The organism is Pseudorhizobium xiangyangii, assembly GCF_020531965.1.
GTDB classification, from domain to species: domain Bacteria; phylum Pseudomonadota; class Alphaproteobacteria; order Rhizobiales; family Rhizobiaceae; genus Neorhizobium; species Neorhizobium xiangyangii.
In genome coordinates, this window is sequence record NZ_JAJAWH010000002.1 from 225,496 (window position 1) to 280,782 (window position 55,287).

The 55,287-nt window shown below is 60.8% G+C and carries 56 protein-coding genes (2 of these 56 cut by a window edge); 19 read left to right on the plus strand and 37 right to left on the minus strand.

Annotated elements, in window-relative coordinates:
• The 4 genes from petA to LH464_RS02455 form a co-directional block, all read left to right on the plus strand.
• On the plus strand, positions 1-179 hold the 3' end of the coding sequence (petA, locus tag LH464_RS02440) for a ubiquinol-cytochrome c reductase iron-sulfur subunit (RefSeq protein ID WP_226784770.1). The gene continues 400 nt to the left of window position 1, outside the view; the window shows 179 of its 579 coding nt (coding positions 401-579); its start codon lies beyond the left edge, outside the window; the stop codon is at positions 177-179.
• 13 nt (positions 180-192) lie between these two features.
• On the plus strand, positions 193-1,482 hold the full coding sequence (locus tag LH464_RS02445) for a cytochrome b (RefSeq protein WP_226784771.1): 1,290 nt from the start codon (positions 193-195) through the stop codon (positions 1,480-1,482).
• A 27-nt stretch (positions 1,483-1,509) separates the two neighbouring features.
• Positions 1,510-2,364 carry a cytochrome c1 gene (locus LH464_RS02450; RefSeq protein ID WP_226784772.1) on the plus strand — a complete coding sequence of 285 codons (855 nt, stop codon included), beginning with the start codon at positions 1,510-1,512 and terminating at the stop codon, positions 2,362-2,364.
• Between the two features lie 115 nt (positions 2,365-2,479).
• Positions 2,480-3,019, plus strand: a complete 540-nt coding sequence (locus tag LH464_RS02455; protein ID WP_226784773.1) for an adenine phosphoribosyltransferase — start codon at positions 2,480-2,482, stop codon at positions 3,017-3,019.
• 18 nt (positions 3,020-3,037) lie between these two features.
• Here the strand turns inward: LH464_RS02455 and LH464_RS02460 are convergent, their stop codons facing one another.
• The 3 genes from LH464_RS02460 to ychF are packed head-to-tail and all read right to left on the minus strand — an operon-like array spanning position 3,038 to position 5,102.
• Positions 3,038-3,505: a MaoC family dehydratase gene (locus LH464_RS02460; protein WP_226784774.1), complete on the minus strand. Its 468-nt coding sequence runs from the start codon at positions 3,503-3,505 to the stop codon at positions 3,038-3,040.
• Complete coding sequence (locus LH464_RS02465; RefSeq protein WP_226784775.1) at positions 3,502-3,981, minus strand: MaoC family dehydratase; 480 nt, start codon at positions 3,979-3,981, stop codon at positions 3,502-3,504. The genes LH464_RS02460 and LH464_RS02465 overlap by 4 nt, the downstream gene beginning before the upstream one ends.
• Before the next feature lie 17 nt (positions 3,982-3,998).
• Positions 3,999-5,102 (minus strand): redox-regulated ATPase YchF, encoded by a 1,104-nt coding sequence (gene ychF, locus LH464_RS02470; protein ID WP_226784776.1) that lies wholly within the window; start codon positions 5,100-5,102, stop codon positions 3,999-4,001.
• Between the two features lie 157 nt (positions 5,103-5,259).
• Between ychF and clpS the strand changes: the two genes are divergently transcribed.
• A complete protein-coding gene (clpS, locus tag LH464_RS02475) occupies positions 5,260-5,574 on the plus strand; it encodes an ATP-dependent Clp protease adapter ClpS (RefSeq protein ID WP_226784840.1) in 315 nt (104 codons plus the stop codon).
• Between the two features lie 65 nt (positions 5,575-5,639).
• On the opposite strand, the gene pth is transcribed toward clpS, so the two are convergent.
• From pth to LH464_RS02490, 3 genes are all read right to left on the minus strand, one after another.
• Positions 5,640-6,359, minus strand: a complete 720-nt coding sequence (gene pth / locus LH464_RS02480; RefSeq protein ID WP_226784777.1) for an aminoacyl-tRNA hydrolase — start codon at positions 6,357-6,359, stop codon at positions 5,640-5,642.
• Between the two features lie 75 nt (positions 6,360-6,434).
• The gene (locus LH464_RS02485) at positions 6,435-8,807 is read right to left on the minus strand and encodes a putative bifunctional diguanylate cyclase/phosphodiesterase (protein WP_226784778.1); all 2,373 of its coding nucleotides are present in this window, start codon (positions 8,805-8,807) and stop codon (positions 6,435-6,437) included.
• Between the two features lie 243 nt (positions 8,808-9,050).
• Positions 9,051-9,662, minus strand: a complete 612-nt coding sequence (locus LH464_RS02490; protein WP_226784779.1) for a 50S ribosomal protein L25/general stress protein Ctc — start codon at positions 9,660-9,662, stop codon at positions 9,051-9,053.
• Between the two features lie 261 nt (positions 9,663-9,923).
• Between LH464_RS02490 and LH464_RS02495 the strand changes: the two genes are divergently transcribed.
• A complete protein-coding gene (locus LH464_RS02495; protein WP_226784780.1) occupies positions 9,924-11,987 on the plus strand; it encodes a putative bifunctional diguanylate cyclase/phosphodiesterase in 2,064 nt (687 codons plus the stop codon).
• Positions 11,988-12,003: 16 nt separating this feature from the next.
• Here LH464_RS02495 and LH464_RS02500 read toward each other — a convergent pair whose 3' ends face one another.
• From LH464_RS02500 to lgt, 8 genes are all read right to left on the minus strand, one after another.
• Entirely contained in the window at positions 12,004-12,255 is a 252-nt protein-coding gene (locus tag LH464_RS02500; protein WP_226784781.1) for a hypothetical protein, read from the minus strand.
• Between the two features lie 234 nt (positions 12,256-12,489).
• Positions 12,490-14,766, minus strand: a complete 2,277-nt coding sequence (locus LH464_RS02505) for a methyl-accepting chemotaxis protein (protein WP_226784782.1) — start codon at positions 14,764-14,766, stop codon at positions 12,490-12,492.
• Between the two features lie 109 nt (positions 14,767-14,875).
• Positions 14,876-15,808 carry a ribose-phosphate pyrophosphokinase gene (locus LH464_RS02510; RefSeq protein ID WP_226784783.1) on the minus strand — a complete coding sequence of 311 codons (933 nt, stop codon included), beginning with the start codon at positions 15,806-15,808 and terminating at the stop codon, positions 14,876-14,878.
• Between the two features lie 111 nt (positions 15,809-15,919).
• A complete protein-coding gene (locus tag LH464_RS02515) occupies positions 15,920-16,657 on the minus strand; it encodes a hypothetical protein (RefSeq protein WP_226784784.1) in 738 nt (245 codons plus the stop codon).
• A gap of 80 nt (positions 16,658-16,737) precedes the next feature.
• The gene (locus LH464_RS02520) at positions 16,738-17,889 is read right to left on the minus strand and encodes a M24 family metallopeptidase (RefSeq protein WP_226784785.1); all 1,152 of its coding nucleotides are present in this window, start codon (positions 17,887-17,889) and stop codon (positions 16,738-16,740) included.
• 1 nt (position 17,890) lies between these two features.
• Complete coding sequence (gene pgeF, locus LH464_RS02525; protein WP_226784786.1) at positions 17,891-18,685, minus strand: peptidoglycan editing factor PgeF; 795 nt, start codon at positions 18,683-18,685, stop codon at positions 17,891-17,893.
• Between the two features lie 169 nt (positions 18,686-18,854).
• A complete protein-coding gene (locus LH464_RS02530) occupies positions 18,855-19,955 on the minus strand; it encodes a class I SAM-dependent methyltransferase (RefSeq protein WP_226784787.1) in 1,101 nt (366 codons plus the stop codon).
• Positions 19,956-19,979: 24 nt separating this feature from the next.
• Complete coding sequence (gene lgt, locus LH464_RS02535; protein ID WP_226784841.1) at positions 19,980-20,792, minus strand: prolipoprotein diacylglyceryl transferase; 813 nt, start codon at positions 20,790-20,792, stop codon at positions 19,980-19,982.
• Between the two features lie 204 nt (positions 20,793-20,996).
• Here lgt and LH464_RS02540 point away from each other — a divergent pair, with 204 nt between their 5' ends.
• The 4 genes from LH464_RS02540 to LH464_RS02555 all read left to right on the plus strand — a co-directional run bounded on the left by LH464_RS02540 (position 20,997) and on the right by LH464_RS02555 (position 23,323).
• Positions 20,997-21,254, plus strand: coding sequence for an accessory factor UbiK family protein (locus tag LH464_RS02540; RefSeq protein ID WP_226784788.1), 258 nt, complete (start codon positions 20,997-20,999; stop codon positions 21,252-21,254).
• Positions 21,255-21,651: 397 nt separating this feature from the next.
• The gene (locus tag LH464_RS02545) at positions 21,652-22,152 is read left to right on the plus strand and encodes a type III secretion system chaperone family protein (protein WP_226784789.1); all 501 of its coding nucleotides are present in this window, start codon (positions 21,652-21,654) and stop codon (positions 22,150-22,152) included.
• Positions 22,152-22,967 carry a pyrroline-5-carboxylate reductase gene (gene proC / locus LH464_RS02550; RefSeq protein WP_226784790.1) on the plus strand — a complete coding sequence of 272 codons (816 nt, stop codon included), beginning with the start codon at positions 22,152-22,154 and terminating at the stop codon, positions 22,965-22,967. The genes LH464_RS02545 and proC overlap by 1 nt, the downstream gene beginning before the upstream one ends.
• A gap of 14 nt (positions 22,968-22,981) precedes the next feature.
• On the plus strand, positions 22,982-23,323 hold the full coding sequence (locus LH464_RS02555; protein WP_226784791.1) for a tRNA-binding protein: 342 nt from the start codon (positions 22,982-22,984) through the stop codon (positions 23,321-23,323).
• A 9-nt stretch (positions 23,324-23,332) separates the two neighbouring features.
• Here LH464_RS02555 and LH464_RS02560 read toward each other — a convergent pair whose 3' ends face one another.
• The 4 genes from LH464_RS02560 to LH464_RS02575 all read right to left on the minus strand — a co-directional run bounded on the left by LH464_RS02560 (position 23,333) and on the right by LH464_RS02575 (position 26,738).
• On the minus strand, positions 23,333-24,709 hold the full coding sequence (locus LH464_RS02560; protein WP_226784792.1) for an ATP-binding protein: 1,377 nt from the start codon (positions 24,707-24,709) through the stop codon (positions 23,333-23,335).
• A gap of 37 nt (positions 24,710-24,746) precedes the next feature.
• Positions 24,747-25,442: a response regulator gene (locus LH464_RS02565; protein ID WP_226784793.1), complete on the minus strand. Its 696-nt coding sequence runs from the start codon at positions 25,440-25,442 to the stop codon at positions 24,747-24,749.
• The gene (locus LH464_RS02570) at positions 25,442-25,975 is read right to left on the minus strand and encodes a MarR family winged helix-turn-helix transcriptional regulator (protein ID WP_390624905.1); all 534 of its coding nucleotides are present in this window, start codon (positions 25,973-25,975) and stop codon (positions 25,442-25,444) included. The genes LH464_RS02565 and LH464_RS02570 overlap by 1 nt, the downstream gene beginning before the upstream one ends.
• Before the next feature lie 145 nt (positions 25,976-26,120).
• A complete protein-coding gene (locus tag LH464_RS02575) occupies positions 26,121-26,738 on the minus strand; it encodes a DUF1236 domain-containing protein (RefSeq protein WP_226784794.1) in 618 nt (205 codons plus the stop codon).
• Positions 26,739-26,904: 166 nt separating this feature from the next.
• On the opposite strand from LH464_RS02575, the gene LH464_RS02580 reads away from it, so the two are divergent.
• Positions 26,905-27,102, plus strand: a complete 198-nt coding sequence (locus LH464_RS02580; protein WP_226784795.1) for a hypothetical protein — start codon at positions 26,905-26,907, stop codon at positions 27,100-27,102.
• Positions 27,103-27,129: 27 nt separating this feature from the next.
• Positions 27,130-27,786: an MBL fold metallo-hydrolase gene (locus LH464_RS02585; RefSeq protein WP_226784796.1), complete on the plus strand. Its 657-nt coding sequence runs from the start codon at positions 27,130-27,132 to the stop codon at positions 27,784-27,786.
• A 53-nt stretch (positions 27,787-27,839) separates the two neighbouring features.
• On the opposite strand, the gene LH464_RS02590 is transcribed toward LH464_RS02585, so the two are convergent.
• From LH464_RS02590 to LH464_RS02600, 3 genes are all read right to left on the minus strand, one after another.
• Positions 27,840-28,055, minus strand: coding sequence for a cold-shock protein (locus tag LH464_RS02590; RefSeq protein WP_226784797.1), 216 nt, complete (start codon positions 28,053-28,055; stop codon positions 27,840-27,842).
• Positions 28,056-28,499: 444 nt separating this feature from the next.
• Positions 28,500-29,396 carry a DMT family transporter gene (locus LH464_RS02595; protein ID WP_226784798.1) on the minus strand — a complete coding sequence of 299 codons (897 nt, stop codon included), beginning with the start codon at positions 29,394-29,396 and terminating at the stop codon, positions 28,500-28,502.
• Between the two features lie 86 nt (positions 29,397-29,482).
• Positions 29,483-29,809, minus strand: coding sequence for a hypothetical protein (locus tag LH464_RS02600; protein WP_226784799.1), 327 nt, complete (start codon positions 29,807-29,809; stop codon positions 29,483-29,485).
• Positions 29,810-30,039: 230 nt separating this feature from the next.
• Between LH464_RS02600 and LH464_RS02605 the strand changes: the two genes are divergently transcribed.
• A complete protein-coding gene (locus tag LH464_RS02605) occupies positions 30,040-31,242 on the plus strand; it encodes a pyridoxal phosphate-dependent aminotransferase (protein WP_226784800.1) in 1,203 nt (400 codons plus the stop codon).
• A 72-nt stretch (positions 31,243-31,314) separates the two neighbouring features.
• On the opposite strand, the gene LH464_RS02610 is transcribed toward LH464_RS02605, so the two are convergent.
• The 3 genes from LH464_RS02610 to LH464_RS02620 all read right to left on the minus strand — a co-directional run bounded on the left by LH464_RS02610 (position 31,315) and on the right by LH464_RS02620 (position 34,533).
• Positions 31,315-32,577: a PQQ-dependent sugar dehydrogenase gene (locus LH464_RS02610; protein WP_226784801.1), complete on the minus strand. Its 1,263-nt coding sequence runs from the start codon at positions 32,575-32,577 to the stop codon at positions 31,315-31,317.
• A 194-nt stretch (positions 32,578-32,771) separates the two neighbouring features.
• Entirely contained in the window at positions 32,772-33,227 is a 456-nt protein-coding gene (locus LH464_RS02615) for a DUF3597 domain-containing protein (RefSeq protein ID WP_226784802.1), read from the minus strand.
• A gap of 184 nt (positions 33,228-33,411) precedes the next feature.
• Positions 33,412-34,533 (minus strand): calcium:proton antiporter, encoded by a 1,122-nt coding sequence (locus LH464_RS02620; protein ID WP_226784803.1) that lies wholly within the window; start codon positions 34,531-34,533, stop codon positions 33,412-33,414.
• Positions 34,534-34,742: 209 nt separating this feature from the next.
• Between LH464_RS02620 and LH464_RS02625 the strand changes: the two genes are divergently transcribed.
• Positions 34,743-35,018: a DUF2188 domain-containing protein gene (locus LH464_RS02625; protein ID WP_226784804.1), complete on the plus strand. Its 276-nt coding sequence runs from the start codon at positions 34,743-34,745 to the stop codon at positions 35,016-35,018.
• Positions 35,019-35,215: 197 nt separating this feature from the next.
• On the opposite strand, the gene LH464_RS02630 is transcribed toward LH464_RS02625, so the two are convergent.
• The 4 genes from LH464_RS02630 to trxB all read right to left on the minus strand — a co-directional run bounded on the left by LH464_RS02630 (position 35,216) and on the right by trxB (position 39,017).
• Complete coding sequence (locus tag LH464_RS02630) at positions 35,216-36,337, minus strand: alkene reductase (protein ID WP_226784805.1); 1,122 nt, start codon at positions 36,335-36,337, stop codon at positions 35,216-35,218.
• Positions 36,338-36,375: 38 nt separating this feature from the next.
• Positions 36,376-36,693 carry an ArsR/SmtB family transcription factor gene (locus tag LH464_RS02635; RefSeq protein WP_226784806.1) on the minus strand — a complete coding sequence of 106 codons (318 nt, stop codon included), beginning with the start codon at positions 36,691-36,693 and terminating at the stop codon, positions 36,376-36,378.
• A 437-nt stretch (positions 36,694-37,130) separates the two neighbouring features.
• Positions 37,131-38,033, minus strand: a complete 903-nt coding sequence (locus tag LH464_RS02640; RefSeq protein ID WP_226784807.1) for a LysR family transcriptional regulator VtlR — start codon at positions 38,031-38,033, stop codon at positions 37,131-37,133.
• A gap of 9 nt (positions 38,034-38,042) precedes the next feature.
• The gene (gene trxB, locus LH464_RS02645; protein ID WP_226784843.1) at positions 38,043-39,017 is read right to left on the minus strand and encodes a thioredoxin-disulfide reductase; all 975 of its coding nucleotides are present in this window, start codon (positions 39,015-39,017) and stop codon (positions 38,043-38,045) included.
• A 233-nt stretch (positions 39,018-39,250) separates the two neighbouring features.
• Here trxB and LH464_RS02650 point away from each other — a divergent pair, with 233 nt between their 5' ends.
• Entirely contained in the window at positions 39,251-39,718 is a 468-nt protein-coding gene (locus tag LH464_RS02650; RefSeq protein ID WP_226784844.1) for an Lrp/AsnC family transcriptional regulator, read from the plus strand.
• Positions 39,719-39,809: 91 nt separating this feature from the next.
• On the opposite strand, the gene LH464_RS02655 is transcribed toward LH464_RS02650, so the two are convergent.
• Positions 39,810-40,763, minus strand: coding sequence for a polysaccharide pyruvyl transferase family protein (locus LH464_RS02655; RefSeq protein WP_315859572.1), 954 nt, complete (start codon positions 40,761-40,763; stop codon positions 39,810-39,812).
• A gap of 246 nt (positions 40,764-41,009) precedes the next feature.
• On the opposite strand from LH464_RS02655, the gene LH464_RS02660 reads away from it, so the two are divergent.
• Entirely contained in the window at positions 41,010-41,939 is a 930-nt protein-coding gene (locus tag LH464_RS02660; RefSeq protein WP_226784808.1) for a glycosyl transferase, read from the plus strand.
• A 15-nt stretch (positions 41,940-41,954) separates the two neighbouring features.
• Here the strand turns inward: LH464_RS02660 and LH464_RS02665 are convergent, their stop codons facing one another.
• A complete protein-coding gene (locus tag LH464_RS02665; RefSeq protein ID WP_226784809.1) occupies positions 41,955-43,004 on the minus strand; it encodes a glycosyltransferase family 4 protein in 1,050 nt (349 codons plus the stop codon).
• Between the two features lie 12 nt (positions 43,005-43,016).
• Complete coding sequence (gene greA, locus LH464_RS02670; protein ID WP_226784810.1) at positions 43,017-43,493, minus strand: transcription elongation factor GreA; 477 nt, start codon at positions 43,491-43,493, stop codon at positions 43,017-43,019.
• Between the two features lie 231 nt (positions 43,494-43,724).
• Here greA and LH464_RS02675 point away from each other — a divergent pair, with 231 nt between their 5' ends.
• Positions 43,725-44,957: a putative DNA modification/repair radical SAM protein gene (locus LH464_RS02675; RefSeq protein WP_226784811.1), complete on the plus strand. Its 1,233-nt coding sequence runs from the start codon at positions 43,725-43,727 to the stop codon at positions 44,955-44,957.
• A 6-nt stretch (positions 44,958-44,963) separates the two neighbouring features.
• Positions 44,964-46,421: a UdgX family uracil-DNA binding protein gene (locus LH464_RS02680; protein WP_226784812.1), complete on the plus strand. Its 1,458-nt coding sequence runs from the start codon at positions 44,964-44,966 to the stop codon at positions 46,419-46,421.
• A 33-nt stretch (positions 46,422-46,454) separates the two neighbouring features.
• Here LH464_RS02680 and LH464_RS02685 read toward each other — a convergent pair whose 3' ends face one another.
• The 6 genes from LH464_RS02685 to carB form a co-directional block, all read right to left on the minus strand.
• Positions 46,455-47,114, minus strand: coding sequence for a DUF6766 family protein (locus tag LH464_RS02685; RefSeq protein WP_226784813.1), 660 nt, complete (start codon positions 47,112-47,114; stop codon positions 46,455-46,457).
• A 134-nt stretch (positions 47,115-47,248) separates the two neighbouring features.
• Positions 47,249-48,793 (minus strand): MFS transporter, encoded by a 1,545-nt coding sequence (locus LH464_RS02690; RefSeq protein WP_226784814.1) that lies wholly within the window; start codon positions 48,791-48,793, stop codon positions 47,249-47,251.
• Between the two features lie 200 nt (positions 48,794-48,993).
• Positions 48,994-49,464 (minus strand): SRPBCC domain-containing protein, encoded by a 471-nt coding sequence (locus tag LH464_RS02695; protein ID WP_226784815.1) that lies wholly within the window; start codon positions 49,462-49,464, stop codon positions 48,994-48,996.
• Between the two features lies 1 nt (position 49,465).
• Entirely contained in the window at positions 49,466-49,912 is a 447-nt protein-coding gene (locus tag LH464_RS02700) for an SRPBCC domain-containing protein (RefSeq protein WP_226784816.1), read from the minus strand.
• The gene (locus LH464_RS02705) at positions 49,905-50,258 is read right to left on the minus strand and encodes an ArsR/SmtB family transcription factor (RefSeq protein WP_226784817.1); all 354 of its coding nucleotides are present in this window, start codon (positions 50,256-50,258) and stop codon (positions 49,905-49,907) included. Before LH464_RS02705 ends, LH464_RS02700 begins: the two co-directional genes overlap by 8 nt.
• 100 nt (positions 50,259-50,358) lie before the next feature.
• On the minus strand, positions 50,359-53,844 hold the full coding sequence (gene carB, locus LH464_RS02710) for a carbamoyl-phosphate synthase large subunit (RefSeq protein WP_226784818.1): 3,486 nt from the start codon (positions 53,842-53,844) through the stop codon (positions 50,359-50,361).
• Between the two features lie 303 nt (positions 53,845-54,147).
• On the opposite strand from carB, the gene LH464_RS02715 reads away from it, so the two are divergent.
• Positions 54,148-55,287, plus strand: partial view of an MFS transporter gene (locus tag LH464_RS02715; protein WP_226784819.1) — the 5' portion only. 66 nt of this gene lie beyond the right edge of the window; the window shows 1,140 of its 1,206 coding nt (coding positions 1-1,140); its start codon is at positions 54,148-54,150; its stop codon lies beyond the right edge, outside the window.

Consider the following 55,287-nt stretch of genomic DNA (forward strand, 5'->3'; position numbering starts at 1 on the left):
CCTGTACCCACCTCGGTTGCGTGCCGCTCGGTCAGGCCGGCGATTTTGGCGGATGGTTCTGTCCCTGCCATGGTTCGCACTACGATACTGCGGGCCGCATCCGTAGGGGTCCTGCACCGACGAATCTGCCGGTGCCGACCTTTTCGTTCGTTTCCGACACAGTGATCCAGATCGGGTGAGGGGTTCTAACTAATGAGCGGTCATTCTACATACCAGCCTTCGACCGGCATCGAGAAATGGGTCGATTCGCGGCTTCCCTTGCCGCGTATGATCCACGACAGCTTCGTCTCCTACCCCGTTCCCCGCAATCTGAACTATGCCTACACCTTCGGCGCCATGCTGTCGGTGATGCTGATCGTACAGATCCTGACGGGCATCGTGCTCGCCATGCACTACGCGGCTGAGACGACGGTTGCCTTCAACTCCGTCGAGAAGATCATGCGCGACGTCAACCACGGTTGGCTGCTGCGCTACATGCACGCTAACGGCGCGTCGTTCTTCTTCATCGCGGTCTACCTTCACATTGCTCGCGGCCTCTACTACGGCTCCTACAAGGCGCCCCGCGAAATCCTCTGGATTCTCGGCGTCGTGATCTACCTGCTGATGATGGCCACAGGCTTCATGGGCTACGTTCTGCCCTGGGGTCAGATGTCCTTCTGGGGCGCGACCGTCATCACCGGCTTCTTCTCGGCCTTCCCGGTTGTCGGCGAGTGGATCCAGCAGTTCCTGCTCGGCGGCTTCGCCGTCGATCAGCCGACGCTGAACCGCTTCTTCTCGCTGCACTACCTGCTGCCGTTCATGATCGCCGGCGTCGTAGTTCTGCACGTCTGGGCGCTGCACGTTACCGGCCAGACGAACCCGACCGGCGTCGAAGTGAAGACCAAGACGGATACCGTCGCCTTCACGCCCTACGCGACGCTCAAGGACGCGCTCGGCGTATCGGTCTTCCTGCTCGTCTATGCATGGTTCGTCTTCTACATGCCGAACTATCTCGGCCACCCGGACAACTACATTCCGGCAGATGCGCTGAAGACCCCGGCTCACATCGTTCCTGAATGGTACTACCTGCCGTTCTACGCGATGCTGCGCGCCATCACCTTCAACGTCGGCCCGATCGACTCGAAGCTCGGCGGCGTTCTGGTGATGTTCGGTTCGATCATCGTCCTGTTCTTCCTGCCCTGGCTGGACACATCGAAGGTTCGCTCGGCGGTCTACCGTCCGTGGTACAAGCTGTTCTTCTGGATCTTCGTGGCAAACGCCATCCTGCTCGGCTGGCTTGGCGCCATGCCTGCAGAAGGCATCTACGTCATCCTTTCGCAGCTCGGCACGCTCTACTACTTCGGCTTCTTCCTCGTCATCATGCCGCTTCTCGGCCTGTTCGAAACGCCCCGGCGTCTTCCGAACTCGATCACGGAAGCTGTGCTTGAGAAGAAGAACAAGTCCGACATGGAAAAGCTCAAGCCTGGCCAAGTCAGCGCCTGACAGCCGAGATCGAGAGGGATCAGAAATATGAAAAAGCTTGTCACAAGCATCCTTTCGCTGGCTCTGGTGATGGGTCTCGGCTTCACCGCCGCGCCTACCAAGGCCGCTGAAGAAGGTGGGACGCCGCACTACCCGCTGGAGAAGCCGAGGGAAGTCGACTGGAGCTTCGCAGGACCGTTCGGTCACTACGACAAGGGCCAGCTGCAGCGCGGACTAAAGGTCTACACCGAGGTCTGTGCTGCCTGTCATTCGATGTCGCTGGTCGCCTTCCGTACGCTGGGAGACCTCGGCTACTCCGAAGAGCAGGTGAAGGCGTTCGCCGCCAACTACCAGGTGACGGACGGCCCGAACGAAGACGGCGACATGTTCGAACGTACTGCCGTTCCGTCGGACTACTTCCCGGCACCGTTTGCCAACGCCCAGGCGGCCGCTGCTTCCAACAACGGAGCAGCCCCGCCGGACTTCTCGCTGATCGCCAAGGCGCGCGGCGTGATCCGCGGCTTCCCGCAGTTCGTGTTCGATATTTTCACGCAGTACCAGTCCGGCGGACCGGACTACCTCTACTCGCTTCTGACCGGTTACCAGGAGCCGCCGGAAGGCATGGAAGTGCCTGAGGGTACCTACTACAACCCTTACTTCGCAGGCTCCGCATCTCTTGCCATGGCACCGCCGATCTCCGACGATCAGGTTACCTATGACGATGGTTCGCCGCAGACCGTCGACCAGTACTCCAAGGATGTTGCCGCGTTCCTGATGTGGGCCGCCGAGCCGCACCTCGAGGACCGCAAGCGCACGGGCTTCATGGTCATGGTGTTCCTGGTGATCTTCACCGGTCTCCTGTATCTGACCAAGAAGTCTGTCTACGCCCGGAAGGAACACTGAGGCTTCGCCTCACGACGTTGAAAAAGGCGGCCTTCGGGTCGCCTTTTTTGTTGGGTGCGGGCGGACGAATTGCTAGGATCGCGACAACCTCCTGTTTCAAGACACCGGACAATTCATGACCAAGACCATCGACCTTGCCGCTTCTGTGCGTGCCATCCACGACTATCCGAAGCCTGGGATCATCTTCCGTGACATCACGACCCTGCTGGGCGATGCCGTCGCGTTCCGCCAGTCGGTGGACGATCTGGTCAAGCCCTATGCTGCTCTCGGTGTGGACAAGATCGCCGGTATCGAGGCACGCGGCTTCATTCTCGGCGGTGCGCTGGCGCACCAGCTGTCGGCCGGCTTCGTGCCGATCCGCAAGAAGGGCAAGCTGCCGCACGAGACGGTACGGATCGCCTACAGCCTGGAATACGGCGTGGACGAGATGGAGATGCATGTCGATGCGGTGAAGCCCGGCGAGAAGGTGATCCTGACGGACGACCTGATCGCCACCGGCGGAACTGCGGAAGGTGCGGTGAAACTTCTGCGCCAGCAGGGTGCGGAAATCGTTTCAGCCTGCTTCGTCATCGACCTGCCGGAGCTTGGCGGTCGCAAGAAGCTGGAGGCTCTGGGGGTGGAAGTGCGGACCCTGATGGAGTTCGAGGGTCACTGATTGCGCCAGCGGTGGCGGCTATGCGAATTCCAGGATGGTGCCTTCGTAGCGCATCACGGCCTCGCCATTCTGATTCACGCCGTCGTTGACCGTCGTGTTAATGAAGGTGCCGGGGCGGGACATGAGGGGCCGGCTGCCGGTGACTTCAACGGAATAGGTGATGCTGTCGCCCGCATAGACCGGCTTCAGCCATTGCAGCTTCTTGAAGCCTGCCGAGGGGCCGAGCTTCGGCGGCACGAGGTTCTCGCTTGCGAGCCGCGCCACTTCCGCATCCCAGTAGGCAATGTAGGTCTTCATCCAGCCGGCGCAGGTATGCCAGCCTGAAGCGCATAGTCCGCCGAAGACGTAGCTCCTGGCAGCCTCCGGATCGACGTGGAAGGGCTGCGGATCGTATTTTCGGGCAAAGCGAACGATGTCTTTCGCGGTGAACAGCAGCGTGCCGGTGACGACCTTGCGACCCGGCGGAGAAAGCTCGATCAGCCTCATGCCTGCCTCTCCTGAGCGGGTGCTGGTGATCGGAGGCGGATCATGATGGGGTTCTCGCCCCTCATCACGAGATCGCCTCTGTGGTTCTCCACCTCGTGCAGAAACTTCACCATGCCGATCCCGGGTTTCGACCGGAGAATACGGGACTCTATCACTGTGGAGCGGCCGGACAGCGTATCGCCGGCAAGCACCGGCTTCCTCCACTCCATGAATTCGACGCCTGGCGAGCCCTCGGAAGCGGAGGCGGACAACCAGCCGTCGAACATCATGCGCATAAAGATACTGCTGGTATGCCAACCGGAGGCCGACAGGCCGCCGAGAATGCTTGCCCGACCGGCTTCCTCTGAAAGGTGCATCGGCTGCGGATCGAATTCGGCTGCGAACTCGACGATCTCCTCGGCCGGCACCAGCCGCTGGGGGAGCGGAAAGCTCCGCCCCGGCGTGAAGTCCTCGAAGAAGTAGCTGAGCCCGGCCATGAAACCGCGTCCGATGATCAGGTGTTGAAGCGGAAGTGGATCACGTCGCCGTCCTGAACGACGTATTCCTTGCCTTCGTCGCGACCCTTGCCTGCTTCCTTGGCGCCGACTTCACCCTTGAAGGCGATGTAGTCGTCGAAGGAGATGGTGAAGGCGCGGATGAAGCCGCGTTCGAAGTCGGTGTGGATGACGCCGGCTGCGGCCGGTGCCTTGGTGCCCCGCACGATAGTCCAGGCACGGGTCTCCTTGGGGCCGACCGTGAAGTAGGTGATCAGGTCGAGAAGATGGTAGCCCGCACGGATCAGGCGGTCGAGGCCTGCTTCCTCAAGGCCGAGGGCCGAGAGAAATTCCGTGGCCTCGTCTTCCGGCAGCTGAGCCACTTCGGATTCGATCGCGGCAGAGATGATGACGCATTCGGCGCCCTGTTCCTTGGCCATGGCAGCGACGGCATTGGTGTGCTCGTTGCCGGTAGAGGCATCGGCTTCGGCGACGTTGCAGACATAGAGGACGGGGTGCGAGGTGAGGAGGTTGAGACCCTTGAGGATCTCGATTTCTTCGGGTGCGAGCGTCTTCAGGAGGATGCGCGCCGGCTTGCCTTCGTTGAGAAGCTTGATGGCGGCGTCCATCACCGGCAGCTGGGCGACCGATTCCTTGTCCTTGGAGGCGGCGCGCTTGCGGGTCTGCTCGACGCGGCGTTCCAGGCTTTCGAGGTCGGCGAGCATCAGCTCGGTCTCGATCGTGTCGGCGTCGCCGACCGGATTGATCTTGCCTTCGACATGAGTGATGTCGTCGTCCTCGAAGCAGCGCAGCACGTGCACGACGGCATCGACTTCGCGGATGTTGGCAAGGAACTTGTTGCCCAGCCCTTCACCCTTGGACGCACCGCGCACGAGGCCGGCGATGTCGACGAAGGAGATGCGCGTCGGAATGATTTCCTTGGAGCCGGCGATCGCTGCCAGCTGCTGCATGCGCGGGTCCGGCACCGCCACTTCGCCGGTGTTCGGCTCGATCGTGCAGAAAGGATAGTTGGCCGCCTGTGCGGCAGCCGTCTTTGTCAGAGCGTTGAAGAGCGTGGACTTGCCGACATTCGGCAGGCCAACGATGCCGCATTTGAAACCCATCGGTCGAAATACCCGTTGTTATAAGCGATTGTTGCCTTGGCTATGGGATAAACGGCCAGAGGGGTCAAGGGCAGACCGCATAGGCCGGGTTGATCGCCTATGAGCTGAGTGCGATAATTCGATGCGTTTTCACACCGACGTCATCGCGGAGGCGCTGATGCCGACGAAGGACGATACGATCTTCGAGCCGAAGACGGTGACAAAGCCGAGGCTAGAGCGGCCGAAGCTTTACAAGGTCATCCTCGTCAATGACGACTACACGCCGCGGGAGTTCGTGGTGATGGTGCTGAAATCCGTCTTCCGGATGGGGGAGGAGACGGGCTACCGCGTTATGCTGACCGCTCATCGCATGGGAACGGCTGTCGTCGTCGTCTGCGCCAGGGATATTGCCGAGACGAAAGCCAAGGAGGCAGTCGACCTTGCCAAGGAGGCCGGCTACCCGCTGATGTTCATGACCGAGCCGGAGGAATAGACGCCGACTTTCGTGACCGGTTGTCGCCTTTTGCGGGCGAGCGATGGTCAGGACCAGCCTGCAGATTACTCGCCCTTGCCGCCGAACAACTTTTTGAGCATCTCGGCCATCGGTCCGGTCGTCGGGAGTATCTTCGGCTGCGCGCTGTTGCGGGCCTGGCGGATGTGGGATTGTGCCGAAGGCTTTGCGGCGGGCTTGGCCTTCGGTTCCTCGGGTTTGTCGCCGGTCGCAAGTGCAAGCTTGTTGAGGATCTGCGAATCCTCATTACGGACCAGCATTTCCGCATTGTCGGCAAGGGCATCGATGAGCGGATCGAGCCAGATGCGGTCCACCTTGGCGAAATCGCCGAGGACATGGTTGTGCACCTGTTCCTTGCTGCCCGGATGGCCGATGCCCAGGCGGAGGCGGCGATAGTCCTTGCCGAGATGGGCATCCAGCGATTTTATGCCGTTGTGGCCGCCATGGCCGCCGCCCGTCTTGATGCGCGCCTTGCCGGGCAAGAGATCCAGTTCGTCATAGATGGCGAGCACATTCTGCGGACCGAGCTTGTAGAACCGCATGGCCTCGCCGACGGACTCTCCCGAGAGGTTCATGTAGGTCTGTGGCTTCATCAACAGCACCTTCTCGCCGGCAAGCTCGCCTTCGGAGATTTCCGCCTTGAACTTCTTCGACCACGGCGCAAACCCCGGCCTGCGCTGGATGGCATCAACTGCCATGAAGCCGATGTTGTGTCGATTGCCTGAATATTTCGACCCGGGGTTGCCGAGGCCAGCAATGATCAGCATGTGCAAGTATTCCATTTCACGCGATGTGCTCTCTCCAGCGTGAACGCGCCGGGAAGTCAACCGGTTTCGGTATGCTCAAGTGGCGCCCGATGCCAACCGTGGACCGTTGGCCCTAAGTCCGGCAAGCAGATCGTCGATCTGGCGTGGCTTCGAGAAATGGTAGCCCTGACCGCAATCAATGCCAATGGCCTGCAGTACCGCGCGCTGTCCGGCAGTCTCCACGCCCTCGGCGATGACCTTGCAGTTCATCTTGTGGGAGATTGCCGTGATGCCCTCAACGAGCATGAGGTTTTTCTGGCCGACTTCGCTTTCGTCATCGACCGATTGAACGAAGGACTGGTCGACCTTCACGATATCGACGGGGAAGCGGCTCATGTAGCTGAGCGATGAGTAGCCGGTGCCGAAATCGTCGAGGGCAATCCGGCACCCAAGCCGGTGGATCTCTCCCAGGATGGTACGGATCTCGGGGTTGTCGTGCATCAGTACGGCTTCGGTGATTTCGACTACAAGGCGCTGAGGACGGATGTTGTGCCGATCGAGCAGGCTCACCAGCCTCATCGGCAGCGTGCTCTCGAACTGAAGCGGCGAGAAATTGACCGCCAGGTAGGTCTTGCCCATGTCCGGAAGACGCGAAATCTTCGCCAGATTGGCCATGGCGTCTTCGAGAATGAGATTGCCGATGCCGCTGATGGTTCCGGTGTCCTCGGCGACCTGGATTATGCCGGCCGGTGACAGCAGGCCCTTGCGGGGATGGCGCATGCGCATCAGCGCCTCGAAGCCGACGATATCGGCCGTAACGATGTCCACGATCGGCTGGAAGTGCGCCTCGAACCAGTTTTCGGCAATGCCGGTGTGAATGTCGCTTTCGATCTCGGCTCTCTCGCGGGTCTTGTCCAGGATTGCCGGCGTGTAAACCTGTGCTCCATTCTTGCCATCGCGTTTGCGGGCATACATGGCAAGGTCCGACTTGCGCAGCAGATCGGTGGCGGTCGAGGCGTGGTCCGGATAGAAGGCAAGTCCGACGCTCGCGCTGAGCCTCACATCGGCGCCGGCCACGAAAAACGGAATGTCGAAGATCTCGATGATCCTGTCGCAGAGGTCGTCGGCGGCATCACGTGCATCCTCGCCGGTGAGCAGGAACGCGAACTCGTCGCCGCCGAGGCGCGATGCCGTATCGATGTCACGCAGCAGCGGCATTGCCCGGGCAACGAACCCCCTTAGGACATCGTCACCGGCTGCATGTCCGAAATTGTCGTTGACCGATTTGAACCGGTCGAGATCGACGAAAAGACAGGCGAGGGGCGTACCCGTCTTGTCGGCCTCCCTGATCCTGTCGTCGAGGATCGCTTCGAACCCTTGGCGATTGACCAGACCGGTGAGATGATCCGTTATGGCCTGCTGATGATTGCGCAGTTCTGACTGCTTCAACTCCGTGACGTCGGTCATTACGTTGAGCGAGCCGTTCGCATCGCCGTCGGTACCCAGTTCCCGCTCCACGATCAGTGCGTCCATCAGGCGCTTATCCTTGCAGATGAAGCGCACGGTGACCTCGACGGAGCGACCATCGGCGCGAAGCCGTGTTTTCCGTTCGGCGAAAAGGTGATGGTCCTGGGGAGCGACGAGGTCGGTGAAGCGGCCTCCCACAACTTCGCCGCGGCTGTAGCCTGTCGCAAGCAGCCAGTAATCGCTGACGGCGGAAATCAGGTCGTTCCGGTCGAGGGAAAACAGCATGGCGGGCGTGTGGTTGTAGATCTCGGTGGTGCGTTCATGCGCTCGCTTCACGGCGCGTTCGTCACGCTCCAGCAGGGTCTGCATCTCGTTGAACGAACGTGCGAGACGTCCCATTTCGTCGTTCGACTGCCAGTCCACATGATGGCGTGATCCGAGCCGGCGCGTCGCCTCGATGGCGGCAGTGAGACGCATCAGTGGCTTGATGACCATCATCCGGTTGCCGAAAATGGCGGCCACGAACACCGTGAAGACGGCAACCAGGAAGATCGCGATGAAGGAAATCTCCAGCTCGTCGAGAGCTGCGAACCATCCCGTGGGCCTGAAATAGACGGTGATCTCGCCGACGATCGCGCTGCCTTCTCGCGACATGTGCGTGATGGGTTTTGTCATGACCTCCAGGCCGCGGAAATCCGACGGATTGATGTCCGTTTCCACGACATTCACCTTGCCGAGCTTGTCGTAGATGTGGACGCCGTGGATGGCGGATTCGGCAATGACGGACAGCGCCGTGTGCCGCATCGTGTCGACGTCGAGTTCGGAAACGGGATTGCCGAGAACCTGTGCGTTGGCAGCCAGCACCAGTTCCACCTGACCGCGCAGGCTGTCCGCTGCCTTTTGGGACGACAGGGTCAGGAACAAGGTAAAGAGTGGAGCGACCACGACAAGAAGCGCGGTCGATACAATCGCAATGAATCGGCTTTCAACCGAGTGTTTCATCGTCGGCCTTCTTGTTCCCCTGCCGGACAAATTGCCGGCGCGTCCCGCGCTACCCGTCGCTGGGGAACAGTGTCAGCTGAAGATATTAATCTTCGCTGAAACGCAAAAGTTGTATCCGTGCGGCTGCTTAACGGATTACTACGGAGGAGGCCCGCGAAGCCGATCCTGGGGGCGCGCCAATGAAATCCGAAAACAAAAAAAACCCGCCTGAAAAGGCGGGTTTCGTGTGGAAGAAGCCGGAGCTTATTCGGAAGCTGGCGTTTCTTCTGCCTGCTCTTCTTCGACGCCGCCTGCCGGAGCAACGATCGTGGCAATCGTAAAGTCGCGGTCGGTGATGACCGGCTTCACGCCCTTCGGCAGGGTAACGTGCGAGATGTGGAGGCTGGAGCCGATCTTGTGGCCAGCGAGATCCACGGTGATGAATTCCGGGATGGCGTTTGCCGGGCACTGGAACTCGACCGTGTGACGAACGATGTTCAGAACGCCGCCGATCTTGATGCCGGACTTCTCTTCGTTGATGAAGTGAACCGGAACGTCAACCGTAACTTCCGTGTTCTTGGAAACGCGCAGGAAGTCGACGTGCATCGTGAAGTCGCGGACCGGATCCAGCTGGTAGTCCTTCGGGAGGACCTGGATCTTCTTGCCATCGACTTCGATGGTTGCGATCGTCGTCATGAAGCCGCCAGCGTGGATACGCTTGGTCACTTCGTTGGTCGACAATGCGATAGACAGAGGTTCTTGCTTGTCACCGTAGATGACAGCAGGAATGAAACCGTTGCGCCGAAGTTCACGGGAGGACCCCTTACCGACCCGTTCGCGCGCCTCGGCCTTGAGCTCATAAGTTTTCTGGCTCATGGCATATCCTTTCGAGGTTGTTTGGAGAGTTTGCCGCTGCAAAGCATGCGTGCGGTAAACCGGGAGGCATCTCGCGACGCTCTCCATCCGCATTGCCTCCAAGGGTGTCTGCGCGGACGGGCGGGCTATAATACAACCGCGCCCGAATGGCAAGCTTTGCACTCGGATCGGCCATGACTATCCGGTTAACCATTCCCGACAACCGTTCTAACACGATTGGTATCTAATGAGATTGCGATATTCAAAAGGATCGCCCGCGCGATGCATCGCATCTTTTCCTGCCTCTTTGTCGAACATGACCTTCGGTATGTTGCAGCCGCCGTTCTGGTCTGCGCCATTGGCGCCGCCCTGACGATGAGGCTGTTTTCCAGAGCTTGCGATGCACGTGGCCTGGAGCATGGGATGCGGATCGTCCTTGCAGGCTTCATCGGCGGATCGACGACCTGGACAACCCACTTCGTCGCGATGCTTGGCTATACGAGTGGCGGCAGCGTTGGCTATGAACCGGTATTGACCCTTCTCTCGCTTGCCGTCGCCATTGTCAGCTTCATCGTCGGGCTTGGCATCGCCGCCTATGGCGGCCGTACGCTGCTTCTGGAGGCGGGCGGAGCCGTGCTTGGCCTCGGCATTGCGGCCATGCACTATATCGGCATGAATGCCTACGAGATGCAGGGCACGATCGTCTGGGAGCAAGCCTATGTCGCGGCCTCCTTGATCGCCAGTGCCATGTTCGGCGCGCTTGCTGCCAACCGGGTAGGGCGCCCGACCACGCGCTTCTGCCATTACGGCGCTATCGTCGCCCTGATACTCGCCATTGCATCGGCGCATTTCATCGGCATGGCGGCGATCGACATTGTCTTCGATGCCAATTTTGCCGTGCCGCAAACGGCCGTTTCGCCCGTGATACTAGGGCTTGGCGTGATGAGCGTGATGCTCGTGCTGCTGGCATTGGGGGCCGTCACCTATCTCATCGACGCCAGCACGACGCGCGATGCCGTCGAGCGCTACCGCCACCTATCTCTTCACGACCCGCTCACCGGTCTACCGAACAGGTTGGCGCTCACCGAGCGGTTGAGCAGCGTGACAATGCGCGCGGCCGGGAAGCGTGCGCGGATCGCCGTGCTGTCGTTCGACCTCGACCGCTTCAAGGAGATCAACGACGTCCACGGACATGCTGCCGGCGACGCGATGCTTCGCGCGGTCGGTGAGCGGCTTGCCGGCATCGTCGGGGAAGGTGAGTTCGTGGCACGCGTCGGCGGCGACGAGTTCCTTGCATTGACCTGCCGTTATAACAAGCGCTCCGACGCTAACCAGCTGGCCGCGCGTCTGATTGCTGAAATCTCCAAGCCGATCGACTGGAACGGAAACAGTCTCAGCGTCGGAACCAGTGTGGGTGTTGCGGTTCTTTTGGATGATATGTCACCAGATGATCTCCTCGCCCAGGCCGATGTCGCCATGTATCGCTCCAAGAGTACCGGCTCTCACTCGGTCTGCTTCTACGATTCGTCCATGGACCGCGCCGTGCGGGAGCGGAACGTGCTCGCAATGGATATGCGGGAAGGGCTGCGCAAAGGCCAGTTCCAGCTCTATTTCCAGCGCCAGAACAATACATTCACGGGTGAGGTCATCGGCTTTGAAGCGTTATGCCGTTGGAACCACCCCGTTCGCGGTCTCGTGCCGCCGTCAGAATTCATCCCGGTCGCCGAACGAAGCGGCTTCATCATCGATCTCGGAGAGTGGGTGATCCGGGAGGCGTGTCGCGATGCCGCAGGCTGGCGGAACCCGCTAACAATTGCGGTCAACGTGGCCACGCAGCAGCTGGGCGATCTCAGATTTCCGATATTGGTTCAGGAGATACTGAAGGAGACCGGGCTGGACCCGGCGAGGCTGGAACTGGAGATCACCGAGACAGGCATCATCGCGGACCACCAGCGTGCGCTTCAGGCGATCCGCCATCTCAAGAGCCTTGGCGTCAAGATTGCCATGGACGACTACGGAACTGGTTACTCGTCGTTGTCGATGCTGCTGACCTTCCCGTTCGACAAGATCAAGATCGACCGCCAGTTCGTCGATGGGGTGGCCACCAGCGTGCAGTCGGCCGCCATCGTCCGGTCAACACTCATTCTTGCATCGAGCCTTAACATTCCGGTGCTGGCAGAGGGTGTGGAAACGGACGAGCACATCAACTTCCTCCGCGACGAGGGGTGCGTCCAGGTTCAAGGCTACCTGTTCGGCAAGCCGGGTCCGCGAGAAGGAATAGAGGCGATCGTCAACCAGGCGCCTCCTGAGGCCAGCAACCACGCACCGGTCGACAAGGTGGCGTGAGCGACCGAGTGATCGCTTATCGAGGTTCGCCGCCCGGCGGATATGCGGTTTTCTGCTCGAAGCGGAACTTGTGGCCGCACTGGCAGTGGACCATGTACTTGCGGGGATCAGTCGAGGGGAATTCCGGTGCAAAGCCAGCCGGCATCTCGTCGATGGTGAAATCCCGGTTCCCTGCGCGGCGCTCGTCGCTTTCGGAGACTTCCGCAAAACCCGCATGCCCGCACTGAGAGCACTCAAGCTTTCTCGAATAGCGATCGCGTGCGGCCATGGAGAACTCCGTTCTGTCATTGATTTGTCCCCGCACCACTAGAGCGTTTCCCGGCCGAATGGAACCGTTTCGCCGAAGGGATTTTCACGAGAACGGGGGGCTTTCAGGGGGATGACATTCCGATGCGCCCGAGATGAAGCCGAAGATGATCAGTGGGTGGAGCGAACAGTACAAACGAAAACGCCGGCTCCAGTAGAGCCGGCGTTCTTGTCGCTGATATCGATCGCGTGGCGGTTAGGCGGCGCGCCTGTCGTGGTCGGTGGCACCCGCATCGCTGCTCACCGAGAAGTGGCTGATCTGCTCGTTGAGCACTTCCGCCTCGTTGGCGAGAGAATGAGCCGACGCGGAGGTTTCCTCCACCATCGCGGCATTCTGCTGGGTCACCTGATCCAGCCCGCTGACTGCCGAGTTGATCTCGCTGAGGCGTGCGGACTGTTCGCGGGACGATCCGACGATCGCACCGATATGCTCGTTGATCGACTGGATGTTGCCCTGGATGAGTTCAAGGCTCTGGCCGGTCTTGAGCACCAGCGTGACACCGTTCTCGACGTCCGATGCGGATGCGGTGATGAGGGCGCCGATGTCGCGGGCTGCTGTGGCGGACTTCTGCGCCAGCTCGCGGACTTCCTGCGCCACGACCGCAAAGCCCTTGCCGGCGTCGCCTGCGCGGGCGGCCTCGACGCCTGCATTGAGTGCAAGCAGGTTGGTCTGGAAGGCGATCTGGTCGATGACGTCGATGATCTGACGGATCTTCGACGACGAGCTTTCGATGCGCTCCATGGCCTGGATTGCGTTGCGCACCACGTCGGTGGACGTGTGGGCGCCCTTCAGCGTGTCGGCGGCAACATCGACTGCGGTCTCGCAGCGGTTGAGAGCACCGTTGACAGCATCGGTCATGTCCGCGAGTGCGGCTGCGGCCTCTTCCAGTGCGGCTGCCTGCCGCTCGGTGCGGCGAGACAGGTCGTCCGAGGCCATCTTCAGTTCACCCGAGCCTGCGCGGATGGTCGTGACGCTGTGGCCGATTGAGCCGACCGTCGCGTCCAGACCCGACAGCGAGTTGTTGAAGTCGTGTCGCAGGTGGTCGAGGGACGGTGCGAACGCCTTGTTGATGCGCTGGTCGAGCTTGCCGCGCGACAGGGCAGCAAGGCCGGTTGCCAGAGCCGAAACGGCTTCCTCGATCTCGCGAGCGCTGGCGGCCTTTTCGGCCTCGCGCTGCTGGCGCTCTTCGTCGATTTCTTCGTTCTTGCGGTGGGCGTCGTCTTCCATGCGTTCCTTGTCCAGAGCGCCTTGGCGGAAGGATTCCAGTGCTCGCGCCATCGTGCCGATTTCGTCGCCGCGCTTGACCTGGTCGACGATGATGCTCTTGTCGCCGTCGTTGAGGCGGTTCATGAGCGTGGCCAAGTCGGTCAGCGGACGGGTCAGCCGCGCAGCGATGTAGGTGCCGACGACACCCATGCCTGCGAGGACCGCGAGGGTCGCAAGGATTGCCCAGGATGCGAGATCGCGAGCGGAAGCCAGTACCTGGGCTTCATTCTGTCCCATGGCGAGAAGGTGGTTCTCGCCAAACAGGCTGATCGGCTCATAGGCAAAGAAGAGCGGGTTGCCGCCGACGGTGGCGAATGCGGAGCCCGCAGTCTGCTTGGAGGCTGCCTCTGTAAGCTCTGTCGGTACTTCGTGAGCCTGGCCATCAACGAAGGAGCCGCTGCGGAAGGCGCCCTTGCCGTCGAGAAGCAGGGCCTCATCGATGGACTTGCCATACTGATCCGGCGTGACGGCGGTCGTCAGCTGTTCCGCGGAGATACGGAAGATGACGCTTCCCTTGATGACCGTCTGGCCCCAGGAGGAGACGGCCAGCTGCTTGCCGATGAACGCGGACGGCTTTCCGCCGTCCATGTCATAGGGCGCGAAGCTGGATGTATGGATTTCCTCGCCCGAACCGGCGTTGATGCGGGTCAGCATGTCGTTGAGTGCCGGAACGGCGGCACCCTGTTCCAGAAGCTCGCCGCCCTTGGTGACGGAGTAGACGATCTGGCCCTTCAGGTCCGTGATGTAGATGTCGCTGACGCCGGCGTTCTTCCAGGCGCTCGCGATCGTTCCATGAATGGCGCTGTGGTGGATCGCGTAAAGCAGCTTCAGCCCGGTGCCGCTGATTTCGGCGCGTTCTGCGGGCTTCAGGTCAGTCCTCTGGTAGGCTGCCTTGATATCGTTCAGTTCGCTGGGGATGACGTTGGTCATCGTCTCGACCGCCTGGGCGATCGCCGTGTTCTGTGCGAGTTCCGAAAGCGTCTGCGTAATCCGGGCCTGATAGTTATCCAGACCCTTGGACTGGTTTCCGGCAACGGCTTCCAGCCTGAGCTTGCTGGCTTCGATCAGGCCGCTTTTACCGATCTGATAGCTGAGCAGGCCGACCGAAAGACACGAAACGAAGGTCGCTCCGATGACGAGACCGGCAAACTTCGCCTTGATCGACCAGGACCCCCCGGCGCCGGCAGGCTTTGATGACTGCAACATGGAACAATTTCCCCCACACACATAAACGAATAGTGCGGGATCATTGTCAGCAATTCATTGCGGCAGCGTTAATGAACGACTCTCGTATACTGTAGTCTGGAGAGTCGGTTCAGTCGAACAGGCTCGATACGGATTCTTCTGCGGCGGTGCGGTTGATGGCTTCGCCGAGCAGGTTTGCGGTCGATACGACGCGAATATTTTGTGCCGACTGTACGGCCGTGGTCGGCTGGATCGAGTCGGTGATCACGAGTTCGCGGAGCTTGGACGATGTGATGCGGGCTACAGCGCCACCGGACAGGACGCCGTGGGTAATGTAGGCCGTGACACTGGTGGCGCCCTTGTTGAGGAGGGCCTCGGCCGCGTTGCAGAGCGTGCCGCCGGAATCGACGATATCGTCGATGAGAAGGCAATCCTTGCCGGCGACGTCGCCAATCACGTTCATGACTTCCGATTCACCGGCGCGTTCGCGACGCTTGTCGACGATAGCAAGTGGACAGTCGATGCGTTTCGCCAGCGAGCGGGCGCGAACAACACCGCCAACGTCAGGCGAGACGACCATGACGTTGTTGACGTCGTAGTGGTCCTTCACATCGCGTGCGAGGATCGGAACCGAAAAAAGGTTGTCCGTCGGAATATCGAAGAAGCCCTGGATCTGACCGGCATGCAGGTCGAGCGTCAATACGCGGTCGGCGCCGGCTTCAGTGATCAGGTTGGCCACGAGCTTCGCGGAAATCGGGGTGCGCGGCCCGGCCTTGCGGTCCTGGCGAGCGTAGCCGAAGTAGGGAAGAACAGCCGTGATGCGCTTGGCGGAAGACCGCCGGAAGGCATCAATCATGATCAGCAGTTCCATCAGGTGATCGTTTGCTGGAAATGACGTCGACTGGATCACGAAAACGTCCTCGCCGCGGACATTTTCCTGGATCTCTACGAAAATTTCCTGGTCCGCAAAGCGTCTGACGCTGGCTCTTCCGACTGGTACGTTGAGATAGTTGCAGATCGCATCGGCTAGTTGCCGGTTCGAATTGCCTGCGAAAACCTTCATTGCGGTCCGCCCGTTCTGACGCTGGATGGGCGCTTTTTACCGTTGCTCAACGCGAATGCAAGTGCGTTTGGACCTGCACCCCCATTTTTATGAACAATCGGTGACGTAAGATCATCCGGAACGGCTCGTCTTCCACGCCATATACTCGTTGATTGTCTTCGTGCCGATCGTTTCCATCGTTGCCGGAGGCACTGCCGACCAAGGGTCTCTGCCCGAAGACGGGAGCTGTTCCTGCCCCTGCATTCGATGGAGACGGGTCCCAGCATTGTCCAGAATGTCCCAGACATAAACGATGGTGATGGTGTCTCCATCGCCAAAGGCGGAGAAATAGCCCTTGAGGATATGGTCGGTGCTTGCATCTCCTGACGCACGGATGGACAGGCCGCTTGCGCGGGCCTGTGCTCCAAGCTGGCGGGAAAGGGGTGTGACTGCCTGCACCGGTGCGCCGATGATCGGGAGGAACCGGACTGTTGCCTGCGCTGACGGTTCACGGGCGGCGGACTGGGCGGGAGGCGGCGACGTGGGCGCGGGCTGCGGGGCCGGTTGGCTCGTCTCGATAGGATCGGAAGCGGCGGGCGAGGTGTTGCCGGCCTCGATCGCCTGGGCCTGTGCCTCCAGCGTGTTCTGTGGCGGGAAGGATCTGGACGGTGCCGGAGCCTGCGAGGAGGACGGATAGGCCGATTGCCGGTACGTGCCTGCAAGCTGGTCGGCTTCAGCCTGTGTGACTGGCGTGGACGGCCGCAGGCCGGCGCCGACATCCACCCTCGGTGTCAGTGCGTCGCTGGTGTTGCAGGCAGCGAGAAGCGCAACAGACAGCGCAGCACAGAGTGCCGTCGTCGATGCCCGCATGTCCGCCTCCGTCGTTCAGTCCCGCCGAGGACGACCTTAGAGGTCGATTTTCCCGCCTGTCAAATGCAGACTTTAGCAGGTTATCGCTGGATCAGGTCCAGCCCATGGCGGGAGAGAGGCTCCGGCGCGTCCTCGGTCGTCAGGTAGGTATGCCCCAGGGTCATGGCGGTGCCGGTATCGGAATCCATGATGATCATGTGAACGAACAGGGTCATGTTCGGCAGGATTTCCTGCGGATTTCCGACATGGAACATCTGGTGCTCCATCCAGGAAGGAGAGAAGCGTGCGCCGAGTGAATAGCCGCATGCGTTCAGCCGGTGGCGCGTCAGGCCGCGCTCGTCGAGGATCCTGGCATGGGTGTCGAAGACGTCGCCGAAGGTGTTTCCGGGCCGCAGGACTTCCTCGATGGCCGTGATGGTCTCCAGGCAGGCCTTGTAGAGCTCGCGGTGACGAGCAGTGGGCTCGCCGACGAGAACCGTCCGCATCATGGCGGCATGGTAGTGCGCGTTCACGCCTGCCCATTCCAGTGTCAACTGGTCGGTGGTGTCGAGGGTTCGGCGTCCGGCCTTGTAGCGGCACAGAAGTGCATCGGCGCCGGAACCGATGATGAATTCGTTGGCGGGATAATCGCCGCCGCCGCTGAAAACCGCACCTTGCATGGCTGCAAGGATATCTGCTTCGCTGCCACCTGCCTTGATCAAAGGCAGGGCTGCGTCGAGCGCATCGTCGGCCAGCTGGGCTGCGCGCTTCGCATGGGCGACCTCGGCCGGGCTCTTGACCAGGCGAAGGCCGCTGACGAGGTAGGAGGCATCGGTGATCTGGCCAAAGGAGGCAAGCTGGTTATCGACCAGCCTCGCTACCCGGCCGGTCATTCCGTGCGTGTCGTATTCGACGCCGATGCGTGCGCCGAGGAGGTCCATGTCGCTCAGCAGGTTCTTGAGGTCGAGCGTCGGATCGGCATTCACGCGGTCGACCCATACACTGATGTTTTCCAGAATCGAGGTCTGGCGCGCCTGCCGAAGATCGGCGGAGCGGGTCAGCAGCGTCATCGAGCCATCCGCCTTGACGACGAGGGTCTGGAAGAAGCAGTAGCCGAAGGTGTCGTAGCCGGTCAGCCAGTACATGCTTTCCTGGGCAAAGAGCAGCACGGCTTCGAGCTTTTCCTCGGCCATCTTTTCCAGAAGGCGGGCCAGCCGGTCTGCGTATTCGCTTCGCTCGAAAGGGAGCCCCATCTCATTCCTCCGTAATTGCAATTGCCGAAATCTGCCGCCCGTAGTCGGGTTCCCCCCTATGGGTGGTACGGCGGTAGGAAAAGAATCTTTCCTCATCGGGATAGGTATCAAGTGCGACCGTCGTTGCCTGGACGCCGGCGTCGGTCAGGCGCTTGATGGTCAATGCCGGCAGGTCGAAGCAGGCGTGGCCTTGCCTCTCCGAGGGCGAGAAGAATTCTTCATACGCGGCATCGAAGGAGAGAAAGCGTTCGACGAATTCCGGACCGACTTCGTAGCTTGCGGGGCCGATTGAAGGGCCAAGGCAGGCGACGATCTTCTCCCGCTCTGCCCCAAGCGCCACCATGGCGTCGATGGTGTTTTCCAAAACACCTCCGAGAGCACCCTTCCAGCCCGCATGTGCGGCGCCGATCACGCCATTGGCGCCATCGCAGAACAGGATCGGGCCACAGTCGGCCGACAGGACGCCGAGAACCACGCCCGGAGACGCGGTCGCTATCGCATCAGCCTGCGGACGCTCTCCTGCGTAGCTGGCATCCACCACGACAACGTCCGGGGAATGTACCTGATGTACCGTGGCGAGCCGTTCCAGGGGATAGCCGAACCAGCCGGCAACCCGAGCCCGGTTTTCCCGCACCCGCTCGCTGTCGTCCCGAGAACCGATGCCGACGTTAAGCCCCGCGTAGATGCCTTCGGAGACCCCGCCCTGACGGGTGAAGAAGCCGTGGCTCACGCGGGACTGGCCTTTTTCCCTCAGCAAGGGGCTCTCGATCGGCGTCGGCGAGGGGTTTTCCTTCATCGGCGGTCTATCTCATGGGGCTGGAGGGGTGAAAGGCCACTTCGGGCGACGACGGTGCAGGTTTGACGTTGCTGCTTCGTTGGGAGAATGTTGGCTTATCCATGCAGGGGCTGTCAATCCGCCGCTGCGTCGCACCGGCAGCCGTTCATCCCGCAACTCACCCCGTCGATCACCCCACGGGGCGAAATGGCGCGAGGTCGAGGGCCGGAGAGGAGACGGCAATAACCTTGAACAATTCCCCCATCTTCCCGGCTCCTTCGCCGGCGAGCCGGTCCACCGCGGCGGCGATGAGCTTCTGATCGGCAGGTGCCTTGCCCTTGGCCAGTGCGGCAGCGCGTTCCGCCAGACCGAGGCCGTTCAGGAAATCGCCCTGCCGCAGGCCGCCGTTGAGGTGGATGCCGCTACTCAGGGCGATGCGCGCAAGGTCTTCGAAATCCACGTGGCTCGTCAGGTCGGCTTCGCCCGGGTTTGCCATCGGGGGATCGAACTCATGGGCGCGGACGGCCTGCAACGTATCGCCGAAGCCGCTGACCATGTGGCCGTAGTCGATGATGAGCGCGGTGCCGCCGTATTGGCGCAGGCGCTCGCACAATGTCGCCATCACCGCCTGGCGGGCCGGCGCGACTTCGAAGATCGTGCCATCCGGTATGGAGGCGATTGGGGAGGGCAGGGTTTGCGGATCAAGGCTCGCGACCCCGACGGCAAATGCCAGTTGGTCCTGGTTGTCCAATCCCACGAGCCTTTCGCGGAAACCGGTTGGCGTTCTGACGAACTGGCGGATGGGGATGGCGTCGAACAGTTCGTTGGCCGCGATGAGGGTGAACCCCTCGGGAACCTCCTCGAAACTGTCGTGCCAGGCGATCTTGGTCGAATAGGCCTCCAGCGTCACGCGCTGGATGCCGCGCAGGCGCTCGCTCGTCTCCACGAGGTGGATGCTCATGGTCTCGAACAGCGGCAGGGCGAGCCGTTTGATGACACGAAGCATGTCGGCCATCATCGTTCCGCGGCCAGGGCCGACCTCCACCAGGCGGATGCCCGAGGGGGAGCCGTGGCGTTGCCATGCATGCACCATGAAGATTCCGAGCATCTCTCCGAAGAGCTGGCTGATCTCCGGCGCGGTGATGAAGTCGCCGGTGGTGCCGAAGGGCTCCCTGGTGCGGTAGTAGCCATGTTCCGGGTCGGCCAGGCACATGGCGAAGTAATCGGTAATGCTGATCGGTCCGGTGGCGCGGATGAGCGCCTTGATCTTCTGGGCCAGCGGCGTGCTCATGACTGCACCTCGTTCGTGCCGATATCAGGCGACATGCGCGCTCGAGCGAGCGCGAAGCATGAACCACAGGCCCAATGCCACCATGGGCAGAGACAGCAGCATTCCCATTGTAACCCAATTGAACGCCAGGTAGCCAAGCTGCGCGTCGGGTTCGCGGAAAAACTCCACGAAGATGCGAGACAGGCCGTAGCCGCAAACGAAGGCTCCCGATATGAAGCCGGGCTTCTTGAACGCCTTGAGCCCGAAGACCAGGGCGGCGAGGACCGCTAGCAGAAGAACTCCCTCCAGCGCTGCCTCGTAAAGCTGGCTCGGATGGCGGGAAATTGGCCCGCCGGTCGGAAAGACGACCGCCCACGGCACGTCGCTCAGGCGGCCCCACAACTCACTGTTGATGAAGTTGGCGAGGCGGCCGAAGAAAAGCCCGAAGGGCACGACTGCCGCGACGATATCGAACATGCTGAGGACCGGGATGCCGTTACGACGTGCGAACATGACCATGGCCACGGTGGCTCCCAGGAAGCCGCCGTGGAACGACATGCCACCGTTCCAGATCTCGATGGCGCGGATCGGATTCTCGACGATCGCTGCAAAATCATAGAAGAGGATGTAGCCGATGCGACCGCCGAGCACGATGCCAATGGCCACCCAGACGAGGAAATCGTCGAGATGCGTGGCAGTTATCGGTGACTTGTTGTGCGGCCACAATGCATCGTTGGCGGCCATTCGTCGCGCGTAGAGCCAGCCGCAGAGGATGCCGGCCACATAGGCAAGGCCATACCAATGCACAGCAATCGGCCCCAGGGAAAAGGCGATGGGGTCAATTTCGGGAAACGGCATGAGAGCGGACAGTTTCAAGCTTTCAATCAAGACGCGGCTTTTCCTTGAGCAATGCGAGTGGGCGGGAACATGGCGATAGCCAAAAGGGCGGTCAAGGTGAATCTCCCGGTGCCGGTCAAAGCGCTTGCAAGCCGTCGCCGCAGACCCTACTTCATCCACAGCGATGAATAACGGCTTCGGCCGAAACGATGGGAGCTAAAGACCATGTCCAGCGGCACGAACCGTATCCTCGATGACTTCGCGAAGCTGATGACCGATGCGGCCGGCGCGGCACAGGGCGTGCGTCGCGAAGTGGAGACGGCGTTTCATGCTCAGGCGGAGCGGGTCCTCAACAGCATGGATGTCGTCAAGCGCGAAGAGTTCGAGGCCGTGCGTGAAATGGCGGCGCGTGCACGCGACGAAAATGACGCGCTGAAGGCCCGTATCGAAGCACTGGAAGCGAAGCTCGGTTCGCAGGGCTGACGCACCTTGAGGGATCGGATGCCGCGGTCCGAACCGCGGCATCCTCTAGCGGCAAGGCCGCGCTATATTTTGGCGAAATTGAATAAAATTTCGCCCTGTGGACAGCCTCAAAAAAGGCAGTCGCCAGAGTCGCTTAAGACTCGTGGCTGAACTCGCGCAGCAACTGCGCCAATAAACTCTCCACTCCTAAATTGCGGCCGGGGGCTGGCAGCCGGACTCTCGGACTATACACTGATTTTAAATGATGATTCGAAACGGCTGGTAAGCCTCATGCAGGGTGGCGGTGCCAATCTGCCAAAGTCGGAAGGTCATCTGAAATGTTGTATCCGGTGGTGATGTGTCTTGCGTTTCGCGTCCTTTCACGAACGTCGCATTCAATCGGTCGAAAAGGTGCTGTATGAGCCTCATGGAATTTGAATTCGGTCGTCAGTCCAATCCGGTCGACATGATTGAGGTCGTGGCGTCGTCCAACGACTGGACCTTCGAGCGCTCGGGGGAAGACGAGATAGCGATGACGGTGGAAGGCCGCTGGGCCGACTACCACGTCTCCTTTTCCTGGATGGAAGAGTTCGAGGCGCTGCATCTGACCTGTGCCTTCGACGTCAAGATTCCGGATGTGCGGGTCAACGAGGTCATCCGTCTGCTTTCCCATGTCAACGGTCAGGTTCTGATGGGGCATTTCGACCTGTGGCGGCAGGAGGATATGGTGATTTTCCGCCAGTCCCTGCTGCTCGCGGGTGGCGCCGAGCCGACCAGCCAGCAGGTGGAAGTTCTCCTGTCCAGCGCATTGGAAGCCTGCGAGACCTATTTCCAGGCGTTCCAGTTTGTCGTCTGGTCCGGCATGGAGGCAAAGAGCGCCATGGAGGCGGTGCTGTTCGAAACAGTTGGTGAAGCCTGATGACTGTGCAGCCAAATTCGATCGTTCTCGTTGGCGCCGGCAACATGGGCGGCGCCATGCTGACCGGCTGGCTGAACAGCGGTATTCCGGGTAGCTCGATCACCGTGCTCGATCCGTCACCGTCAGAGGAGATGGCGCAACGGATCGCTGATGCCGGGGCCAGGCATTCGACGGTGGCCACCGCTGATCTGAAGCCGGAAGTCATCTTCCTCGCGGTCAAGCCTCAGGTGATGGATGCGGTGCTGCCGCCGTTGAAGGCGCTTATCAACGCCAATACCGTCGTTGTCTCGGTGGCCGCAGGAAAGACACTCGGTTTTCTCGAGAAGCATCTCGGTGAGGCGGCGATGGTGCGAGCCATGCCGAATACGCCGGCGATGATCGGTCGTGGCGTTACCGGAGCATTTGCGAACGAGCGGGTCAACGAGGCCCAGCGTGCTCAGGTCGATGCTCTTCTGAAGGTGAGCGGACCTGTGGAGTGGGTGACGAGCGAGCGGGATATCGATGCCGTCACCGCCGTTTCCGGCAGCGGTCCAGCCTATGTCTTCTATCTCGTCGAGTGCATGGCGGAGGCGGGCCGGAAAGCGGGTCTGCCTGCGGACCTCGCCATGCGTCTCGCACGGGAAACCGTCTCGGGGGCCGGTGAACTTATGCACCGGTCCCCCGAGCCAGCCTCCCGGTTGCGTCAGAACGTGACGTCGCCGGGCGGTACGACTGCGGCGGCGCTTTCCGTGCTGATGGCGGAGGAGGGCATGCAGCCCTTGTTCGACAAGGCGATCGCGGCCGCCCGCCAACGGGCAGAAGAACTCGGCAACTGAGGCCAATACGCAGCATGAGCGACGAGATAACGTACGGCGACTTCGAGAAGGTCGATATCCGCGTCGGAACGGTTGTCGAGGTGGCACCCTTTCCGGAAGCGCGCAAACCGGCGTGGAAGCTGAAGATCGATTTCGGGCCGGAGCTCGGCGTCAAGAAATCGTCGGCGCAGATTACCGTGCACTACGACGAAAAATCCCTCATCGGCCGGCAGGTTCTTGCCGTGGTGAACTTCCCCCCGCGGCAGATCGGGCCGTTCCGCTCGGAAGTCCTGACGCTGGGGTTCGAGGATGATGCCGCTGCCATCGTGCTCTCGGCCGTCGAGCGGCCGGTGCCGAACGGCAGGAAACTGATGTAACCTCACATCCTACGCGGGCACCCGTACGGTGGCCCGCAAGCCACCTTGAGGACTATCGGCCAATGTGATGTTTCCGCCGTGCGCGTGGGCGATGTCCCGCACGATCGACAGGCCAAGCCCGGTGCCAGACTTGTCTATGTTGCGTGCCTCGTCCAGGCGGAAGAAGGGCTTGAAGACATCTTCGCGTGACGCTGCCGGAATGCCGGGGCCGTCATCATCGAACGTCAATGTCAGCCAGCGGGCCGTGTGTCTCGCCTCGACGTGAAGCTCGCTCGCGTAACGCTCGCTGTTGGCAACGAGGTTGTTGACCAGGCGGGTGAAAGCATTGGGGCGGACCGATATGGTGTCTTCACCGTCGATCTCGTACGTCATGCGCTTTCCTGTGAGTTGGAACTCGGCCTTTGCCTTCTCCAGAAGCTCGCTCAATTGCAGCGTGCCGACATCCTCTCCCGCGTCGCCCTTTGCAAAGGCAAGATAGCCTTCCAGCATGTTCTGCATGTCATCGACATCGTCGGTCATGCCTTTCAGTTTCGGGTTGTCGCCGGCGAGCGCGAGCTGGAGCTTGAAGCGCGTAAGAATGGTGCGAAGGTCGTGGCTGACACCGGAGAGCATGGCTGTGCGTTGGTCGATCTGGCGCTCGATCCGTTCGCGCATCAGGATGAAGGCGGAGCCCGCGAGACGGATCTCGTCGGCGCCACGCGGGGTGAAGTCGGCCATCTTCTGGCCCTTCCCGAAGGATTCCGCCGCCTGGGCGAGCAGCAGGATCGGCCGGATCTGGCCCCGTAGGAAGAGGACCGAGATGACGATGAGAGCCAGCGCAGTTCCGGCCATCCAGACGAGGAAGATGTGCGTATTTGAGGCGTAGGTCTGGCTGCGGCGGGTGAAAACCCGCAGCACTTCGTTATCGAGCTGGATGCGGATCTCGACGAGGCGGCTGTCGCCGACGGTGTCGATCCAGAAAGGCCGCTTGATCTGGGCGCTGATCTGGTCGGCAAGAATGCCATCGAGGATAGAGAAGAAGGGCTTTGGACGCGGTGGGGGAAGCTGCCCACCCGGCTCCACGGCGACGCTCAGCTGCAGCTCGTCAGCGATGCGCGTGATGTTGGTGTATCCAGGGTCGTTGGGGTAGGCCTCTATCGCGGCGATCAATGCGGCGATATCGCGCGTCGTGCCTTCGGATAGTCGCTCGGTCACCATCCGCCAGTGGCGTTCCATGAACACGGCGGCAACGACCGTCTGCAGCAGCAGCATCGGGATGATGACGATCAGCACGGAGCGGGTGTAGAGCCTTGTCGGCAGCGCACGTTTCAGCCAACGTTTCGAGCGGCGCCATCCAGGCACCTGAAGGCGCCCGATATCCCGTCTCAGTCCACCGAACAGTGCCATAGGTTTGCTGCTCCTGTCCGCCATCCGGAATGCCTGCTCAGTCGATGCTCAGCCGGTAGCCGATGCCCCGGACTGTCTGGAGGTAAACCGGGTTGGCAGGATCCTCCTCGATCTTGCGCCGCAAACGATTGATCTGCACATCAATCGTCCGTTCTCCGACTTCCGCGTCGTCGCCGATCAGTTCATGACGGGGGATGGTTTCGCCGGCGCGCAGTGCGAAAAGTAGCATGATGTCCTGCTCGCGATCCGTCAGCCGGATGGTCTCCGATCCCTTGCGCAACTCCTTGCGTACGATCGAGAACGTGAACGGGCCAAACATGACCTGCTCTATCTTCGGCGCATCCGGCGTCGCATTCCTTCTGAGGATGTTGTGGATCCTCAGTACCAGCTCGCGCGGATCGAACGGTTTCGAGAGGTAGTCGTCGGCCCCGGCCTCGAGCCCGGCGATGCGCGACTCCGCTTCCGCTTTCGCCGTCAGGAGGATCACCGGCGTGGTCTTGTCGCGATAGAGCGATTCGGTGAGCGAAAGGCCGGATTCGCCAGGCATCATGACGTCGAGGATGATCAGGTCGAACTGCAGGCCGTCCAGTCGACGCCGCGCTTCGGCCGCATCCGCGGCAATCGTCACCCGAAAGCTCTGTTCGGCAAGATAACGGCTCAACAGGTCGCGGATGCGCGTATCGTCGTCCACGACCAGAAGGTGAGGGGCGTCATCGGAGAGAAGCGTTGTCATCAATCCAACTCGCTTTCGAGCACTGGCAGATTAGGATCCCGTCCCCGCATTTCGCGCAGGAAGGTTAGAACTGCGCTGCGGCCCTCGGGGGCAAGGTTGCTCATTGCATGAGTGATGCGGCGCGACTGTGGCTCGGAAAGGGCGAGGGCAAGCTCCCGGCCGGCAAGCGTCGGATAGAGGCGCCGCTGGCGGCGGTCTTTCGCACCTGCCATCTGCCGGACGTAACCCATCTCGATCAATTGCTTGAGGACGCGCGCGAGGCTCTGCTTGGTGATCTGAAGAATGTCGAGCAGGTCCGTCACCATCAGGCCCGGCTGCCGCGACACGAAATAGACCACGCGGTGATGAGCCCGGCCCATGCCGATCTTGGCAAGAATAGCATCGGGGTCGGAAACGAAGTCGCGATAGGCAAAAAATAGGAGTTCGACGGTTTCGAAGTCGATCTGCGCCTCGTCGACCGCCGGCATGGCCGGATGCACTTTATTGATTGCCTTGGCTGCCGGCACGCGTGACACACCCGTGTCCTTTCCCATGGCTACCGGCGATGACGCCCCGCAGCCTTCGTCGATTATCGTTGTCGGAATCGATAAAGCGCGAACGGAAGGAACAATCAACTGCAATTATTGCAATGGCATACATGAGGAAGGGGAGCCGCGTTTGCGGCTCCCCGAGCGACAGTCAGTCGTAGATGTGCACGATACGGCGTGTTGCCGGATCAACGAGAACCGGCGAGTCGTTCACCACCACATAATCGTAATCATAGTCCGGCACTTCCTGCACGACGACGCCGGCCGGCAGCGAAGCGCCGACCACGACCTCGTTCTGGACATAGACCGGTTCCGAGCGGTGCTGTTGGATATAGGTGCTCACCGTTTCCGGCGGCTCCACGATCCGGACATCTTCGACGGGTCCGAGAAGCATGTCTCCGGGCGCAGGCGATGGCGTCGGTGAAACGACACTGGTCGTGGTTTCGTAGGTCACGGTCGGCACGTCATACTGGGTGCGATATTCTTCCACCACCACAGGTGCTCCGTCCTGCTCGATGGTCAGATAGTCGGCATAAACCCAGCCGCGCAAACCGTTCACATCGATCCGGCACCAGTTGCTGCCTTCGAGACAGCCGTCCATCATCGCGTCGCTCCCGCGGGTGGCAAGGCCGATTTCCGGATAGTCCTCACCCGGGCCGGAGCGCACGGTGATGTCGGACGCAGTGACGGTGGACATCTGTGCCTGCGCGGGGATCGCAATCGCAGCGAATGCGGCGCCCGCCAGCAAGGTCTTCAGATAGGTGTTCATGTGTATCTCCTGATATTCAAGCGACACCGAAACGCCCGCGGCGCGATCTCGTTCCCTCCGTTCGGCCATCTGCCTCGACGCTGTGGCGAAGGGGTCACAGCCGATGAAAGCGGAACCTTTGGCCGGTCAGCATCGTTGCCGTCGCCATACAGTCTGGAGAGAGACCATGATCGCCTCATCGATTTCAGCCGTGCCAGAAGCACCCGCATCGCACCCGATGCGGCCCATGTTCATCACCGTGCTGGCAGCAAAGGTTGCCGTTGCGGCCTTCCTGCTGGCAACCGCCTCGTTCGCGCCGCCCGTTTCCGCAGACCAAAGCTACTCCTCCGCATCAACTGGTGTTCCGTCCCGGATGCCGCTATAGGTCCGCCCGACAATCCTGGAGTAGATCATGGGCAGATTGCAGGCCGGCATCGTTCCGGTGACACCGTTTCAGCAGAATTGCACGATACTGTTCGATACGGACACGAAAGCCGGAGTGGTGATTGATCCCGGTGGGGATGTGGCGAACATACTGGACGTGATCGAAAAGCAGGGTCTCACCATCCGGGAGATCTGGCTGACGCACGGACATATCGACCATGCCGGCGGCGCCGACGAGTTGAGGGAGGCGCTGGGCATTTCGGTTGTCGGACCTCACAAGGACGATCTTCCGCTCCTGCAGGGGCTGGAGGCGCAGGCAAAGATGTTCGGCGTGCCGATGGTGGTGCGCAACGTGATGCCCGACCGCTTTCTGGACGAGGGGGAGACGGTGTCCTTCGAAGGCCATGTCTTCGAGGTCTTCCACTGTCCGGGGCATGCGCCGGGACATGTGATCTATTTCAACCGCGAGGAGCGGTTCGCCCATGTCGGAGATGTTCTGTTCAACGGTTCGGTCGGACGCACCGATCTTCCGGGCGGCGACCACGCGACGCTGATGCGTTCAATCCGTGACAAGGTCCTGGCGCTTGGCGATGACGTCGGCTTCCTGTGCGGGCATGGCCCCGGTGGTCGGATAGGCGAGGAGCGCCGGACGAACCCGTTCCTGCAGAACCTCGAGAACGCATAAAAAAAACCCGGCAAGAATGCCGGGCCTCAACTCGAATAGAAAGCCTTGTGGGCTTAGGCGGAGATCTGCAAGTTTACGGCTTTTGGGCCCTTGCCACGACGATCCGGTTCCGTGTCGAAGCTTACTTTCTGGTTTTCCGAAAGACCGGACAGGCCTGAAGCCTGTACGGCAGAGATGTGGACGAAGATATCGGCGCCACCATTGTCAGGTTTAATAAAGCCGAATCCCTTGTCCGTGTTGAAGAATTTTACAGTGCCAGTCTCGGCCATGCATCAGGTCCTTTTCTTTCTGTCCGTGTTCAGCGGCGGACAGCATCACGTTAACGCCCCGAAGGGCGGGCGGCAGGCAGCTTTAAGAAAGGGTCCCTGTCGTTACCGCGGTTTATTCGGATGGAAAAGATTGAAGCCCGTTCCCCCCAGAACTCCGCCCGAAGTTTTGACGCCTTCGGGGCGCATAATTATTAGGTCGTCCCATGCTCGAAAATTGCCCGAACATTCACAGATTGCTGTGTTTATCAGGAATTGGCAAGAAAAAGTTTTACGGCGATCTCGGGAGCAGAATGGGCTGCTACGCCGGGTAGGACAAAAGCTTCTTTGCCAAGTGCACCTTCAATACACTTTCCGCATTCTTTTTGCGCAGTCCAGTAGATATGCGCACTAATCCTTCGCGGCCGCCCCTGATGGTGTGGTTTGGAGAAAACGGGTCGTCGTTGCTCAGGCAGGGGAAGGGCTGGACTTCCGGCGGGTCAGTTCGGGGATGATTTCGACTATTAGCATTGCTGCAAATATGATGACGCAGCCGAGGTAACCCAGCGGCGGCAGGACTTCCCCGAGTAGAAGTGCGCCGAGGAAGGCGCCAAAGAGCGCTTCACTGGATAGAAAGATCGCCGCCTGTGACGCGGTCGTATAGCGCTGGCCGATTACCTGGAGCACGAAGGCGAGTCCGGAAGAGATCAGGCCGACATAGAGGATTTCCTTGCCCGACGCCAAAATCACATCGACGCTGATGGTTTCCACCCACGGCGCGATGAGAAGGCAAAGCAGCGAGCAGACCGCGAACTGCGTGAACGACAGTGCCAGCGGGCGTCCGCTCGACATCACGAAGAGCCCCGCCAGGATGATCTGCACGCCCCAGAAGAATGCGCAGACGATGCTGAGAAGATCGCCAGTCGTCAGGTTGGTGAGTGCGCCGCCGCTCATGAGGAAAATGCCCGACAGCGACATGCCTGCGGCCGGCCAGATGATCCAGTGGGGATAGCGTCGCAGCGCGACGACCGAAATCACCGGCACGAAGACGACGTAAAGCCCGGTGAGGAAACTTGAATTGGTGACGGTCGTCGTCATCAGGCCGATTTGCTGGGTGATGGCGCCGCTGAACAGTGCCAGGCCCACGAAGCCAAATGCCAGCCAGTCGCGTCGCACCAGCTTCGTCTCGGACTTGCGGGCTTCGAGCCATGCGAACGGCAGGACCGCAAGGGCGGCGATCGCAAAGCGCAGGCCGACGAACCAGAAGGGGCCAATCTTGTCCATGGCTGTGGATTGCGCCACGAAGCCGCCGCCCCAGATCGCAGCCGCGAGCAAAAGAACGAGGTTCGCCTGTATGCGTGTCATGGATAGTGACCTGGTGGATAGGGCCGATACGGCCGCCTTTGACAGTGTCGACGCAGTATCAGCCACGTCGAAGTGCGGCAAGTATCCTAGCGATGATCGCTCCGCCTGTTCTCGGCTTTCAGCGTATCGCGGAAGCTGCGTCTCGACAGAACGAAGCACCCGCCTGCCATCACGATGAAACCACCCGCCAGCATCGCGAATGCAAGATGCTGGTAGCCGGCTGGCAGATAGCTGGCCGCATGGTGAAGGGCAGGTGCCGAGCGGCGGGGTACGGACGCAGCAGTTGCAGTCAGCGTCCCGCCGATCGTGGCGAACATCGTGACGACACAGAAGGCCAGCGCGGCGAGGGCAAGCGTGACCGGCGAGCGTAGCCAGCCGAAGCGATGTGCCTGCTTCTCTTCGTCGATGAACATAGTCCGCCTCCGGGATGTCGGTCTGGGTGACAGGAGGCAATGCAAGGAGGGCGGATTTTAGGCAGCGGTCCCGGCGAGGCGAAGTTGCATCAACGGGCACAAGTCTTGGGCATGACCGTACCCGTTTCGGCGCTTTCAGCTTGAAACGCCGCAATACATTCGACATACAGCCTGTCGGCGGGATCGGCGCGCGGTTTCGCCTTGTTCAACAGAACTTCAGGACGAAGATAATGGCCTTTCTTGCCGACGCCCTTTCACGCGTAAAGCCTTCCGCCACCATCGCCGTTTCCCAGAAAGCCCGCGAACTCAAAGCCAAGGGCCGCGATGTTATCGGACTCGGCGCAGGCGAACCGGATTTCGATACGCCGGACAATATCAAGAAGGCCGCCATCGACGCCATCAACCGCGGCGAGACGAAGTACACGCCCGTTTCGGGTATTCCCGAACTTCGCGAGGCGATTGCCCAAAAGTTCAAGCGCGAGAACAATCTCGAGTATACCGCTGCCCAGACGATCGTCGGCACCGGTGGAAAGCAGATTCTTTTCAATGCTTTCATGGCAACGATGAATGCGGGCGATGAAGTCGTTATTCCGGCGCCCTACTGGGTGTCCTACCCGGAAATGGTGTCGATCTGCGGTGGTACGCCGGTCTTCGTCGAAGCGACCCAGGCCAACAATTTCAAGCTGACCGCCGAGGACCTCGACAAGGCGATCACGCCGAAGACCAAGTGGTTCATCTTCAACTCGCCGTCCAACCCGTCCGGCGCTGCCTATAGTCACGCCGAACTCAAGGCCCTGACCGATGTGCTCCTGAAGCATCCGCATGTCTGGGTCCTGACCGACGACATGTACGAGCATCTGACCTATGGCAACTTCAAGTTCGCTACCCCGGTCGAAGTGGAGCCGAAGCTCTATGACCGAACGCTGACGATGAACGGCGTGTCCAAGGCCTATGCAATGACCGGCTGGCGTATCGGCTATGCGGCCGGCCCGCTGCCGCTCATCAAGGCGATGGACATGATCCAGGGCCAGCAGACCTCGGGCGCCTGCTCGATTGCCCAGTGGGCTGCCGTCGAAGCGCTCAACGGCACGCAGGATTTCATTCCGGAAAACAAGAAGATCTTCGAAGGTCGCCGCGATCTGGTCGTGTCGATGCTCAATCAGGCCAAGGGTATCGAGTGCCCGTCGCCGGAAGGTGCGTTCTACGTCTATCCGTCCTGCAAGGGCCTGATCGGCAAGACATCGCCAAACGGAAAGCTGATCGAAACCGACGAGGACTTCGTGTCCGAGTTGCTCGAATCCGAAGGCGTGGCAGTGGTTCATGGCTCGGCCTTCGGCCTAGGCCCGAACTTCCGCATCTCCTACGCGACGTCGGAAGAACAACTCGAGGAAGCCTGCAAGCGCATCCAGCGCTTCTGCGCAGCCTGCCGCTAATCAGATATCCGACTTCTGAAATGAAAAGCCCGCCGACGGAATGTCGGCGGGCTTTTTTGTCTTCCGCTCTTGTCAGTCAGCCTTCGTCAACTTGACGATCGTCGAGTTGCCGCCACGCGATTCAGTCACGGCGTAGACGGCGCCATCGGGCCCCACCTTGACGTCACGGATGCGCGCGTCGAGCGGTACGCGTTCTTCGTACTTCACCTTGTCACCATCCATGTGAATGACCACGACGCCCTGTGCGACGAGGCCGCCGACAAGGAAAGCGCCCTTCCATTCGGGGATCGCATCGCCATCATAATAGGCCATGCCCGAAGGGGCGATCACGGGGTCCCAATAATAGACCGGCTGCTCGGTCTCGGCCTGTTGCGTAATCCCTTGGCCGACAGCATCTCCGCTGTATTCGACGCCGTAGGTCACCTCGGGCCAGCCATAGTTCTTGCCGGGTTCCGGGCGGTTCAGTTCGTCGCCGCCGCGCGGGCCGTGCTCGACGGTCCACAGCCGGCCCTCGCCATCCAGTGTCGCCGACTGCAGGTTACGGTGGCCAAGGCTCCAGATTTCCGGCAGCGCATTGTCCTGTCCGACGAATGGATTGTCCTCCAGTGCCTTGCCGGTCGCGTCGATGCGGAAGATCTTGCCGAGCCCGCTTTTGAGATCCTGCGCCTGAACGCGCGGCTCCGGATCTGACCGTTCGCCAACGGTAACGTAAAGCTCGTTGTTGGGCCCGAACACCAGACGGGACCCGAAGTGCTTGTTGCCGTCGTAGCTCGGCATCTGCCGGAAAATGACCTGGACGTTTTCCAGTGTGCCGCCGCCCTTGTCGTCGGCGGTCAGCTTGGCCGATGCGACGGAGGTGCCGTTGCCGTCATCACGCTCCTCGGAGAAGGAGAAGAAGATCATGCTGGAGGTCTCGAAATCCGGCGCAAGCGCGACATCGAGAAGGCCGCCCTGACCGCCGGAAAGCACTTCCGGCACGCCCTCGATCGCGGGACCAGCCTCTCCGTTGGCGGAGACGATGTGCATGGCACCTTCCTTGGCGGTCACCAGCATCCGGCCATCGGGCAGAAATTCCATTGCCCAGAGATGCGGCAGGCCTTCCGCTACGACCTCTGTCTTGATCTCCGGCATTGCGGCCGGCTGTGGCGCACGCGTCTGACCCGCAAATGCAGGCTGCTGGTCGGGTGCATTCGCTGGCTGTGTCTCGACCGGTTCGCCTGCCTGCGTGCTTTCCCCGCCAGTCGCAGGCTGAGCCCCCTCCTGGGCCTGTAGCGGCACCGCGAGCAACGTGGCGGACAGGATGGTTCCGGATAAGAGAAGTAGCAGACGGTTCATTTATTGATCTCCTTCGATGAGTGCCGGAGGCATTTCGATACGCCGGGCACAGGCGCGCTCGGCACCCTCATCGGCGATGAGGCTCATCTAGGGCGTCTGCCCGAAACAGTCGCACACGCTGACATCAAGATAATTTTATCGGGCAGCGAGAGAGACCCGCCGTGGACGGCGGGCCTCAGGTGGTGGTTTGCTTGTCAATCGGTGAGATCAGCCGGGATCTTGCCGCCATTCTCCGCCAGCTTCCTCATCAGCGCCTTGTGGAGCCACATGTTCATGGTTGCGGAGTCGTTGGTGTCGCCGGTGTAGTTCAACTCCTTTGCCAGTTCCTTGCGGGCGCCCAGGCTGGAGTCGAGGTCGAGCGATTTCATCAGGTCGACGATGGAGCGGCGCCAGTCGAGCTTCTGGCCGTTCTTCTTGACGGCGGCGTCGAGGATCGGCGCGACATCGACGGGAGTGGAGGAGCCGCCTGCAGGCGAACTCGTGGCGCTGGCTGCCGGCTTGGTGGCGGGCTGCGGGCTTGATGTCGATGACGGTGCTGAGGATGCGGTCGGCGCGGATGCCTGTCCCGGTGCGGGGGCCTGTGCCTGGGGGGCAGGGGCCGCCTGGGCTTCACCCCAGATGGCGTTCTTGATCTTGTCGAAAATACCCATGGTTGTTCTCTCCCTTTTGACCAAATGGATATATTGCGCACGACGGTATTGGCAACGGTTCTGTTCGCAGTATCGTGGGCCACCGATTGAATTGCGGAGGTGGAGAGCAATCAAACGGCTTCAGTTTCGATTCGGCTTGCTGAGAGAATGAGTCCGGTTCATCCTTCAGTCTGTTGATTTTATGTCACAATCCGAGCAGTGTCAGCGTAACGAAAGTGGCAAACAGGACGAAATGCGTCATGCCCTCGATAGCGTTCGTCTGACCATCGTTGAGGTTGATCGCCGCAACGATCAGCGTGATCGCGACCATCACTGTCTGCACCGGCGTCATGGCCATCAGGAACGGCTGTCCGGTGTAGAGCGCGATGGCTTCCATCACCGGCACAGTCAGGATCACCGTGGAAAGCGAGGCGCCCAGCGCGATATTGACAACCGCCTGCATCCGGTTGCGCAGGGCTGCTCTTAGGGCTGTCAGGATTTCCGGGGCGGCCGAGATGGTCGCGACGACGACGGCCATCAGCATCGGGGGCGCACCGCTGCCCTCGAGCCCTGAGCTGAGGAGGATCGACATGAACTCGGCCAGGATACCGATAATGATCACGCCGACGAGGATGACACCGATCGATATGGCGGCCGATTCCCGCTCGGGTTCCTGCTCGTGCTCGCCGCCCTGAGGAGACACGCCGGCGGGCGTGCTGGCGCGCGTCTTGGGGTAGCTGTAACTGAAGAAGTAGCTATGAGTACCGACCTGCATGCGCAGGAAGAGCGCGTAGAGGGCCACCATCGCGCCGATGGTGAAGGCCGAGTAGAGATGCCAGCGGTCGCGCGGTACGAATTCGGGCACGATCATGGAGATGCCCATGGCCGTCAGGATCATGACACTGTAGGTCCGGCTGGAATCGTCGTTATAGGCCTGTTCGCCGTGCCGCAAACCGCCGAGCAGCGCCGCAAGACCAAGGATCCCGTTGATGTCCAGCATGACGGCGGCATAGATCGTGTCGCGGACGAGCGTCGGAGAGGTCTCGCTGCGCATCATGATCGCGAGGATTAATACCTCGACCGCTACAGCCGAGAGGGTCAGGATCATCGTGCCGTAGGGATCCCCGACCTTGTGGGCGAGCACTTCGGCGCCATGCGCCACCCGCGTGGATGCGAAAATGATGACAGCGATCAAGGCAACTGCTGCCAGCAATGCGATCGTCTTGCCCATTCCCAGCAAGGCGTGTTCCATGAAATAGAAGACCACCGCTACTGCGGCCGCAATGACAAGAAGTCTCTCCTGCTTCAAGATGGACGCCAGTGGCACGGGCTGTTCCTCGATCTCACCGGATATCTATGGCGAGACCGGAGGGCATCAAGGCAGAGCATTTCGTCACGCACGTTTGCGGCCGCCACCGTTTGGTGTCATATTTCTTGAGCGACTTGGAACCTTGCGGCGCCAACTTTGCTTTTCCTTCGACTTTCGCGCCGTAGCTGGCTCCGGCGTGACAGGTGAAGAGAAAGACAGGAGGGAGTATGACCAAGGTTGTCTATAAAGTCGTCCAGCATGATGGTGGCTGGGCCTATCGTCTTGGTGACGTCTATTCCGAAACCTTTCCGACCCATTCCGATGCCCTGCAGGCCGCGCGTATAGTGGCTGCCGAGCAACAGGTGGGCGGTGAGCCGGAAGAGATCAGCTGGCAGGACGAAAAGGGCGTCTGGCATGCCGAATACAGCGACGGCGGCGATCGTCCGGAGGCTGAGGTGGTCGACGGAGACGACGAAGAGCAGTCCGAGAAACGTCAGGCCTGACTACTCCCTCACATACATTCGACGAGGCCGCTATAGAGCCGGGAACGCAGTGCCGGAGTGGGACTGCGTTCCGGTTTCGTGTGGCAGACCGGGCGCTCAGACGGCCGCCCAACACGCATGTCGGGATGCGCTCGATGGGCGCTCCATCCATCCGCCTGAATAAAGCCGGGACCATGACTGGTCCCGGCTTGACGGCGTCAGGCTGCGGCGTCCAGGGACGGGTAGTCCGTATAGCCCTTTGCGCCACCACCATAGAAGGTGTTGCGGTCCGGATCGTTCAGTGAGACCTCTGTCTGCAGACGCTCGACGAGATCCGGATTGGCTATGAACAGACGCCCGAAGGAGACGAGGTCGGCACGACCGCTCTCGACAGCCTCTATGGCGGCTTCACGATCGTAGCCGTTGTTCAGCATCCAGCCACCTGTTCCACCGGCATTCCGGTAAGCATTGCGGAACGCGTCATAGTCGAACGAGGTGCCCTCATACTGGAAGCTTCGGTCGCCACCGGTCGCGCCTTCGATGACATGGATGAACGACAGCGCGCGCGTCGCCAATTGTTCAGCCACATAGTTGAAGAGAGGTTGTGGATCGGTATCGGAAATTCCGTTTGCCGGCGTCGTCGGAGAAAGCCTGATCCCGGTGCGGCCGCTGCCGATTTCCGTCGCCACGGCATCGACCACCTGCAGCAGGAAGCGTGTGCGGTTTTCGATGGACCCGCCATACTCGTCGGTCCGCTGGTTGGCACCGGTCTTCAGAAACTGGTCGATCAGGTAACCATTCGCACCATGTATTTCGACGCCATCGAAACCGGCATCGATGGCGGAGCGGGCAGCCCTGCGGAAATCCTCGACGATGCCCGCGATTTCCGAAACCTCGAGGGCGCGGGGTTCTGACGTATCAGCAAACGTGCCTTTGCCATCAGCATCCATGATGTATGTCTTGGCGCCGGCAGAAATTGCCGACGGCGCGACGGGAGCGGCACCGTTCGGCTGCAGCGAAACGTGGCTCACCCGCCCCACATGCCAGAGCTGGGTGACGATCCTGCCGCCCTTGGCATGAACCGCAGCGGTCACCCTCTTCCATCCTTCGGTCGCCTGCGGCAGGTAAAGGCCGGGTACGTCGGCATAGCCCTGTCCCTGCTGTGTTACCGGCGTGCCCTCGGTGATGATCAGGCCGGCGCTGGCGCGCTGCTCGTAATAGGTGGTGTTCAGATCGTTGGGTACGGCCTTCGGGGAGCGGTTGCGGGTCAATGGCGCCATCGCGACGCGGTTCGCAAGTTCGAGGTCACCGATTTTGATGGGGGCAAACAGATTTGTCATATCGTGTCCTTCTGGCTGGGATATGCAGGGCGAGGTCGTCAGAGCGTCTTGTCGAGTTCCTCGAGAAAGGCGCGAATTGTCTTTTCGCAGCGTCGGTAGAAGGCCCATTGGCCGACACGGTTGATCTCGACGAGACCGGCCTTTTCGAGCGTGGCGAGGTGGGCGGAGACGGTGGACTGGGAAAGGCCGCAGCGCTTTTCGAACTGGTTGGCGCAGATGCCCATATCAAGCGGGTGAGCCTGAGATGAGAAGTGGCGTTCCGGTTCGCGCATCCACTCCAGGAAGTCCAACCGGGTAGGGTGGGCCAGAGCCTTGAAGATTTCGCACTTGCGGTTTTCTGCAGTTGTATCGTTCATGTCCGATATATAGATCGGGAAGGAGCGATTTAAAGGTGCGGGCAAAAAAACAGGGCAGGGGATCTCTCCCAAGCCCTTAGGTGTGAAGGTTGATACCTCCAGAGGGGAACGGCTGACATGCAGTGACAAGAGTCGCCGAAGTGGTCAGCCGATCGCAATATGGGAACAGCGCACCGGCGCGGCAAGGGCAAGTTTTCGCACTCTCGGGCAAAAAAAGAGGGCCACCGGATTGCTCCAGGGCCCTTGTAAGTGTGAAGGTTAAAAAACCTCCAGAGGGGAACAGCTGGTGCGGTGGAACTGGGAGGAAAGCCACCGTGTGCATCAGCTATGTGCGATATGGTGGTTTTTTGTGCAGCTAACAATGCATAAATGTGCAGGCCAGCCATGCAGTTCGCGCACGCCTGCCTATTTGCAGGGCTTTTGAGGCGTGAAATGCGTCAGAAGTTCCAGTTTCGGGCTTTGGAGACGATAAAGTCGCGGAAGACCTTCAGCTTGGCCGCGTTCTTCATTTCATCCGGATAGCAGAAATAGGTATCGAAGGAGGGAATATCGGCTGCGAGCGGCAGCTGGATCAGCCCTGGGTCGCGCCCGACGATATAGTCAGGCAGACAGGCGATTCCGATTCCCAGCAGGCAGGCGCGTTTGATGGATGTCTGGCTGTTGATCTGCAGATGGGGTGTGCGCCCGTTGTCCGAGGAACGGCCGGCATATTCGAGCCAGTTGACGTCGAGAAGATAGTTCGGCGCCGGCTCGCCGAAGGATATGATGCGATGCGCGTCGAGATCTTCGACCGAATGCGGCTCACCGTAGCGATTGATGTAGGACGGTGCCGCGTAGACATGCATGTGCACGGTAAACAGCTTACGCTGGATGAGGTCGGACTGCTGCGGCTGCCGCAGGCGGATGGCGCAGTCCGCGTGGCGCATGTTGACGTCCAGTTCCTCGTTGTCGAGGAGCAGCTGGATGGACATTTCGGGGTAGAGCTGCAGGAATTCCTGCACCTTGTCAGTCAACCAGCCCTGACCAAGACCAACGGTCGTCGTGACGCGGAGCTTCCCAGAGGGCTTCTCTGTCGTCTCGGTCAGCTGCATCTTGACCATTTCGAGCTTGAGCAGCACGTCATGGGCCGTCCGGTACAGCAGTTCACCCTGTTCAGTGAGGATCAGGCCGCGTGCGTGCCGGTGGAAGAGCTTGACGCCGACGTCCTGCTCCAGAGCGCTCACCTGGCGGCTGATCGCCGACTGGGACAGATGCAGCTTATCGGCCGCGTGGGTGAATGACCCCGCTTCCGCCGCAGCGTGAAAAATGCGCAACTTGTCCCAGTCGAGAGGTACCCCCATGCTATACGATCACTCCGCGGCCTGGACGATCGGCTGAATGCCGGCGAGATAACGTTCCGCTTCAAGCGCTGCCATGCAGCCCATCCCGGCGGCGGTGACTGCCTGCCTGAAGGTGTCGTCGGTGACATCGCCGGCGGCAAAAACACCCGGCATGCTGGTCGCCGTCGAATCGGGCGCGGTCCAGAGATAGCCGCTGGGCTTCATCTTGAGCGTATCCTTGAAGAGTTCCACGGCAGGGGCGTGGCCGATTGCGACGAACACGCCGTCGATGGTCTGGTCGCTGACGATGCCGGTGCGCGTGTCGCGCAGGCGGACGCCGTTGACCGACGGCAGCATCGGCGGCTTAGCGGGCTCCCCGACGATCTCTGCAATCTCCGTGTTCCACAGCACCTTGACGTTCGGGCGCTTGAAGAGCCTTTCGGCCAGGATCTTCTCCGAACGGAAGCTGTCGCGGCGATGCACGACGGTGACAGTCTTGGCGATGTTCGAAAGATAAAGAGCCTCTTCGACGGCCGAGTTGCCACCGCCAACGACGATGACGTCCTTGTTGCGATAGAAGAACCCGTCGCAGGTGGCGCATGCGGAAACGCCGAAGCCCTGGAAGCGCTGTTCGCTTTCGATGCCGAGCCACTTCGCCTTTGCGCCTGTCGCGATGACCAGCGTATCTGCAGTCCAGACAGCACCCGAATCGGTGCGGATCGTGAACGGGCGGCGGGAAAGCTCGACTTCGGTCACGAGGTCATTGACGATTTCGGCGCCGACGTGGGTGGCCTGATTGAGCATCTGCTCCATCAGCCATGGCCCCTGGATCGGATCGGCAAAGCCGGGATAGTTCTCGACATCCGTCGTGATCATCAGCTGGCCGCCTTGCTCCATGCCGGCGATCAATACCGGGCGCAGCATTGCGCGGGCGGCATAGATGGCAGCAGTATAACCGGCGGGGCCGGAGCCGATGATGAGGACTTCGGTATGACGGGCGGACATGGGGGCCTTTCCTTTCAGCGACAGATCGTGCGCGGGCATGGGTGTCTCATATAGGAAGTGGGATCACGATCTACCGCCTGTGCAGTGACATTTAAGATTGATCTATGCGTTACATCAAGGGCAGCCTTGCGTTAACAACAGATCAGTTGCCGTGGGGACACTAATATGTGGCGGGCTTCCTTGCGTTCGATGTGCTTTCGGCTAAAAGCTTCTGGAAAATGAAGGGGAAGGCCGTGCTTCGCGCCGATCTGGACGCCATAGATCTCAAGATATTGCGCGAATTGCAGCGCGACGGTCGGATGACCAACGTCGAACTTGCCGAGCGAGTGGGTATTTCGGCGCCACCCTGCCTCAGGCGTGTGCGCAAGCTCGAAGAAGCCGGAATCATCGAGGGCTACCACGCACTTCTCAACGGACCGAAGCTGGGCTTCGATCTGGTCGCCTTCTGCATGGTGGGCCTCAAGCGCCAATCGGATGCCGACCTGAAATCGTTTGCGGCACACGTGGAAAAATGGCCGATCGTGCGCGAAGCCTGGATGGTTTCAGGCGATAGCGACTTCCTGTTACGCTGTACGGCGGAAAACCTGACGGTATTCCAGAATTTCGTCATCGAGGTACTGACGGCTGACGAGCACGTGGATACCGTGCGTACGATGTTGACCATTCGGCAAGTAAAGCAGCTGGGTCTGGTGGAGGTCTGACTGTTCCCGCCCAGATCGTCGACGAGACGATGAATTCCTGCGGCCGTGGGCCAAGCTCGCCTCGCCGAGAGGGTCTGCTCAGTTTAGCGCGTCAGGCGCGCTCTGCTCTGGCAAGCAGCTCAATGCGGTCGAACATTTGCTGTGTCTTCAAGCGGGAGTTATTCAGCCCTGCGTCGATCTTCCCAATCTCATCGTCCGAATAGCGTTCGCTGCCGATCTCACGAATGCGGTGATTGAGTTCGTCCAGCGTGACGATCCGTTTCGTGTCCAGACCGAAGTCATGCATCAGCGCGCCGATCTTCCACGAGTTGGATTCCAGTGCGAGAAATGGCGTCTTCGTGAACAAGCTGAAGCATACCGAGTGGAAGCGGCCGGTTACATGAAGATGGGCGCGCAGCAGGGTGTCGATAAAGCCGGCTTCGTTCTTGTTGAAGAGGATGTTTCGGTTTCTCAGTTCGAAGGCTTTGGCATGGAGCTGGATGTAACCTTCGCGCAAGGGCGGCGGAAAGTGGGGCTTGCTCGCCTTGAGCCCCTTTCTGATGGGAAACAGGTAGCTATCCGATCGTAAGGCCGCGATTCTCCGGAGCTCGATAGTCATGTCCCGGGACACCGAATCTCCAACAAGGAGTGCGTTTCGTTCGAGCGGCGATGTCGCCTCCACATCGCCTGCTGACAATGAAAGATCAGGCACCCACGTCACTTCGCATTGAGCCTGCGATCCCACGCTCTCTGCACTCCAGGAGTCACGCGTGGAAACCAAAGCCATTTTTTCCAGATATCGTCCCCAATGCGCGGGGTTCTCCTGGTAAAGCGCATTGATGAGCGCGACCGGTTTTTTGCCTCGTGCGGGATGATCAACGACCTTAAGAAGGCGTTCGCCGTGAGGCGAGCCATGGTGGAGCGTTCCCTCGCCGTTGATGACGACGATGTCGCAATCTGCCAGAGCCTTCAGGAAGGGCCGATCCTTTTCCCACTTTCCGCGAACCATGCTGCGGGCAGTTACACGGATCCCTCGAGACGTCAGGTTTTCCTCAAGCAGTCGCATCACCCGAAGGCATCCAAAGTGGCTTTCGCCACGCGTGTCATTCAAAATCACTGCCTTCAGGGACAACTGGATTGCTTCCGTCGGTTGGGAGAGGATTGGTGTGGGGATGGCCGCATGTATATCGCTGCATCAAAGCTATCAAGTATTTCCACCTTCCTGAGCCCGTTATGCACGAAGTTGTTCTTGTGCTTCGCCTTGCGATTTGATCTGAGAGACCGAACCGTCATGCCATTCTGGAGCAGGGACATGAAATCGGATCGGCCTTTGCGGCGCTCGCTCATCAAGATTCTCGGCACTGTCTTTCTCGGGAAGTCGAAGGCCCATGCCCAGAACGCCTGGCCCGGCCTTGTCCTCAATGCCCCGGTCGAGCCGGTGCGGGCCGGTGGCATTACCTATCGCGGCAGGGCGGTCGGCTCGCTGCTGCATCCCCTGGAGCTCAAGAAGGAAGCCGGCGAAGAGATCGTCATCGTCGGATCCGGGCCTTCCATCAACGACAACAATCCAGCCGCAGCCGGACCACGGACCGCCATCCTGCTCAATGGAGCTGTCAACCTGATCGGGTCGGAGATACAGGAGCCGCTCGCGGTCGCGATCGAGGACGAGCGTTTCGTATGGCGTCACTTTGCTCTTATGCGCGAAAAGATCACGGGCGGCATGATATGCCTTCTGTCGGTCGGCGTGATCAGGGCGATCTGCGAGAACGATCCGAACTGGCTGGCTGATAAAAGGGTCATGCTGATCGACGACATCCGCAAGCCCTATCGCGGCCCACGGCGGAAAACGTCTGAACTGACCGAGATGGATTTCGTGCGACTGAGCGGCGATGGGTCCTCCGGCTTTTCCGGCGATCCTGCGCGCGGGGTGTTTCAGGGCGGCTCGGTCGCGACCAGCGCGCTTCAGTTCGCGATCTTTTGCGCGCCGCGGCGCATCGGGTTCTTCGGCTTCGACATCTCCAATGCGGATACTCCCAGGTTCTACGAGAGGGCCGGCGAGACCGCGAAATCGGGGGTGGCGCGCGCTCAGGATCGCATCCTTGGGCATGTCGCGATTGCCAAATCCGTCTGCGAGGAGCGCGGTATTGAACTGCTCAACTTCTCGGCGGTATCCGCTCTGCGCGATTGCGGGCTGCCTTACGATGCCCGGTATGCCAGGCGCTCAGCAGCTGCGGGCGCCTGACAAGCCCTGTCGGCCTCAGGGCTTCAGAAGCCCCTCGTAGACGGCTTCGAGTGCCGTCGCTTCCCGCGCCAGAGCGAAATTCTGCCTGACATGCTCAAGTCCTGCCTCACCATGTCGCTGTGCCAGGGCCGGATCGGCGATATAGGGTTCGATCGCAGCTCGCAGAGGTTCATAGGCATCGGCCGGAACGACGTTACCGGTTTCTCCCGAAACGATCTGCTCCGCATAGGCGCCGGCATCGCTGGCGACGACCGCAGTCTGTGATGCCATGGCTTCCAGCGGAGTGAGCCCAAAGCCCTCGTTGCGGGAGGGAGCGACATAGAGCGTCAGCCGGCGGTACCATGGCTTGATGTCGTCCACCTCGCCGAGGAACTGGATGCGATCGGAGAGACCTGCGTCGGCCACCATCGTTTTCAATTCGTCGCCAAACGCCTGGTGTTCCACTGTCACGCGGCCGCAAACGACAGCCGTCCAGTCTGGATGATGCGGCAAGAGGTCGATCATGGCGCGGACGAAAAGATCGGTGCCTTTCTGGTGACGGACGCGCCCGAAGCAGCCAATCAGATGTTTTCCGGGAAGACCGGTCGCGGCAATCGTGTCGTCGCCGCCGTGGGGAGGATGGAAGATCTCAAGGTCGACCCCATGTCGGATGACGGTGTGCGGGACCTCCAGAAACGAGCCCGATCGCGCGCTCGTCGCCACGACGGCGTCCATCTTGCGAATCAGCCATTTCGTGTAGCCGCTGTGGTTCCGTTGGGCTGCCGAGGTGAACAGCAGCTTCAGTGGCATGCGCAGGACATGTTTCAGCACGATGCCGGGAAGCATCTCGGTGTTGCGCCGTGCATGCCAGACCCGAAAGCGGGCGTTCTCAGGCCGGCTCCAGAGCGACGGCAATTGGCGCCAGCGCATCTTCGGCAGGTCGTCGGGCAGTCCGGGTCCGAGCGTAACGATGCCACGGCCAAGCCGCACCTGCTCGGGTACGAGTTGCACGACAGTCGACGTTACGCCGGACAGGCGCCGCTTGAAATGCGGCGCCACGACCGTGATGTTACGGAGTGAGATCAAGGAAGACAGCGATCAGCCCCAGCTGACGGACAGGATCTCGTAGCCCTTGGCGCCACCGGGTGCGTTGACCTCGATGCTGTCACCGACTTCCTTGCCGATCATGGCGCGGGCTATCGGGGAGGAGACCGAGATACGGCCTGCCTTCACGTCAGCCTCCTGATCGCCGACGATCTGGTAGGTCTTCTCTTCCTCGGTGTCTTCGTCAATGAGCTTGACGGTGGCGCCGAACTTGATCTTGGACCCGGACATCTTCGACAGGTCGATCACCTCGGCGCGCGCGGTGAGATCTTCCAATTCGCCGACGCGGCCTTCGTTATGGCTCTGGGCTTCCTTGGCCGCGTGGTATTCCGCGTTTTCGGAAAGGTCGCCATGGGCACGAGCCTCGGCGATCGCTTCGATGATGCGGGGACGCTCCTCCTGCTGGCGCCAGCGCAGTTCTTCCTGCAGCTGGGTAAAGCCGTTCTGCGTCATCGGTACCTTTTCGACCATTTCCTTGTCCTTCACGGGTGGACGCGTACGTCGCGGCCACAAAAAGAAACAGGTTCCGAAGCGAAACTTCGGAACCATGCACACATCAAAATTTCAGGAACTATAGCAGATCACTCTCTGCGATTTCCAGTGTTTTCGAGATGGTGCGTCAACGGGAAGTTTCAAGCCCGTCCTTTCGTCAACTTCAAGGTTGCTTGACTATTTCCGCGAGAACATATAGTGAACAAACTAATGAAGAAGTCTCTAAAAGAACGCTTGGCTATTCTTTCGGATGCCGCAAAATATGACGCCTCCTGCGCGTCGAGCGGCACCACGAAGCGAAATTCATCAGCCTCTGGTGGGCTGGGGTCGACCGAGGGGGCGGGCATCTGTCACGCCTACGCACCGGACGGACGCTGCATCTCGCTGCTGAAGATCCTGATGACGAACTTCTGCATCTACGACTGCGCCTACTGCATCAACCGATCGTCCAGCAATGTGGAGCGCGCGCGCTTCACGGTGGAGGAGGTAATCTGGCTGACGCTGGAGTTCTATCGCCGTAACTATATCGAGGGTCTGTTTCTCTCCTCAGGCATCATCCGTTCATCGGATCACACGATGGAGGAGATGGTGCGCATCGCTCGGGAATTGCGCACCACGCACAATTTTCGGGGCTATATCCACCTGAAATCGATTCCGGAGGCGTCGCCGCATCTGATCGAGGAGGCGGGGCTTTATGCCGATCGCCTGTCGATCAATATCGAATTGCCCACCGATACCGGGATTACCCAGTACGCGCCGGAGAAGCGTCCCGACAACATTCGCCGCTCGATGGGCGAGCTTCGCCTCAAGATCGAGGAAATGAGCGAGCCGACGCTGCAGACGAAGCGCCGCAAGAAATTTGCGCCGGCGGGCCAGAGCACGCAGATGATCGTCGGCGCGGATGGCGCCAATGATGCAACTATCCTCGGCACCAGCGCGCGCCTTTACGGCAGCTATGGACTGAAGCGCGTTTATTATTCCGCGTTCAGCCCCATCCCGGACTCGTCGAAGAACCTGCCGCTCATCAAGCCGCCGCTGATGCGCGAGCACCGGCTCTATCAGGCGGACTGGCTCTATCGGTTCTACGGATTCGACATTGGCGAGATCACGTCCAGCAGTTCGGACGGGATGCTGGATCTGGACCTCGACCCCAAGCTTGCCTGGGCGCTCGGCCATCGGGACCGCTTTCCCGTGGACATCAACCGTGCCGAGCGGGAGATGCTGCTGCGCGTTCCGGGATTGGGGACGAAGACGGTGAAGGCTATTCTTTCGGCCCGCCGCTTTTCCCGGCTGCGGCTCGACGACCTGAAGCGCCTCGGCGTGTCGCTCAAGAAGGTGCAACCGTTCGTGACCGCAGATGGCTGGACGCCTCACAGGCTGGTCGATCGGACGGACTTGCGGGCAATGTTCGAACCGAAGCCGGAACAGCTCTCGCTGTTGTAGAAGCCGATGTACATGTGCACGCTGGAGGGCAGGGGGAATGTGGAGGAGTGGCGGGAGGCAGCGCGTGCCTTTCTGCTGGGCGGCGTCCTGCCGGACTTGATCTGCTGGCGCACGAACGGCGAGACGATGGGGCTCTTCGGCGTGGAGACCCCGTTTCCTCCACCTTTGCCGGAGTTCAGCTCCCCGAAGGTGCCGCCAGATTTCATCAAGCTTGCAGGTGCCGTGATCTGTCACAGCGACCCGGGCCGTTTTTCGCTGCTCTATCGCCTGCTGTTCCGGCTGATGCATGAGCGCCGCCTGCTCGACATGATGTCAGATGCGGATGTGGTGGCAGCGCGGCAAATGGCCAAGTCTGTCGGGCGGGACTACCACAAGATGACGGCCTTCGTGCGGTTCAAGGAATTGCCGCTGCCGGCCGAGACGGCGGGACGGCGGAAGTTCATCGCCTGGTTCGAACCGGATCACTTCATCGTCGAGCGGGCCGCGCCGTTCTTCCAGCGACGGTTCAACGACATGGACTGGCTGATCGCGACGCCCAAGGGGGCTGCATCGTGGGACGGAGTGGAGCTGAAATCGACTTCAGAGCCGGCTGAGAAGCCGGATCTGAAGGACGAGACGGACGATCTCTGGCGCACCTACTATGCTTCGATCTTCAATCCGGCGCGGCTGAAGGTGAAGGCGATGACGTCGGAAATGCCGAAGAAATACTGGAAGAACCTGCCGGAGGCGGACCTCATCCCGGGCCTGATCGCCAATGCGGAGGCGAGTGTCATGGAGATGGCGGCCCGGGCCGCGAGCGAGCCCCTGCCGTTCCACCATCGCTTGCAGGAGGTTGCCGCGAGTGTGCAACATGCGCCGTCTCTGCCGGTCGGTAGCCATGCCGCGCTGAAGGAGGAGGCCAGTCGCTGCACGCTCTGCGATCTGCATTGCATGGCGACGCAGACGGTGTTCGGCGAGGGGCCGGTGGATGCCGATGTCATGATCGTGGGCGAGCAGCCCGGCGACCAGGAGGATCTGGCCGGCAAGCCGTTCGTTGGGCCGGCGGGACAGTTGTTCAACGATGTCCTGAAACAGGTGGGGCTCGACAGGCAGAGGCTCTACGTCACCAATGCCGTCAAGCACTTCAAATATGAGCCGCGCGGAAAGCGGCGTATCCACCAGAAGCCGAACAGGGGAGAGATCCAGCAATGCCGCTGGTGGCTGAAACAGGAACTGGATCTTGTAAAGCCGAAGCTCGTCGTGGCCATGGGGGCGACCGCCTATTTCGCGCTGACAGATGAGCAGCACAAACTGGCGGATGTGCGGAGCAAGCCGATGGTTATGCAGGACGGGCAGACCCTGTTCGTAACGGTACACCCATCCTATCTGCTGCGCATTCCCGAGCCTGAGAAAAAGGCAGTGGAACTCCTGCGTTTCCGGGAAGATGTCGAATCGATCCAGAGGCTTGCACGTAGTTTTGCATGAACGGGTTGAGAAGCGCCGCAAGAGCCCGCCGTTCTATCCTGTCTCGCCATGGCGGGCTGCGACCGGCTTCGATTCCGGAGAGCCCCGGAAGCGCAGGAAAATCGACAGCACGACCAGGACGAGAGTGGACAGGAATTCGGACTGCCAGTTCTGGAAGGACTCGAACCAGAACTGGGCGGATATGAGGTGTCCCATGACGGTCACGACTGGCTGGCCATGCCGTAGCGCATCCTCATTGGCGGCCGTGGCGCTGTTGCACAGGTGCAGGACGAAGGAGAGTACAAAAAGCAGCCCCAGCGCGATGCCGAGAGAGTAGGAATAAAGAGAGCGGACCAGTCCGCCGTGCCGCACCGGCCATGGGGCGGCAGGATCGTTTTCACGCCCGGCGGGGTCTTCATCGACCGGATCGCCGAGGCTTCCGGGGTCCTTCGATTCGGACGAGCCCTTCTGAAAGAGGAAAGCCGTCAGGCAGACATACATGGACATCTGCAGAAACTCGCTTTCCCAGTTCTCGAACAGGGCCGATAGAAAGTCAGCCGACAGCGCGTAGTTCCAGAGCTGTGGTGGCGCGTCGCCGTGCTGCAGTGCCTGGTCCTGACCGACGTGCCAGCCGCTGAACAGCATGCCGATGATGGCGAAGAGTGTCAGGGCGGAGAGGACGAGACTGAGGCTGTTGTTGCGCAGGAACGTCATGACATGATCCTCGCTTGCGCCGATGGCTGCCTTCCAGTGGCCTTGCCAAAGGGTTCCTGGGGAACGTGCCTCAGACCTGCCAGTTCCCTGATATCGCGCTGGGTCGGGCGGCTTCCAGTCGGTGCAGGCGCGACTCAATGCGGCTGGAGAATGCTTTCATCGATATGCGCGCCCGCATAAACCTTCCTGGCGATAACCGCGAGGAGGAGCAGCGTTACCGTGGCAATGGCGCAGCACACTGCAAAGCCGAGAGAAAAGCCGGCCTTGGCAGTCTCCAGCCAGACGATCGACGATGCGCCTGTCATCGCGTTTGCGGTTTCCACGGCTCCTGCGAGCGTGGCAGAGACGGCCTGTGCCTGCGTCGCGTCGAGGCCGCTCAGGTCCACGCCGTCCATCGTCATCCGGTAGACGAGCGTGGCAATGCTGCCGAGCATCGCCACGCCCAGCGCACCTCCGAACTCCGCACTGGTTTCCGATATGGCCGACGCCGAACCCGCACGCTCGGGTGGCGCCGTACCCACGATCAGGCCGGTGGTGGTGAGGATGACGGGCACGAAGCCAAGCCCGACGATCATGCTGGCGCCGAGGATGCCCAGGAGGCTCTCGGCATAGGCAGCAATGGCCATGACCGCAGTCCCGAATGCATTCACCACCAGTCCCATGAGAACCGTCCTGATCGGGCCAAAGCGGTTGGTGAAGCGGTAGGCCTGGAACGACATCACGGTGAAGACGAGCGCCGAGGGAACTGACCAGAGGGCGGCCTCGAGCGGCGAGAGCCCCAGAACGAGCTGCAGGAAGAGGTTCTGGAACAGGAAAACGCCGAAGACGAAGAAGACGCCGGCGAGATTGACCATGAGAGACGCCGTGAAGGCGGGGATGCGGAATAGCGCGAGGTCGATCAGCGGATCGGCGAGGCGCTTCTGGCGCCGCACGAAGGCCAGGCCGGCAAGTAGGCCGAATGCGATATAGACGAGCTGGAGCGGGTGGAAGCCATCCGCAGCCATGTGCTTGACGCCGTAGATGATCGGCAGAACCGTTGCGAGCGATAGCGTTACACTGGGAAGGTCCAGCCTGCCGGCATCCGCGTTCCTGTATTCGGGCAAAAGAAAGGGAGCGACGGCCAGCAGCACCATCATCACCGGTATGTTGATCAGGAAGACCGATCCCCAATGGAAATATTGCAGGAGAAGGCCGCCGATCAACGGACCGACAAGGCCGCCCAGCGCAAACGCCGTACCCCAGATGCTGATCGCCCTGTTCCGTTCCTCTTCGTTCCTGAACAGGTTGACGATGAGCGACAGCGTCGATGGCGCAATGGTTGCCCCGGCGATGCCAAGCATGGCTCGCGCCAGAATAAGCTGCTCGGCCGTGCTGGCGAACGCTGCGAAGCCGGACGCTACACCGAACGCGAAGGCGCCGATAAGCAGCACCCGCCGGCGTCCTATGCGGTCGCCGAGCGTGCCCATGGTCACGAGGAAGCCGGCGACCATGAAGCCGTAGATGTCGTTGATCCACAGCAGTTGCGATGCGGACGGATCGAGGTCGGCGACGATTGCCGGCATGGCCAGGAACAGGACCGACAGGTCCATCGAATAGATCAGACAGGCGATCGACAGAACGGACAAGCCGATCCATTCGCGGCGGGTCGCCCGTTCCGGTGTGTCATCGATCTCGGCCATATCTTCCTCCGAGCGCACCGACCCGAAAACCGGGGTCGGTTTTTGGGATTACGATGCGCAGACCAAATTGCCACAGCGTCCTTCGTGCGCCATTCATGGCGCACGGCGCTGTAGAGAAGCCGGCAGAGATTTCCGTTATTTGCCTCGATTGACAAGTGTCAATCTGAGCGGACTCAACCGGCCAAATCCATGGCCTTGTCCTAGGCCTGGGTTTGCGGCCCGGTGACGAAGGCATCCAGTCGTGCAAGCGTCTGCCTGCCGCCCTCGACAGCGCCGAATTCGATCGTCGCATCGCGAGCCTCGATCGTCGGGAAGAGGAGGGTAATGGTGATGCGGGTCTTGTCCCCTTCGGACTTCAGCGAAATGAAACCTTCGAACAGTGCGGGTTCGTCCGTCTCGTCGCCGTGGTCGTATCGGATGCCCGTTGGTGGCGTGATCTCCTTGTAGCGGATCCAGTTCGGCCAATCCTTGCCGTCCGGGCCATGCATCGTGTAGCGCCAGAGGCCGCCGACTGCGAATTCCATCTCGTGTGTTTCTGTCTTGAAGCCGTTCGGTCCCCACCATTGGTCGAGGTGGCTGGCATCCGTCAGCATTTTGAACACCAGTTCCCGTGGTGCATCGATCAGGCGGTTGACTTCGATGGTCCTGCTGCGATCAAGTGTCTCGGTCATGTCAGCGTCCTCCGGTCAGCTGTTTAAGAAGGCTCTCAAGACGGTCGAAATTCTGCTCATTTGCGGCGGTGATGAATTTTTGAAGTTGCCGGTTTTCCTCGGTCGGTTCGAACAACATCCGCCAGTGAAGCCGCGTGCCGCCGCTTCCGGGCACGAATGTCATCTCCATCGTGTAGACGTGCATGGGTTCGTGATGCAGGAAGACGATGCGCTCTTCCGGGACGATTTCCTGGAACGTCGAATGGTTGGGAAAATCGGTGCCGTTCGAAGCTGTCATGGTGATGCGCCACGTACCGCCCGGGCGGAAATCGAACTCGTCGATCGTGTTTGTAAAGCCGTGAGGCCCCCACCAATGCTTCAGCTTTTCGGGATCGGCGAAAGCATCGAAAAGTGTCGCGGGGTCGATGCCGAACAGGCGATCGTTGAGGATCTCCATCTTTTCAGTCATTCCGCTCTTCCTTTGTGTCTCGTTCGATCTGCAGTGTGGCCAGGTAATCTTCGAGCCGGTCCAGCCGGTGCTCCCACAACAAACGGTAATCGCCGAGCCAGCCATCGAGTGTCTTCAAGGGCGCCGGCTCCAGCCGGCAGGGACGCCACTGGGCATTGCGGCTGCGCGAGATCAGTTTCGCGCGCTCCAGCACTTTCAGGTGCTTCGATACTGCCGGGAGGCTCATCTCGAAGGGAGCGGCCAGTTCGTTGACGGTGGCTTCCCCGCGCGCCAGCCGCGCCAGGATCGCCCGACGCGTCGGGTCGGCCAGCGCAAAGAGCGTATTGGAGAGCGGATCGAGAGACATGTTTATCCGATCGGTTAATTAACTTGATGGCTAAATATAGGATAATGAAAAGCCGGTCAACTTTCGCTGACCGGCTTCAAGCTTTCACGGCTGGAGCGGCTTAGAAGTAGCTCTGCAGCGGCCGGACTTCGAGACTGCCGGCCTTGAGTGCGCGGATTGCCATCGCTGCCGCTTCCGCACCCGCCATGGTCGTGTAGTAAGGCACCTTCTGCATCAGCGTTGCGCGGCGCAGCGACTTCGAATCGGAGATCGCCTTATTGCCATCCGTCGAGTTGATGACGAGCTGGACCTGACGGTTGCGGATGGCATCCTCAATGTGCGGACGTCCTTCCTGGACCTTGTTGATCTTGTCGGCCGCGATGCCCTTTTCCGCGAGGAAACGCTGCGTGCCGCCGGTTGCCAGGACCTTGAAGCCGCTTTCGACGAGAATGCGGATCGCCGGCAGAACGCCGTCCTTGTCTTCATCGCGAACCGAGACGAACACGGTGCCCGAACGGGGAAGATCCACACCGGCGCCGAGCTGGCTTTTGGCGAAGGCGAGCGCGAAATCGGTGTCGAGGCCGATGACTTCGCCGGTCGAACGCATTTCCGGGCCGAGCAGCGTATCGACGCCCGGGAAGCGGGCGAACGGGAACACGGCTTCCTTGACGGCAATGTGCTTGAGGTTGCGCGGATCAGGCTTCTCGCCGTAGGCGGCAATCGCCGCGTCGAGCTTTTCGCCGGTCATGATCCGGGCTGCGATCTTGGCGATCGGCGCACCGATGGTCTTGGCGACGAAAGGAACGGTACGCGAGGCGCGCGGGTTGACTTCGAGTACGTAGATCGTGCCGTCCTTGATGGCGTACTGGACGTTCATCAGGCCGCCGACGTTGAGCGCCTTGGCCATCGCGGCCGTCTGGCGCTCCAGTTCATCGAGCATCTCGTTGGAGAGCGAGCGCGATGGCAGCGAGCAGGCGCTGTCGCCGGAGTGAATGCCGGCTTCCTCGATGTGCTCCATGATACCCGAAACGAAGACACTCTCGCCATCGCACAGCGCATCGACGTCCACTTCGATGGCGTTGGTCAGGTAGCTGTCGAACAGAAGCGGGTTCTTGCCAAGCAGGGTGTTGATCTGGCCGGTCTTGTCGTTGGGGTAACACTGCTTGATGTCTTCCGGAACGAGGCCCGGAACGGTGTCCAGCAGGTAGCTCTGCAACATGCTTTCATTGTGGATGATCTGCATGGCCCGGCCGCCGAGAACGTAGGACGGACGCACGACAAGCGGGAAGCCGATTTCCGTTGCCACGAGGCGGGCCTGCTCGACGGAGTAGGCGATGCCGTTGTTGGGCTGGTTCAGGTCCAGCTTCATCAGGAGCTTCTGGAAGCGGTCGCGGTCTTCTGCGAGGTCGATCATGTCCGGCGCGGTGCCGAGGATCGGGATACCGTTCTTTTCGAGCGCTTCTGCAAGCTTCAGCGGTGTCTGGCCGCCGAACTGCACGATCACGCCGACGACTTCACCCTTTTCCTGCTCAGCGCGCAGGATCTCGATCACGTCTTCGGCCGTCAGAGGCTCGAAGTAGAGGCGGTCGGAGGTGTCGTAGTCCGTGGACACGGTTTCCGGGTTGCAGTTGATCATGATGGCTTCGAAGCCGGCATCACGCAGCGCAAAAGCAGCATGGCAGCAGCAATAGTCGAACTCTATGCCCTGACCGATGCGGTTCGGACCGCCACCGAGGATGACGACCTTCTTGCGATCGGAAACCTGTGCCTCGGACTGGAGTGCGCCAACGAAAGGCGTCTCGTAGGTCGAGTACATGTAGGCGGTTGGCGAAGCGAACTCGGCCGCGCACGTGTCGATGCGCTTGAAGACCGGGCGTACGTTCAGGCTGTTGCGAAGTTCCGCAACTTCCTTCGGACGCTTCGACGTCAGGCTGGCGAGGCGGGCGTCGGAAAAGCCCATGGCCTTCAGCGTGCGCAGGTTCTCGGCATCCGCCGGCAAGCCGTGTTCGCGCACGCGCGCTTCCATGTCGACGATTGCCTTGAACTGGCTGATGAACCACGGATCGATCTTGCAGGCTTCGTGAACGTCGGCTTCCGACATGCCCATGCGCAGAGCCTGGGCGACCATGCGTAGGCGATCCGGCGTCGGCGTGCCGATCGCGGCGCGGATAGCGTTGTTGGCGTTTTCACCCTCCTCGATGCCGGGGATCTCGATCTCGTCGAGGCCGGTCAGCCCGGTTTCCATGCCGCGAAGCGCCTTTTGCAGCGACTCGGCGAAAGTACGGCCGATCGCCATGACTTCACCGACAGACTTCATCGCGGTTGTCAGAACCGGTGATGCGCCCGGGAATTTTTCGAAGGCAAAGCGCGGGATCTTGGTGACGACGTAGTCGATCGACGGTTCGAACGAGGCTGGGGTTGCGCCACCGGTGATGTCGTTGTCGAGCTCGTCGAGCGTATAGCCGATGGCAAGCTTGGCCGCGACCTTGGCGATCGGGAAGCCGGTTGCCTTGGAGGCCAGCGCCGAAGAACGGGAGACGCGCGGGTTCATTTCGATGACGACGAGACGGCCGTCCTTCGGGTTGACGGCGAACTGAACGTTCGAGCCGCCGGTCTCAACGCCGATCTCGCGCAGGACCGCGATCGAGGCGTTGCGCATCATCTGGTATTCCTTGTCGGTCAGCGTCAGGGCTGGCGCGACAGTGATCGAGTCGCCCGTATGGACGCCCATCGGATCGATGTTCTCGATCGAGCAGATGATGATGCAGTTGTCCGCCTTGTCGCGGACGACCTCCATTTCATATTCCTTCCAGCCGAGAACCGATTCTTCGATCAGAACTTCGGTGGTGGGCGAGGCATCGAGGCCGCCACCCACGATTTCGAAGAACTCCGAGCGGTTATAGGCAATGCCGCCGCCGGTGCCGCCCATGGTGAAGGACGGGCGAATGATGGCCGGCAGGCCAACGACGTCGATGGCCTGTGCGGCAATGGCCATGGCGTGGCTGATGTAACGCTGCTTGCGGTCCGTCTCGCCGAGGTTCCACTGGTTCTCCAGGTCGTCCAGTGCAGTATCGAGTGCTGCGCCGGAGAGGCTCGCCTTGACCTTTTCACGCTCGGCTTCATGGCTCTTGCGGTCGGCATCCTTGATGTCGGTGGCGTTGGCCAGCAACGACTTGGGTGTTTCAAGGCCGATGCGCACCATCGCTTCGCGGAACAGGGCGCGGTCTTCGGCCATGTCGATGGCGGCGGGCTTGGCGCCGATCATCTCGACATTGTAGCGGTCGAGAACGCCCATGCGCTTCAGGGAGAGCGCCGTGTTGAGTGCTGTCTGGCCACCCATGGTCGGCAGCAGCGCGTCAGGGCGTTCCTTGGCGATGATCTTGGCGACCACTTCGGGCGTGATGGGCTCGACATATGTCGCGTCTGCGAGGCCCGGGTCGGTCATGATCGTCGCCGGGTTGGAGTTGACCAGGATGACCCGGTAACCCTCTTCCTTCAGCGCCTTGCAGGCCTGGGTGCCGGAGTAGTCGAATTCACATGCCTGACCAATGACAATCGGACCCGCGCCGATGATGAGGATCGATTTGATGTCTTGGCGCTTGGGCATGGTTTCTATCCACTCATTCTTCTGCGCGAAAAGCCGGCTCGGGGCATGGGGCTCCGGTCGGGTTGCGTGCATATGATATTTCTGGCTAGACGCGGCTTATAGGCAAATGTCCCCGCGAACGGAACCCCATAAATCGCCCAATCGACAGGAATCGACAGGTGCCCGCTGTCGCCTGGGGCAGGGCGAAATAAAAGCGGCACCGTACCGCTTGCCGCCGAGCGGGCATGGACAATGCGAACGCGCCGGCAGTAAGACCGGATCGTATTGAATAGCCGGCGGCCTTAGCCGGATTGGGAGAATGACATGGCGGATGCGACGATGAAGCCGGGTATCTCTGCCGAAGCGACCGTGCTGCCGATCATTTTCGCGGTCAGCTTCTGCCACATGCTGAACGACATCATGCAGTCGATGATCGCCGCCATCTATCCGATGCTGAAGGCCGATTATAATCTCGACTTCTGGCAGATCGGCATGCTGACACTGGCGTTCCAGTGCACGGCATCGCTGCTGCAGCCGGTCATAGGCATTCTGACGGACAGAAAGCCGTTCCCGTATTCGCTGCCGATGGGCATGGGCGCGACCTTCATGGGTCTCGTCCTGCTGGCGACGGCGAGTAACTACGGCATGCTGGTCTTTGCCGCTTCGCTGGTCGGCATCGGGTCGGCGATCTTCCATCCGGAATCATCGCGTGTCGCCCGGCTGGCATCCGGCGGTCGCTACGGTCTGGCGCAGTCGGTGTTCCAGGTCGGCGGCAATTTCGGCACGGCGATCGGGCCGCTGCTCGCCGCATTCATCATCATACCGCGCGGGCAGGGCAGTGTGGCCTGGTTCTGCATCGCTGCCATCCTAGGGATCATCGTTCTCAGTCGCGTCGCCGCCTGGTACAAGGCGCACATGCTTGCCAATGCCGGCAGGAAGAGGATGATACAGGGCCATTCGCTGCCGCGCAGGACAGTCGCGATCGCGCTCGTCGTGCTCGTGCTGCTGACGTTCTCCAAGAACATCTACATGGCGAGCATCGGCAGCTACTACACGTTCTTCGTCATCGAACGGTTCGGCGTCACCGTGCAGCAATCGCAGCTCATGCTGTTCGTTTTCCTGGGCGCGAGCGCGCTCGGCACTGTAGTCGGCGGCCCCATCGGCGACCGTTTCGGCTCAAAGGTGGTGATCTGGTTCTCGATCCTCGGCGTGTTGCCGTTCACGCTGGCCATGCCTTTCGCCAATCTAGAGGTGACGATCCTGCTGTCGGGCATTGTCGGGTTCATCATCGCGTCCTCGTTCCCCGCCATCATCGTAATGGCGCAGGAACTGGTACCCGGCCGTGTCGGCATGATCGCCGGCATCTTCTTCGGGTTCGCGTTCGGCATGGGCGGGATTGCCGCAGCCGTGCTCGGCGTTCTGGCAGATCGTCACGGGATATCGACCGTCTACACGATCTGCGCT

Excerpts from the sequence above, each read along its gene's own strand:
- LH464_RS02460 (WP_226784774.1), bottom strand. The coding sequence starts at position 3,505 with ATGAGGCTGATCGAGCTTTCTCCGCCGGGTCGCAAGGTCGTCACCGGC.
- LH464_RS02445 (WP_226784771.1), top strand. The coding sequence starts at position 193 with ATGAGCGGTCATTCTACATACCAGCCTTCGACCGGCATCGAGAAATGG.
- LH464_RS02485 (WP_226784778.1), bottom strand. The coding sequence starts at position 8,807 with ATGAAACACTCGGTTGAAAGCCGATTCATTGCGATTGTATCGACCGCG.
- LH464_RS02695 (WP_226784815.1), bottom strand. The coding sequence starts at position 49,464 with ATGACCGAGACACTTGATCGCAGCAGGACCATCGAAGTCAACCGCCTG.
- LH464_RS02515 (WP_226784784.1), bottom strand. The coding sequence starts at position 16,657 with ATGCGGGCATCGACGACGGCACTCTGTGCTGCGCTGTCTGTTGCGCTT.
- LH464_RS02560 (WP_226784792.1), bottom strand. The coding sequence starts at position 24,709 with ATGGCACTGTTCGGTGGACTGAGACGGGATATCGGGCGCCTTCAGGTG.
- LH464_RS02635 (WP_226784806.1), bottom strand. The coding sequence starts at position 36,693 with ATGAACGATACAACTGCAGAAAACCGCAAGTGCGAAATCTTCAAGGCT.
- pgeF (WP_226784786.1), bottom strand. The coding sequence starts at position 18,685 with ATGAAGGAAAACCCCTCGCCGACGCCGATCGAGAGCCCCTTGCTGAGG.
- LH464_RS02450 (WP_226784772.1), top strand. The coding sequence starts at position 1,510 with ATGAAAAAGCTTGTCACAAGCATCCTTTCGCTGGCTCTGGTGATGGGT.
- LH464_RS02540 (WP_226784788.1), top strand. The coding sequence starts at position 20,997 with ATGTCCAGCGGCACGAACCGTATCCTCGATGACTTCGCGAAGCTGATG.
- ychF (WP_226784776.1), bottom strand. The coding sequence starts at position 5,102 with ATGGGTTTCAAATGCGGCATCGTTGGCCTGCCGAATGTCGGCAAGTCC.
- LH464_RS02510 (WP_226784783.1), bottom strand. The coding sequence starts at position 15,808 with ATGAAGGTTTTCGCAGGCAATTCGAACCGGCAACTAGCCGATGCGATC.
- LH464_RS02555 (WP_226784791.1), top strand. The coding sequence starts at position 22,982 with ATGAGCGACGAGATAACGTACGGCGACTTCGAGAAGGTCGATATCCGC.
- LH464_RS02575 (WP_226784794.1), bottom strand. The coding sequence starts at position 26,738 with ATGAACACCTATCTGAAGACCTTGCTGGCGGGCGCCGCATTCGCTGCG.
- pth (WP_226784777.1), bottom strand. The coding sequence starts at position 6,359 with ATGCTGATCATTGCTGGCCTCGGCAACCCCGGGTCGAAATATTCAGGC.
- LH464_RS02615 (WP_226784802.1), bottom strand. The coding sequence starts at position 33,227 with ATGGGTATTTTCGACAAGATCAAGAACGCCATCTGGGGTGAAGCCCAG.
- LH464_RS02455 (WP_226784773.1), top strand. The coding sequence starts at position 2,480 with ATGACCAAGACCATCGACCTTGCCGCTTCTGTGCGTGCCATCCACGAC.
- LH464_RS02580 (WP_226784795.1), top strand. The coding sequence starts at position 26,905 with ATGATCGCCTCATCGATTTCAGCCGTGCCAGAAGCACCCGCATCGCAC.
- LH464_RS02605 (WP_226784800.1), top strand. The coding sequence starts at position 30,040 with ATGGCCTTTCTTGCCGACGCCCTTTCACGCGTAAAGCCTTCCGCCACC.
- LH464_RS02630 (WP_226784805.1), bottom strand. The coding sequence starts at position 36,337 with ATGACAAATCTGTTTGCCCCCATCAAAATCGGTGACCTCGAACTTGCG.
- LH464_RS02465 (WP_226784775.1), bottom strand. The coding sequence starts at position 3,981 with ATGGCCGGGCTCAGCTACTTCTTCGAGGACTTCACGCCGGGGCGGAGC.
- LH464_RS02530 (WP_226784787.1), bottom strand. The coding sequence starts at position 19,955 with ATGAGCACGCCGCTGGCCCAGAAGATCAAGGCGCTCATCCGCGCCACC.
- LH464_RS02545 (WP_226784789.1), top strand. The coding sequence starts at position 21,652 with ATGAGCCTCATGGAATTTGAATTCGGTCGTCAGTCCAATCCGGTCGAC.
- lgt (WP_226784841.1), bottom strand. The coding sequence starts at position 20,792 with ATGCCGTTTCCCGAAATTGACCCCATCGCCTTTTCCCTGGGGCCGATT.
- LH464_RS02640 (WP_226784807.1), bottom strand. The coding sequence starts at position 38,033 with ATGGGGGTACCTCTCGACTGGGACAAGTTGCGCATTTTTCACGCTGCG.
- LH464_RS02520 (WP_226784785.1), bottom strand. The coding sequence starts at position 17,889 with ATGGGGCTCCCTTTCGAGCGAAGCGAATACGCAGACCGGCTGGCCCGC.
- LH464_RS02565 (WP_226784793.1), bottom strand. The coding sequence starts at position 25,442 with ATGACAACGCTTCTCTCCGATGACGCCCCTCACCTTCTGGTCGTGGAC.
- carB (WP_226784818.1), bottom strand. The coding sequence starts at position 53,844 with ATGCCCAAGCGCCAAGACATCAAATCGATCCTCATCATCGGCGCGGGT.
- LH464_RS02705 (WP_226784817.1), bottom strand. The coding sequence starts at position 50,258 with ATGTCTCTCGATCCGCTCTCCAATACGCTCTTTGCGCTGGCCGACCCG.
- trxB (WP_226784843.1), bottom strand. The coding sequence starts at position 39,017 with ATGTCCGCCCGTCATACCGAAGTCCTCATCATCGGCTCCGGCCCCGCC.
- LH464_RS02660 (WP_226784808.1), top strand. The coding sequence starts at position 41,010 with ATGAAATCGGATCGGCCTTTGCGGCGCTCGCTCATCAAGATTCTCGGC.
- LH464_RS02585 (WP_226784796.1), top strand. The coding sequence starts at position 27,130 with ATGGGCAGATTGCAGGCCGGCATCGTTCCGGTGACACCGTTTCAGCAG.
- LH464_RS02690 (WP_226784814.1), bottom strand. The coding sequence starts at position 48,793 with ATGGCCGAGATCGATGACACACCGGAACGGGCGACCCGCCGCGAATGG.
- LH464_RS02625 (WP_226784804.1), top strand. The coding sequence starts at position 34,743 with ATGACCAAGGTTGTCTATAAAGTCGTCCAGCATGATGGTGGCTGGGCC.
- LH464_RS02590 (WP_226784797.1), bottom strand. The coding sequence starts at position 28,055 with ATGGCCGAGACTGGCACTGTAAAATTCTTCAACACGGACAAGGGATTC.
- LH464_RS02505 (WP_226784782.1), bottom strand. The coding sequence starts at position 14,766 with ATGTTGCAGTCATCAAAGCCTGCCGGCGCCGGGGGGTCCTGGTCGATC.
- proC (WP_226784790.1), top strand. The coding sequence starts at position 22,152 with ATGACTGTGCAGCCAAATTCGATCGTTCTCGTTGGCGCCGGCAACATG.
- LH464_RS02500 (WP_226784781.1), bottom strand. The coding sequence starts at position 12,255 with ATGGCCGCACGCGATCGCTATTCGAGAAAGCTTGAGTGCTCTCAGTGC.
- LH464_RS02570 (WP_390624905.1), bottom strand. The coding sequence starts at position 25,975 with ATGGGAAAGGACACGGGTGTGTCACGCGTGCCGGCAGCCAAGGCAATC.
- LH464_RS02495 (WP_226784780.1), top strand. The coding sequence starts at position 9,924 with ATGCATCGCATCTTTTCCTGCCTCTTTGTCGAACATGACCTTCGGTAT.
- LH464_RS02655 (WP_315859572.1), bottom strand. The coding sequence starts at position 40,763 with ATGCGACTGCTTGAGGAAAACCTGACGTCTCGAGGGATCCGTGTAACT.
- greA (WP_226784810.1), bottom strand. The coding sequence starts at position 43,493 with ATGGTCGAAAAGGTACCGATGACGCAGAACGGCTTTACCCAGCTGCAG.
- LH464_RS02490 (WP_226784779.1), bottom strand. The coding sequence starts at position 9,662 with ATGAGCCAGAAAACTTATGAGCTCAAGGCCGAGGCGCGCGAACGGGTC.
- LH464_RS02685 (WP_226784813.1), bottom strand. The coding sequence starts at position 47,114 with ATGACGTTCCTGCGCAACAACAGCCTCAGTCTCGTCCTCTCCGCCCTG.
- LH464_RS02675 (WP_226784811.1), top strand. The coding sequence starts at position 43,725 with ATGAAGAAGTCTCTAAAAGAACGCTTGGCTATTCTTTCGGATGCCGCA.
- LH464_RS02600 (WP_226784799.1), bottom strand. The coding sequence starts at position 29,809 with ATGTTCATCGACGAAGAGAAGCAGGCACATCGCTTCGGCTGGCTACGC.
- LH464_RS02700 (WP_226784816.1), bottom strand. The coding sequence starts at position 49,912 with ATGACTGAAAAGATGGAGATCCTCAACGATCGCCTGTTCGGCATCGAC.
- LH464_RS02680 (WP_226784812.1), top strand. The coding sequence starts at position 44,964 with ATGTACATGTGCACGCTGGAGGGCAGGGGGAATGTGGAGGAGTGGCGG.
- LH464_RS02610 (WP_226784801.1), bottom strand. The coding sequence starts at position 32,577 with ATGAACCGTCTGCTACTTCTCTTATCCGGAACCATCCTGTCCGCCACG.
- LH464_RS02595 (WP_226784798.1), bottom strand. The coding sequence starts at position 29,396 with ATGACACGCATACAGGCGAACCTCGTTCTTTTGCTCGCGGCTGCGATC.
- clpS (WP_226784840.1), top strand. The coding sequence starts at position 5,260 with ATGCCGACGAAGGACGATACGATCTTCGAGCCGAAGACGGTGACAAAG.